General features: G+C 39.1%; 57 protein-coding genes and 1 other annotated feature (2 of these 58 cut by a window edge). Of the genes, 14 read left to right on the top strand and 43 right to left on the bottom strand.

Translation table 11 applies throughout. The features are described 5' to 3' along the window. The 8 genes from KHA88_RS00615 to refZ all read right to left on the bottom strand — a co-directional run. Positions 1-643, bottom strand: the 5' portion of a protein-coding gene (locus KHA88_RS00615) for a sensor histidine kinase (protein WP_213097677.1). The gene continues 1088 nt to the left of window position 1, outside the view; the window shows 643 of its 1731 coding nt (coding positions 1-643); its start codon is at positions 641-643; the stop codon falls past the left edge of the window. Positions 644-843: 200 nt separating this feature from the next. Continuing rightward, positions 844-2421, bottom strand: coding sequence for an acyl-CoA synthetase MbcS (mbcS, locus tag KHA88_RS00610; RefSeq protein WP_213097678.1), 1578 nt, complete (start codon positions 2419-2421; stop codon positions 844-846). A gap of 683 nt (positions 2422-3104) precedes the next feature. After that, a complete protein-coding gene (locus KHA88_RS00605) occupies positions 3105-3305 on the bottom strand; it encodes a homing endonuclease associated repeat-containing protein (protein WP_213121271.1) in 201 nt (66 codons plus the stop codon). Positions 3306-4122: 817 nt separating this feature from the next. Beyond that, complete coding sequence (locus KHA88_RS00600; RefSeq protein WP_213097680.1) at positions 4123-4317, bottom strand: alpha/beta-type small acid-soluble spore protein; 195 nt, start codon at positions 4315-4317, stop codon at positions 4123-4125. 112 nt (positions 4318-4429) lie between these two features. After that, on the bottom strand, positions 4430-5638 hold the full coding sequence (thiI, locus tag KHA88_RS00595; RefSeq protein ID WP_213097681.1) for a tRNA uracil 4-sulfurtransferase ThiI: 1209 nt from the start codon (positions 5636-5638) through the stop codon (positions 4430-4432). Further along, positions 5635-6783 carry a cysteine desulfurase family protein gene (locus KHA88_RS00590; RefSeq protein WP_213097682.1) on the bottom strand — a complete coding sequence of 383 codons (1149 nt, stop codon included), beginning with the start codon at positions 6781-6783 and terminating at the stop codon, positions 5635-5637. The genes thiI and KHA88_RS00590 overlap by 4 nt, the downstream gene beginning before the upstream one ends. Positions 6784-6889: 106 nt before the next feature. Then, the gene (gene ezrA / locus KHA88_RS00585) at positions 6890-8602 is read right to left on the bottom strand and encodes a septation ring formation regulator EzrA (protein ID WP_213097683.1); all 1713 of its coding nucleotides are present in this window, start codon (positions 8600-8602) and stop codon (positions 6890-6892) included. 209 nt (positions 8603-8811) lie between these two features. Next, positions 8812-9462 carry a forespore capture DNA-binding protein RefZ gene (refZ, locus tag KHA88_RS00580; protein WP_213097684.1) on the bottom strand — a complete coding sequence of 217 codons (651 nt, stop codon included), beginning with the start codon at positions 9460-9462 and terminating at the stop codon, positions 8812-8814. Positions 9463-9669: 207 nt separating this feature from the next. Between refZ and KHA88_RS00575 the strand changes: the two genes are divergently transcribed. Beyond that, the gene (locus tag KHA88_RS00575) at positions 9670-10149 is read left to right on the top strand and encodes a GAF domain-containing protein (protein ID WP_213097903.1); all 480 of its coding nucleotides are present in this window, start codon (positions 9670-9672) and stop codon (positions 10147-10149) included. Positions 10150-10180: 31 nt separating this feature from the next. Here KHA88_RS00575 and KHA88_RS00570 read toward each other — a convergent pair whose 3' ends face one another. Continuing rightward, positions 10181-11611 (bottom strand): sensor domain-containing diguanylate cyclase, encoded by a 1431-nt coding sequence (locus tag KHA88_RS00570; protein WP_213097685.1) that lies wholly within the window; start codon positions 11609-11611, stop codon positions 10181-10183. 393 nt (positions 11612-12004) lie between these two features. Between KHA88_RS00570 and rpsD the strand changes: the two genes are divergently transcribed. Continuing rightward, positions 12005-12607: a 30S ribosomal protein S4 gene (gene rpsD, locus KHA88_RS00565; RefSeq protein WP_213097686.1), complete on the top strand. Its 603-nt coding sequence runs from the start codon at positions 12005-12007 to the stop codon at positions 12605-12607. Positions 12608-12732: 125 nt separating this feature from the next. Here rpsD and tyrS read toward each other — a convergent pair whose 3' ends face one another. After that, positions 12733-13998 carry a tyrosine--tRNA ligase gene (gene tyrS / locus KHA88_RS00560; protein WP_213106698.1) on the bottom strand — a complete coding sequence of 422 codons (1266 nt, stop codon included), beginning with the start codon at positions 13996-13998 and terminating at the stop codon, positions 12733-12735. Positions 13999-14047: 49 nt separating this feature from the next. Next, positions 14048-14272, bottom strand: a binding site (T-box leader). Positions 14273-14399: 127 nt separating this feature from the next. Here tyrS and KHA88_RS00555 point away from each other — a divergent pair. Continuing rightward, positions 14400-17360: a transglycosylase domain-containing protein gene (locus KHA88_RS00555; protein ID WP_213097688.1), complete on the top strand. Its 2961-nt coding sequence runs from the start codon at positions 14400-14402 to the stop codon at positions 17358-17360. Between the two features lie 160 nt (positions 17361-17520). On the opposite strand, the gene acsA is transcribed toward KHA88_RS00555, so the two are convergent. After that, a complete protein-coding gene (acsA, locus tag KHA88_RS00550; protein ID WP_213097689.1) occupies positions 17521-19239 on the bottom strand; it encodes an acetate--CoA ligase in 1719 nt (572 codons plus the stop codon). A gap of 159 nt (positions 19240-19398) precedes the next feature. Here acsA and KHA88_RS00545 point away from each other — a divergent pair, with 159 nt between their 5' ends. From KHA88_RS00545 to KHA88_RS00535, 3 genes are read left to right on the top strand one after another with little or no spacing between them, the layout of a single operon-like run. Further along, positions 19399-20031 carry a GNAT family N-acetyltransferase gene (locus KHA88_RS00545; protein ID WP_213097690.1) on the top strand — a complete coding sequence of 211 codons (633 nt, stop codon included), beginning with the start codon at positions 19399-19401 and terminating at the stop codon, positions 20029-20031. A gap of 36 nt (positions 20032-20067) precedes the next feature. Then, entirely contained in the window at positions 20068-20715 is a 648-nt protein-coding gene (locus KHA88_RS00540; protein ID WP_213097691.1) for an acetoin utilization AcuB family protein, read from the top strand. After that, positions 20712-21905, top strand: a complete 1194-nt coding sequence (locus KHA88_RS00535) for an acetoin utilization protein AcuC (protein ID WP_213097692.1) — start codon at positions 20712-20714, stop codon at positions 21903-21905. Before KHA88_RS00540 ends, KHA88_RS00535 begins: the two co-directional genes overlap by 4 nt. A gap of 53 nt (positions 21906-21958) precedes the next feature. On the opposite strand, the gene KHA88_RS00530 is transcribed toward KHA88_RS00535, so the two are convergent. After that, entirely contained in the window at positions 21959-22348 is a 390-nt protein-coding gene (locus KHA88_RS00530) for a hypothetical protein (RefSeq protein ID WP_213097693.1), read from the bottom strand. A gap of 105 nt (positions 22349-22453) precedes the next feature. Here KHA88_RS00530 and KHA88_RS20790 point away from each other — a divergent pair, with 105 nt between their 5' ends. Then, on the top strand, positions 22454-22771 hold the full coding sequence (locus KHA88_RS20790) for a nuclease-related domain-containing protein (RefSeq protein WP_249305752.1): 318 nt from the start codon (positions 22454-22456) through the stop codon (positions 22769-22771). Positions 22772-23792: 1021 nt separating this feature from the next. Here KHA88_RS20790 and ccpA read toward each other — a convergent pair. Continuing rightward, on the bottom strand, positions 23793-24797 hold the full coding sequence (ccpA, locus tag KHA88_RS00520; RefSeq protein WP_213097694.1) for a catabolite control protein A: 1005 nt from the start codon (positions 24795-24797) through the stop codon (positions 23793-23795). A 285-nt stretch (positions 24798-25082) separates the two neighbouring features. On the opposite strand from ccpA, the gene pilM reads away from it, so the two are divergent. Further along, positions 25083-27245 carry a pilus assembly protein PilM gene (gene pilM, locus KHA88_RS00515; RefSeq protein ID WP_213097904.1) on the top strand — a complete coding sequence of 721 codons (2163 nt, stop codon included), beginning with the start codon at positions 25083-25085 and terminating at the stop codon, positions 27243-27245. Between the two features lie 53 nt (positions 27246-27298). Here pilM and KHA88_RS00510 read toward each other — a convergent pair whose 3' ends face one another. From KHA88_RS00510 to KHA88_RS00490, 5 genes are all read right to left on the bottom strand, one after another. Next, positions 27299-27790 carry a YtxH domain-containing protein gene (locus KHA88_RS00510; RefSeq protein WP_213097695.1) on the bottom strand — a complete coding sequence of 164 codons (492 nt, stop codon included), beginning with the start codon at positions 27788-27790 and terminating at the stop codon, positions 27299-27301. 66 nt (positions 27791-27856) lie between these two features. Then, a complete protein-coding gene (locus KHA88_RS00505) occupies positions 27857-28345 on the bottom strand; it encodes a DUF948 domain-containing protein (protein ID WP_213097696.1) in 489 nt (162 codons plus the stop codon). A gap of 218 nt (positions 28346-28563) precedes the next feature. Beyond that, positions 28564-29883, bottom strand: coding sequence for a UDP-N-acetylmuramate--L-alanine ligase (murC, locus tag KHA88_RS00500; protein ID WP_213097697.1), 1320 nt, complete (start codon positions 29881-29883; stop codon positions 28564-28566). Positions 29884-30097: 214 nt separating this feature from the next. Then, complete coding sequence (locus KHA88_RS00495) at positions 30098-31195, bottom strand: nicotinate phosphoribosyltransferase (protein WP_213097698.1); 1098 nt, start codon at positions 31193-31195, stop codon at positions 30098-30100. A gap of 93 nt (positions 31196-31288) precedes the next feature. Continuing rightward, positions 31289-33823 (bottom strand): DNA translocase FtsK, encoded by a 2535-nt coding sequence (locus KHA88_RS00490; protein ID WP_430413687.1) that lies wholly within the window; start codon positions 33821-33823, stop codon positions 31289-31291. 152 nt (positions 33824-33975) lie between these two features. Here KHA88_RS00490 and KHA88_RS00485 point away from each other — a divergent pair, with 152 nt between their 5' ends. Continuing rightward, complete coding sequence (locus KHA88_RS00485; protein ID WP_213106695.1) at positions 33976-34581, top strand: YhcN/YlaJ family sporulation lipoprotein; 606 nt, start codon at positions 33976-33978, stop codon at positions 34579-34581. 65 nt (positions 34582-34646) lie between these two features. On the opposite strand, the gene KHA88_RS00480 is transcribed toward KHA88_RS00485, so the two are convergent. The 12 genes from KHA88_RS00480 to KHA88_RS00425 form a co-directional block, all read right to left on the bottom strand. Then, on the bottom strand, positions 34647-36089 hold the full coding sequence (locus KHA88_RS00480) for a PAS domain S-box protein (protein WP_213121269.1): 1443 nt from the start codon (positions 36087-36089) through the stop codon (positions 34647-34649). 302 nt (positions 36090-36391) lie between these two features. Next, positions 36392-37063 carry a phosphotransferase enzyme family protein gene (locus KHA88_RS00475; protein ID WP_346728945.1) on the bottom strand — a complete coding sequence of 224 codons (672 nt, stop codon included), beginning with the start codon at positions 37061-37063 and terminating at the stop codon, positions 36392-36394. Then, positions 37060-37356 carry a hypothetical protein gene (locus KHA88_RS00470; RefSeq protein ID WP_213106693.1) on the bottom strand — a complete coding sequence of 99 codons (297 nt, stop codon included), beginning with the start codon at positions 37354-37356 and terminating at the stop codon, positions 37060-37062. Before KHA88_RS00470 ends, KHA88_RS00475 begins: the two co-directional genes overlap by 4 nt. Positions 37357-37374: 18 nt before the next feature. Beyond that, positions 37375-37890, bottom strand: a complete 516-nt coding sequence (locus tag KHA88_RS00465; RefSeq protein ID WP_213097703.1) for a GNAT family N-acetyltransferase — start codon at positions 37888-37890, stop codon at positions 37375-37377. After that, a complete protein-coding gene (locus KHA88_RS00460) occupies positions 37887-38387 on the bottom strand; it encodes an NUDIX hydrolase (protein WP_213106692.1) in 501 nt (166 codons plus the stop codon). Before KHA88_RS00460 ends, KHA88_RS00465 begins: the two co-directional genes overlap by 4 nt. Positions 38388-38402: 15 nt before the next feature. After that, positions 38403-38561 (bottom strand): hypothetical protein, encoded by a 159-nt coding sequence (locus tag KHA88_RS00455; RefSeq protein WP_213121268.1) that lies wholly within the window; start codon positions 38559-38561, stop codon positions 38403-38405. Between the two features lie 215 nt (positions 38562-38776). After that, positions 38777-39247, bottom strand: a complete 471-nt coding sequence (locus KHA88_RS00450; RefSeq protein ID WP_213106691.1) for an NUDIX hydrolase — start codon at positions 39245-39247, stop codon at positions 38777-38779. Positions 39248-39446: 199 nt separating this feature from the next. After that, entirely contained in the window at positions 39447-39866 is a 420-nt protein-coding gene (locus tag KHA88_RS00445) for a universal stress protein (RefSeq protein WP_213097707.1), read from the bottom strand. 351 nt (positions 39867-40217) lie between these two features. Further along, positions 40218-40820 (bottom strand): YtpR family tRNA-binding protein, encoded by a 603-nt coding sequence (ytpR, locus tag KHA88_RS00440; protein WP_213106690.1) that lies wholly within the window; start codon positions 40818-40820, stop codon positions 40218-40220. Between the two features lie 14 nt (positions 40821-40834). After that, the gene (locus KHA88_RS00435; RefSeq protein WP_213097905.1) at positions 40835-41635 is read right to left on the bottom strand and encodes a DUF1444 domain-containing protein; all 801 of its coding nucleotides are present in this window, start codon (positions 41633-41635) and stop codon (positions 40835-40837) included. Between the two features lie 162 nt (positions 41636-41797). After that, on the bottom strand, positions 41798-42115 hold the full coding sequence (locus KHA88_RS00430; protein WP_213121267.1) for a thioredoxin family protein: 318 nt from the start codon (positions 42113-42115) through the stop codon (positions 41798-41800). A 127-nt stretch (positions 42116-42242) separates the two neighbouring features. Further along, a complete protein-coding gene (locus tag KHA88_RS00425) occupies positions 42243-42752 on the bottom strand; it encodes a hypothetical protein (RefSeq protein ID WP_213097710.1) in 510 nt (169 codons plus the stop codon). Between the two features lie 121 nt (positions 42753-42873). Here KHA88_RS00425 and KHA88_RS00420 point away from each other — a divergent pair, with 121 nt between their 5' ends. Beyond that, positions 42874-43314: a YtoQ family protein gene (locus tag KHA88_RS00420; protein ID WP_213097711.1), complete on the top strand. Its 441-nt coding sequence runs from the start codon at positions 42874-42876 to the stop codon at positions 43312-43314. Between the two features lie 22 nt (positions 43315-43336). On the opposite strand, the gene KHA88_RS00415 is transcribed toward KHA88_RS00420, so the two are convergent. From KHA88_RS00415 to KHA88_RS00405, 3 genes are all read right to left on the bottom strand, one after another. Further along, entirely contained in the window at positions 43337-43852 is a 516-nt protein-coding gene (locus KHA88_RS00415) for a DUF84 family protein (protein ID WP_213121266.1), read from the bottom strand. Between the two features lie 64 nt (positions 43853-43916). Then, positions 43917-44987, bottom strand: a complete 1071-nt coding sequence (locus KHA88_RS00410; protein WP_213106688.1) for a M42 family metallopeptidase — start codon at positions 44985-44987, stop codon at positions 43917-43919. Positions 44988-45086: 99 nt separating this feature from the next. Beyond that, on the bottom strand, positions 45087-45362 hold the full coding sequence (locus tag KHA88_RS00405; RefSeq protein WP_249305913.1) for a phospholipase A2 family protein: 276 nt from the start codon (positions 45360-45362) through the stop codon (positions 45087-45089). 184 nt (positions 45363-45546) lie between these two features. Between KHA88_RS00405 and KHA88_RS00400 the strand changes: the two genes are divergently transcribed. Continuing rightward, positions 45547-45858, top strand: coding sequence for a PepSY domain-containing protein (locus KHA88_RS00400; protein ID WP_213097714.1), 312 nt, complete (start codon positions 45547-45549; stop codon positions 45856-45858). 111 nt (positions 45859-45969) lie between these two features. On the opposite strand, the gene KHA88_RS00395 is transcribed toward KHA88_RS00400, so the two are convergent. Next, the gene (locus tag KHA88_RS00395) at positions 45970-46830 is read right to left on the bottom strand and encodes a YtnP family quorum-quenching lactonase (protein ID WP_213121265.1); all 861 of its coding nucleotides are present in this window, start codon (positions 46828-46830) and stop codon (positions 45970-45972) included. Positions 46831-47082: 252 nt separating this feature from the next. Beyond that, a complete protein-coding gene (gene trmB, locus KHA88_RS00390) occupies positions 47083-47742 on the bottom strand; it encodes a tRNA (guanosine(46)-N7)-methyltransferase TrmB (protein ID WP_213097716.1) in 660 nt (219 codons plus the stop codon). A gap of 98 nt (positions 47743-47840) precedes the next feature. Between trmB and KHA88_RS00385 the strand changes: the two genes are divergently transcribed. Beyond that, positions 47841-48122: a YtzH-like family protein gene (locus tag KHA88_RS00385; protein WP_213097717.1), complete on the top strand. Its 282-nt coding sequence runs from the start codon at positions 47841-47843 to the stop codon at positions 48120-48122. Here KHA88_RS00385 and KHA88_RS00380 read toward each other — a convergent pair. From KHA88_RS00380 to pepV, 6 genes are all read right to left on the bottom strand, one after another. After that, the gene (locus KHA88_RS00380; RefSeq protein ID WP_213121264.1) at positions 48114-48887 is read right to left on the bottom strand and encodes a phosphotransferase family protein; all 774 of its coding nucleotides are present in this window, start codon (positions 48885-48887) and stop codon (positions 48114-48116) included. The two genes, KHA88_RS00385 and KHA88_RS00380, sit on opposite strands and share 9 nt — an antisense overlap. Before the next feature lie 264 nt (positions 48888-49151). After that, positions 49152-50117 (bottom strand): diacylglycerol/lipid kinase family protein, encoded by a 966-nt coding sequence (locus KHA88_RS00375; protein ID WP_213106686.1) that lies wholly within the window; start codon positions 50115-50117, stop codon positions 49152-49154. After that, a complete protein-coding gene (locus KHA88_RS00370; protein WP_213097720.1) occupies positions 50110-51054 on the bottom strand; it encodes an NERD domain-containing protein in 945 nt (314 codons plus the stop codon). Before KHA88_RS00370 ends, KHA88_RS00375 begins: the two co-directional genes overlap by 8 nt. Before the next feature lie 22 nt (positions 51055-51076). After that, positions 51077-51643 carry an RNA 2',3'-cyclic phosphodiesterase gene (thpR, locus tag KHA88_RS00365; RefSeq protein ID WP_213121263.1) on the bottom strand — a complete coding sequence of 189 codons (567 nt, stop codon included), beginning with the start codon at positions 51641-51643 and terminating at the stop codon, positions 51077-51079. Positions 51644-51747: 104 nt separating this feature from the next. Then, positions 51748-52599 carry a D-amino-acid transaminase gene (dat, locus tag KHA88_RS00360; RefSeq protein ID WP_213097722.1) on the bottom strand — a complete coding sequence of 284 codons (852 nt, stop codon included), beginning with the start codon at positions 52597-52599 and terminating at the stop codon, positions 51748-51750. Positions 52600-52617: 18 nt separating this feature from the next. Beyond that, positions 52618-54042 (bottom strand): dipeptidase PepV, encoded by a 1425-nt coding sequence (gene pepV / locus KHA88_RS00355; RefSeq protein WP_213121262.1) that lies wholly within the window; start codon positions 54040-54042, stop codon positions 52618-52620. Between the two features lie 230 nt (positions 54043-54272). On the opposite strand from pepV, the gene KHA88_RS00350 reads away from it, so the two are divergent. After that, positions 54273-55082 carry an alpha/beta fold hydrolase gene (locus KHA88_RS00350; protein WP_213121261.1) on the top strand — a complete coding sequence of 270 codons (810 nt, stop codon included), beginning with the start codon at positions 54273-54275 and terminating at the stop codon, positions 55080-55082. 39 nt (positions 55083-55121) lie between these two features. On the opposite strand, the gene KHA88_RS00345 is transcribed toward KHA88_RS00350, so the two are convergent. Beyond that, positions 55122-56476 (bottom strand): IS3 family transposase gene (locus KHA88_RS00345; RefSeq protein WP_213121260.1). Its coding sequence is split into 2 segments (ribosomal slippage): positions 55122-56023 and positions 56023-56476, totalling 1356 coding nucleotides; the frame shifts between segments, so codons are not numbered across the junction. Positions 56477-56748: 272 nt separating this feature from the next. On the opposite strand from KHA88_RS00345, the gene KHA88_RS00340 reads away from it, so the two are divergent. After that, positions 56749-56967 carry a DeoR family transcriptional regulator gene (locus KHA88_RS00340; protein ID WP_213097725.1) on the top strand — a complete coding sequence of 73 codons (219 nt, stop codon included), beginning with the start codon at positions 56749-56751 and terminating at the stop codon, positions 56965-56967. A gap of 379 nt (positions 56968-57346) precedes the next feature. Here KHA88_RS00340 and KHA88_RS00335 read toward each other — a convergent pair whose 3' ends face one another. After that, positions 57347-57671, bottom strand: partial view of a glycogen/starch/alpha-glucan phosphorylase gene (locus KHA88_RS00335; RefSeq protein WP_213121259.1) — the 3' end only. 2102 nt of this gene lie beyond the right edge of the window; the window shows 325 of its 2427 coding nt (coding positions 2103-2427); the start codon falls outside the window, past its right edge — the gene reads right to left on this strand; it ends in the stop codon at positions 57347-57349.

The raw sequence follows: 57671 nt of genomic DNA, 5'->3' as shown, positions 1-57671 counted from the left end.
TTTCAAGGTTTTGAATAGATTTAAATAAGTCTGTGGCATTTGTTTCAATTAAGATCCAGCTTCCATCTAGCAGTCCATACGTCAAACTTGTTGGCATCAAAAGCCCTATTACCTTGTCTTGATTATCTTTATAGTAATGATTTGGCGTATATAAGCCCGTCCAATATTCCTTTGTTTTATCTATCTCCATATAATTTTTCCAGAAGGGTTCCCTCTGAAGTTTCTGATAATCAAGATAAGTATTGGAATAATAATGTCCATCCTTAGTGATCAAAAAAATACCCTTTGTTTCCGCAGCTTTATGCGCTTCCAAAAATCGCAGAAAGTTTTTCTTTGCAATAAACTCTGAATACGTAGCTGCTTTTTTCTTTTCAAGAACGATGAGCGTTGGGTCGGATAAATATAGTTGAATATTACTAGAAATATAATGCATATGATTTAAAGTAGATTCGATTTGTTTTTGAAGCTGTGATACTGATATTTCACCATACTCTCCGAACTGAGAATTAACTAGTTTGGTGGATTTCCCATAAGAAATAAAACCAAATAAAATAAGGGGGATTAGAGCTACGACATTAAATAGGAGAAAAAGCTTTAGTCGGATGCTCGTTTGAATGAGTTGGAAATTTTTTGTAATTTTCATGGTGCCACCTCGGTAAATAGGACGATTTCTTTGTATTCGCTTCCAAATAAACGCGAATTTTGTATATCAATCTTATGAATCTTCTACCGTTCTGTCAATTCGGAATATATGGAAAGGACAATCAGGCTAATTTAAAAGAGGACTGCTTAAATTGCAATCCCCTACCATTTCAAGACCATTTTATCCTTTTATCTTGCCTTTTATAGTCTTTGATTCTCAAGCTTCCTTAATTCCACACGCCGAATTTTTCCCGAAGTTGTCTTTGGAAGTTCAGAAATAAATTCGATTTGACGAGGATATTTGTAAGGAGCCGTCATGTCTTTTACATGATTCTGCAAAATAGACACAAGCGTCGACTCATTTTCATTAACTCCTTCTTTTAATACGACAAAGGCCTTTACGATACTTCCTCTTACTTCATCTGGGCTTGCCACAACAGCGCATTCCTGAACGTAAGGGTGTTTAACCAGTGCATCCTCCACTTCAAACGGTCCAATCGTATAACCTGAACTGATAATAATATCATCACCGCGCCCTTCAAACCAGAAATAGCCGTCCTCGTCCTTTTTCGCTTTATCTCCCGTAATATAATAATCTCCCCTAAACTGCATCGCAGTTCGTTCCGGATCTTTATAATATTTTTGAAAAAGAGCTGGTGTTTCCACATGAACTGCAATATCTCCCACTTCTCCGATTGGACAAGGCATACCCATTTCATCAATAATTTCCACTTGATTTCCCGGCGTAGGTTTCCCCATGGATCCCGGCTTTAATTCCATTCCCTTTGTAATCCCTACAAGCAGGGTATTTTCAGTCTGGCCATAGCCATCACGCACATCAATGTTGAAATACTTCCGAAAGGTATCAATCACTTCCCTGTTCAACGGTTCACCTGCTGATACTGCACTGTGGAGATGTTCGAGGCTAAAATCAGTCAGATTATCTGCTTTGGCCATGATACGATATTCAGTCGGTGTACAGCATAACACGTTCACTTTATATTTATCGAGAAGCGTTAAATACTTTTGCGGATCAAATTTTCCGTTGTATACAAAGCCAGTGGCTCCTGTTCCAAGGACGGATAGAAAGGGACTCCATATCCATTTTTGCCAACCCGGACCGGCGGTTGCCCACACAATATCTTCTTCAGCAATACAAAGCCAGTTCGGACCGGCAGTTCTTAAATGGGCAAATCCCCATCCATGTGTATGAACGACGCCTTTCGGATTTCCTGTCGTTCCAGATGTATATGATAAAAAAGCAGTATCACTGCTTACTGTTTCCGCCACAGAAAATTGATCCGATGCCGTTTCCATCTGTTTATCTAGATGATTCCAGCCCTCAACCGCCTCTCCAACAGTAAACTTTTTCAAACCATCCGCATTTTCAACCTGATCGAGCTGATCTGTAAATGGATGGTAGGTTACGACTGCTTTTACATCTCCATGTTCGATCCTGTATTGTAAGTCATGAGGCTTTAACATTTCAGAACTTGGAATGACAATCAATCCCAATTTCAAAGCAGCAGTATACACTTGATACGCTTCTATAAGTCTCGGAATCATGATAAGAATCGTATCACCTTTTTTTAGTCCAGCTTCAACAAATACATTTCCGATTTTGTTCGCCTGTTCAATTAATTTTTTATATGTAATTTGTTTTGTTTCCCCTTGTTCGTTTTCCCACTTGATCGCAACTTTTTGTGGATCAGCAGCAAATCGTTCCACTTCTTGAATGATGTTATATGTTTCAGGTGCCAATAAATTTTCTCGTTTCATTATTGTTTCCCCCTCATTTGTGGCTTCTCTCTATTATACAAAATCATATAAATTTTTTAAATTTTTTCTACTATAAATATATAGAAGCGGGACCCTTCGGTGTCACTTAGGGTGTTATTTTGCACTTATTTTAAGCGATACTTTGCATTATAAATAAATATTTATTTTTATATTGGATGATCAGGTTTTCCGAAGCTTACCGCTCGCTTTCCGCGGGGCGAGCGCCGAGCCGCTTCGTCGCTACGCTCCTGCAGGGTCTCGGCTGTCTCGCAGATCCCGCAGGAGTCGAGCGGACGCTTCTCCAAACCAATGATGAGATACATTTTATTTTTCAATTTACTCATTCAACAATTAAGAAGCAGGTTACAATAAGGAATACTGGTCATTATTGGAAATAGGGAAGTAGAATGTCATGTAAACGAACAAGGTCCGATGGATAGAGCACAAGAAGTGGTAATCGTTCTTCCTTGCAATGTGCGATTTTCCGACCAAGGTTCTGGCGATAGTTTTTGCGGTTTGTGATTCCTGCATACTCAATGTAAAGTGGTGAGCCATCCGGTAAATGGACGAAAAGTATGTGTTATACAAACGTTTATCAGGGTAGGTACCTGGGTTGTTACACCTTGAAAACTCATGTTCATGCGGCGAACGACGAAATTCATTGACAAACCGATTGATTTCATTCAGTAAATTGGTTCGTTTGTAATCATCAACCGAGCCGATCCCAGCGGCGCTAGTGCATTTTCAAAACTGCCAAAGGCATTGTAGTAAGCCATGAAATGGGGAAGATTAGGATCTCGATTTCGACCGAAATCATTGGTTTTTGGACGTCGATTTTCTTTTTTCGCAATCATTCGTAACAGGTCTAGCAACTCTTTCGGCATGAGAAATACTCTCGTTTCATTGGAAGGTTCCAGATGGCAAGACCTCACCACTTCGTTAAAAGATAGTTTAGTGTGTGACCGAACCGTCCCGCGAGAAGGGCGAAGGCGTGCGCGATCATATTCTCTTGAACCCATGACGTTTCCAGTTTCCTTATAATGACGGATTATGTGTTGCTGTATGTCGTTAAGACAAGTTGAGCACACTAAAGAACACCTTATTTCGATTTATTATTAATGTTTACTAAATAGGAAAAAAATGCATTTAAAAATTTTGTCAACATAAGGCACAAATAAAAATGGGAACAAGAAGATTGAAAAACGAAGATCAAACATGAGCAGTATTTCATTAGAACCATAATGAGCGGAAAGGGGAAAGGACACTTTCGTGGAGAACCAAGACTTTTATGTACTATTCAATTAATCTTTGTCCATAAGAAATAAGGTGATTATTTATAGAAGAGACCGTCAAAAGGAGAACTTTTTTAGTGAATTACAGTTTCCAATACCCCTAGGTTAGTCTTACTTTCCATAAAAAAAATGAATGAGTATAAATAGAAAAGTAAAATGTAGCATTTTATTGGTTTGGAGAAGCGTCCGCTCGACTCCTGCGGGATCTGCGAGACAGCCGAGACCCTGCAGGAGCGTAGCGACGAAGCGGCTTGGCGCTCGCCCCGCGGAAAGCGAGCGGTAAGCTTCGGAAAACCATCTACCCAATATAAAAATAAAAAGACCGTAGTCAACTCTCTTTTTCGAGTATGTCTACAGTTTTGAGCGGGACCCTCAAGGGCCCCGCTCCTTAGCCATTTATATTAAAATGTTAGTGTGTGTGTCCACCAAGTTGTTGCTCAGCCATTTGAACGAGACGTTTTGTAATTTCTCCACCTACAGATCCGTTTGCACGTGAAGTTGTGTCTGCTCCAAGATTAACGCCAAATTCTTGTGCAATTTCGTATTTCATTTGGTCAAGAGCTTGCTCTACTCCAGAGACTAAGAGTTGGTTGCTGTTTGGCATGTGTTTTCACCTCCTTGTAACAATAGATTGTGCGAAAACACATGCCTTCATTCAATAATTCCTTGGTAATTGTTCCATCAGTTTGCAATTCTTGCTATCTTTAAAAGCCGTTCTAAAACAAGTCTTCCAAATCATCTTTCAATGGTTTTTTTCTGGCGCTAACCATAATGGTCTCAGTGTTTTCCACCGCTTCTTGCAAAGAAGCATCCCAAGCGAATTTTTGTTCAAAATGAGTTATTTTTTCTAATTTCGGACGTGTTTTTGGAGATGGCGGTGTAAAGATTGTGCAGCAGTCTTCATATGGCCGATTTGAAATTTCAATCGTATTGATATCTTCCGCTATTTTTATAATGTCTAACTTGTCCATTGTAATTAGTGGACGTAAAATTGGTGTACTGGTTACATCATTAATTGCATACATGCTGTCCATTGTTTGGCTTGCGACTTGTCCAAGGCTTTCACCTGTTACGATGGCTAGCCCACCCTGACGGTTTCTGATTTCATCAGTAATCCTCAGCATCATTCTCCTTGTTGCCGTCATTGTATATCCTTCTGGAATGACCTTATGGATCGTTTCTTGAATCGCCGTAAACGGAACGATATGAACTTTTACACTTCCTGAGTATTGTGCAAGCTTATCAGCCAAATCAAGTACTTTTTGCTTAGCACGCTCACTCGTAAATGGCGGGCTGTGGAAATGAACAGCTTCAATTCCGACTCCGCGCTTCATTGTTAAATAGCCTGCAACAGGACTATCGATTCCGCCTGAAAGCATCAGCATCGCTTTCCCGGAAGATCCCGCCGGAAAGCCGCCTGCTCCCTGAATTACCTCTCCAGAAATATAGGCTGCTTCTTGCCTAATTTCTACGATTAAATTAATATCAGGATTTTTGACATCTACTTTAATATCCTCAACATTGATGAGAATATGCGCACCAACAGCATGATTTAAACCATTTGTATCATATTCAAACGTTTTATCAGACCTTCTTGCAGATACTTTAAATGTATTGCCTGGTGAATGTGCTTGTTGGATAATGTGCAAAGCAGCTGCTCTAATTGCTGCTATATCTTTTTCAGTTTTGATTGCCGGGCTAAATGATTGGATACCGAAAACATTTTTCAATGCTGAAATAACAGGTTCCGCAGGTTCTCCATTTAATAAAACATACATCCGGTCCCAGTCGGATTCAATGCCGATATTGCTATATTCTTGTAGAATAAACTTGATATTTTTTTTTAACTTTGTCACAAAATGTTTACGGTTTCTTCCTTTCAAGGACATTTCACCGTATCTAATTAAAATTCTATCATAATTCATTGATTTCGCCTCATCACTTTATTTAATCGCTGTAAAATTTCTGTTAGTTTTTTAATAAAGATTTCTGCTTCTTCTAACGTATTTTCAGTTGATAAACTCACACGTATGGCTCCCTGAGCTATATCATTTTCGACACCAATGGCTTTTAATGTGCTGCTTGGCAGTTGTTCTTTTGAAGAACAGGCACTAGTCGTTGAGACGATGATTCCTTCTTCTTCGAGTGCATGGACCATCACTTCACCTTTCTGTCCTTTGCATGATAGACAGATGATATGAGGGGCTCCATTGACGGGAGTATGAATGATAACACCGGGAATAGATTGCAGGTTTTCGAGTAAAAATTCGCGAATTTGCAAAAGCTTGTGGCCTTTGTGGATACGATTGGATTCTGCCAGTCGATATGCCTTGGCCATCGCGACAATGCCCCCTGTATTTTCTGTCCCACTTCTTAATTTTTGCTCTTGGTTTCCACCAGTTAATAGTGGAGCAAGCTTCACACTTTGTTTTTTAAACAAAAATCCGCTGCCTTTCAGTCCATTGAATTTGTGTGCAGAAAAAGTGCAAAGATCAATATGTGATTCATAAAGGTCAAGGGCGACTTTTCCAGCTCCTTGAACATGATCAACATGATAAATCACTTTTGGATATTTTTGTAGCAGGCGGCCAATCTCTTTAACAGGCTGCACCGTTCCGATTTCATTATTCACATGGATGATTGAAACTAATATCGTTTCGTCGGTTATAGCTGCTTCTACAGCAGACGCCGACACCGCACCTTCAGCATTAACGGGTAGATAAGTTATCTTAAATCCCATTCCTTCAAGCTGTTTACACGGCTCTTTGACAGAAGGGTGTTCCACAGCGGTTGTAATGATATGGTTGCCTCTAGCTTGATAATTTATGGCTGCACCTTTAATGGCTAGATTGTTTCCTTCTGTACCTCCCGAGGTGAATATAATTTCTGATGGCTTGACTCCAGCTAAATCGGCTATTTGTTCACGTGCTTTTGTGATCAGTTGCTCCACTTTGCCACCAAAATTATGGAGTGAGGAGGCATTAGCAAAAAAATTCTCGTTTACTTTTATATATGCATCTAAAACCTCATCATTAGGCCTTGTAGTCGCACTATTATCTAAATAAATCATCAAATCACCTTCTAAGTGAAAAATCGGTATGACAATTGTATATGATAGCACAATTTATTTTTACTATCTATAAACAATTAAAGGTCCGCGCGATGTGCGCAGACCTTTAATGATTAATGAGCTCTTCGTTTAGCATTTCTTCAATTCGTTGTAATGCTCCAGGCTCCACCGCTTCAACTGCAGTCGCAGCCTGTTCAAGTGCTGCTTTATACTCGTAGTTTCGAAAAGCTTGTTCCGCTTGTTCCAGGTTTGCTCTTAATTGTGGATCCCGAACCCGATAACGATTTCCATATTGAATGACTCTTTCCGCAAGTGTTGCATTTTCAATATGTTCCTCTGTCCTCGTATATAAATGTTCAACCGTATCTGTAGCATCGTACAAATATTTTTGCACGGATTTCATGTTCAGTGGTTTTTCATTTAAACTTTTGTATACATCTTCTATTTGTTCTTCGGCTTGATCATAGAGGGATTCAAAATCCCCCGGTAGGCCCGGCATCCGGCTTTTTTGAACAAGCCGAATAATTTCATTTATTTTCCTCTGTAATCCCGCCAGTTTTTCTCTTACTTCCAATTCATCTTTTCGGAGATTTTGCAGGCGTTCGATAAATTCATTTTGCTCCATTTGCAGAACTTTTAATTGTTCTTCAATTACTTTTAATTCTTCGCTTAAAAGCGTAAACGCAGTAGTCTCTTCTGTTATTTTAGCTTTTAAAAGTTCGTAACGACTTGTTAGTTGGCTTAAGCTTTTCTCAAAGCTTTTTGGCATCTCAAGCTCATTATCAAACAATTGATAGCTAGTTTGCACAATATTCGTTTCGGCCTCGATTTCTGCATTAACATCCTTTAATTGGTCAAGAATAAATCCAGCTTTTTCACTTTCTTGAAAAACATAATGTTTGGCGTATACTTCCTTTTCAAGCAAATCGTAAAGTACTTCAATTTTTTCCTTTGTTTCATACATGCCTGATTCAACTTCTTCAACTTCCGCATCTTTTAGAAACTGTTTGTATGTCTCTAGCTCTTTCTCCAATTGTTTCAACTGTTTATCTATTTGAAGATGCTCCAAGACAAATCCTTGTTTACTCATTTCTCTATATCCATCAGCAAGTTCATTTTTTTGAGCGGGTATCATCGTTTGACACTCTGTGAGCAGATCTGGAATTTTCTCCATTTTACTTGCTAACTGCTCCATATCAATAGAGAGGCTTAAAACAACTTCACGCGCTTGTAAATAATTACCATCTTTCGTCAATTCCTTGTAATTAGCAAGTTTTTCGCCAATGGTATCTTGGAGTTGCTCGAGACGGTCAGCAGCTAATCCATAGGTGTGGCGGTGGGCCAATAAAGTCTTTTTCGTTTTACGGTACTGTTCGAGGATACCTTCAATTTCTATTCTATTTTTTTCCTCACTTCCCACCAGTTCGGTTAATTCCTTGAGAAGAAGATCAATCTGATCGTTAATTTTAGTAAGCATGTCCTCTATTCTCTCATGTGTTTCTTTAGCCTGTTTAAATCTATATTTATCTGTATACTCTTCCGCGTAGAAAAGCATTTCATCAATATTTGGAAGCTGAACGGCAATGATGTCGTCCCATGTTTGACGCCAACGCTCAAACATCTCTTCGGTCTGTCCTGTCATATTCAGTTGCTTTACTTTCGCCATTTCTTCGACAACAGGGCGGTTCATTAATTCTAATTTCCTTTTTTCTAACTGGTCTACTTCCTGATAATATTTTTTCCTCATTATGTAGCCGACAACAAATAAAATAAGTATGATAACAATCGCAGCTATAACAATTTCGACGCCGTATTTCATTGTAAACCCCCTGTTCCTTCCGTCTTTCAACCATGCTATGTATGTAAAATTAATAAGTTTTTTCGTTATGTTCCTCTATGATACCATGTCAGCGACATTTTTTGACTATTAAAAGCATTTTTTTTACATTTATTTAATTTATAAATTAAAAAAGGAATTATCCCCACAAAAATACCGCCTTATCTTAGAAGGCGGTAATAAACATTATTTTAAATAGAGAAGGCTATTTGATCCGATTTAAAAGCACTTACTTGGGTGCCTAGGGATGATTCCAACCAACTTCTGATTGTCCCATTATATTTCTCCACAAAATATGGTTCTTTTGGTGTCAAGCCCCACACTTCTCTTACATATTGACTATTCAAATATGGCATCATGAGCATGCCCTTCAACTGAATCACCGCCATACTAACTGGAAAGGCTGTTCGACTTTCTTTTAACACTGAATGAATCATTACCTTAAAGTAATATCTTTCTTTCATTAAATAAGAGGACATTATTTCACGGGAAATTTGAGTGTCTATCGAAACTTCCCTCCAGACGAGGCGTGCGAGCGAATCATTGCTACTTTGAAAATGAAGTACTCTTTTTATGGCCCTAGTCAGACAAAGAAGAGCATGGTCATGTTCGAGCTTTGCTGCCTCTTCTTCCAAGCATTGCAAATATGGCTCAAAAAAACGAACAAAACAAGCTTCGAGCAATCCCCGTTTCCCTTGAAAATAATAGGAAATATTGGCTGGGTTCACCTTTGCGTTTCCAGCAATTTCACGGATTGTTGTCCCTTGAAAGCCTTTCGAATTGAACAAATCTACAGCCGCCGCTATGATAGATTCCTTTGTCGTTTCTCCATGTAGAGTCATCATACTCTTCCTCTCAATATCTTGTATATTGTGAAAAGATGTGCTAAAAATAGGTCAATAGCTAAACGTGTATTTGCATCATTATTATTACTTTAATTAATTCGAGAAAAGAACACGATATCCTTTGAAGACTTATCGACAGAATATTTAGTGAATGAAGGAATATCGGTTTTTATAGTAGAAATTGTTGGAGAAAGGGTGGAGAAAATGTTTCAAGTCAAAACATACAGTGGGGATAGAACGAAAAACTATGAAATGGTTATAAAGCAATTAGAAGCACTTCTAGAAGGAGAAAAAAATACAATTGCTAACTTAAGCAATGCATCAGCACTGCTAGGTCAATTTCTAGACAGGATTAATTGGGTTGGTTTTTATTTATTGGAAGATAACGAACTTGTGCTTGGTCCGTTCCAAGGTTTGCCTGCTTGCGTCCGAATACCATTAGGCAAAGGAGTTTGTGGAACCGCTGCGGCTAAAGAAGAAACGATTGTAGTTCCTGATGTTCATTTATTTCCCGGACATATTGCGTGTGATGCAGCATCCCAATCTGAAATTGTCATCCCAATCATAAAAAATGACAAACTACTAGGCGTTCTCGACATCGACAGTCCTGAAAAAAATCGCTTTGACGACGTTGACAAAGAGTATCTTGAGAAATTTACAGAAGCATTAATAAAATTTTTATAAATACAAAAATCGGACCGTTAGCGGTCCGATTTTATATTTTTGCTGAATCGAGAGGTTTAACGGCAATTTGATTCTTTCCTGCATGTTTCGCTTTATAAAGGGCGGTATCAGCACGATAAAATAATTGTTTTACTTCATCTTCCTTACCATAAAACCAGTTTGAAATACCACAGGAAATCGTTACTGCTGGCTCTGTATTCAACGAAACATGATTTAAGAGACGTTCTGCGATATGCACACCATTATCTAATGGAACACCTGGAAGATAAATGGCCAGTTCTTCGCCACCCCAGCGAGCTCCGATATCTGTTTCCCTTAAACTGCTTCGAACAAGGTCTGCAACTTGGATAAGCACTTCATCCCCTACTTGATGACCATATGTATCATTAATTGTTTTAAAGTCATCAAGGTCTATCAAGATAAAGGTACCTTCTCTATCTCTTTTCATAGAAGTTTTTATCGCAGTGTTCAAATAGTTCCTTGCATAAAGCTGTGTAAGCTGATCGGTAATCACCATCTTTTCAAGCTTCTCACGCAGCATTGAATTGGTTACCGCCAATGTTGATCGCTGGATTAACGATTGAAACAATTTAAACATTTCAAAAGTAAAACTATAAGGCTTGTCCCCTAGAACGATAGCAATACCTTTAATTGATTCTCCATGAATCATTGGAATCGCCATTAAAGATCCATACGCATGCTTTGCACATTCAGGCATATGTTTAATCTCCCCAATGAATAGGGATTCTTGATTATCTTTAAGTTTTTTTATCGTCGTATTGATTAGATTCAGGCCATCCTGTTTATGAAAATAACTGGAGCTCGCTTCTAAAATTTCTAAATCGTTTTCTCCAAGAAAAATAAAACCAATTTCAGAGGGACGAAATAATTTTGTAATTTGTTTATGTAAATACTCAATTGTTTCGCATAAACTGGATGTGGAATTTAATTTTTGCGATGTTTCATCAATTAGACGTAAATCTTCTATAAGCTTTTGCGACTGCTGATACAGTTTAGCATTTTCTAATGCGCTTCCTGCTGTATTGGCCAAAAGCCTAATAAATTCAATTTGACTATTTTTAAGTGGTGTCGGCAAATGAGATTGCACTTGTAAAACCCCATAGACCCCTTGCTTTCCTTTTAGCGGCGCATACATCATGGGATATTCACTATGAACCAATTCTACAGCACCATTAACATACGCGGTAATTGCAGAATCGTTTTCGGAGTTATATTCCAAACCTTTGATAGGCAATTCCGGACTGGCATCGTGGTCATTTGATAAAAGTAAATAATAGTCGTACTTTGGAAACACTTTTTTTAGCGTTTGGATAATTTCTGCAAGTACACTATTAATATCCATAGTAGAATGGAATTTTTCAGTGACCCTATATAGTTCTCTATATTTCATTTCTTCAACTGATTTAAATTTAAGCATTGGATTTGCCCGGTTTATCTTCATCTGTATCCACCCGTCACTTCATAATGGCATATTTCCACTTCTTTTTACCTATATTAAGAATGTTAAAGTTTATTCAGCTTGTAATAACCGTGCTAATTTACTTATTATTCAGTATACCACAACTATGTCTAAATACCTAGTTGAGTTTCGCTTATTAACCTATTCTTTTGCTTGTTTGACTTTAATACTAATTAATTATATAATGGTCGTTGTGTAAAATAATGCAGCCTGGATGAATACTTGATGACCGTATTTTGTTCCTCTTTTTTTATGAGGTGCATCGCGTAACCCGCCGCTGCTAGGGCGATGGTGCATGAAAATGAAATACACATCTATGTTATCTCATATCGGTTTTTATTTTACAACAAAATAAAAACAAAGGAGGAGACTCTTATGTCTCGTTATACCGGCCCAAGCTGGAAACTTTCCCGCCGCCTCGGCATTTCCCTAAGCGGTACAGGAAAAGAATTAGAAAAGCGCCCATATGCGCCAGGACAACATGGTCCTAACCAACGTAAAAAACACTCTGAATATGGTCTGCAATTGCAGGAAAAGCAAAAACTCCGTCATATGTACGGTGTTACTGAGCGCCAATTCAAAAATACATTCGTTAAAGCTGGTAGAATGCAAGGTAAACACGGTGAAAACTTCATGATTCTTCTTGAACAACGCCTTGACAACCTTGTATACCGCCTTGGTCTTGCTCGCACTCGTCGTCAAGCACGTCAGCTTGTAAACCATGGTCATATCCTTGTTGATGGACGTCGTGTTGATATTCCATCATACAAAGTAACTCCAGGACAAACAATCAGCGTTCGTGAAAAATCTCGTAACCTTGCAATCATCAAAGAATCAGTTGAAGCAACAAACTTCGTACCTGAATTCGTTACTTTTGATGCAGACAAGCTTGAAGGATCATTCACACGCATCCCTGAGCGTTCTGAACTTCCTGCTGAAATTAACGAAGCATTCATCGTTGAGTTCTACTCAAGATAATAGTTTCAAAACAAAAACTCCGGTTCCTTTTAATGAGAACCGGAGTTTTTTATTGCAATTAAATAAATCTTTTCGCTTTTGACATGAAAATCCAGCTTCCCGTTAAGAAAAGCTGGATTTTCCCATTATTTATATTGGATCATATGATATTTCTTTTTTCCACGGCGGATAATCGTAAATTTCCCGCCTAATTTGTCCTCTTCACTCAAGCTATACTGAACATCAGTCACTCGCTCACCATTAATTGAGACCGCACCATTTTGGATGTCTTCCCTTGCCTGACGTTTCGATGGAGAGATTTTCGCTGCTACGAGCAATTCCACTAACCCCGAATCTTCGCTTTTTTCATGTTCATAAGAAGGAACATCCTTGAAACCCTGCTCAATTTCGTCAGCACTCAATTTCTTTAAGTCACCGCTGAATAGCGCTTCAGTAATCCGGATAGCCTGCTGCAAAGCATCTTCCCCGTGTATCATCCGCGTCATTTCTTCAGCTAATGCCCTTTGTGCTTTCCGTAAATGCGGTTCTGCTTCAACAGATCCCTCTAATGTTTCTATTTCCGCTTTCTCTAAGAAAGTAAAGAACTTCAAGTATTTTACTACGTCTGCATCCGCAGTATTAACCCAGAATTGGTAAAACTCATACGGCGTTGTCTTCGTTGGATCAAGCCAGATGGCTCCACCTTCCGTTTTACCAAACTTCGTACCATCAGCTTTCGTTACGAGTGGGATTGTCATGCCATAAGCTTTTGCGCCTTCACCCGCCATTTTTCTGATCATTTCCAGCCCACTTGTAATATTACCCCACTGATCGCTTCCACCAATCTGCATTTTGCAATTAAAGTTCTGATACAAATGCAAGAAATCAATCGCTTGAAGAATGGTGTAAGTAAATTCAGTGAAAGAAATTCCAGTCTCAAGACGGGATGCAACCGTATCCTTAGCTAGCATATAATTAACACCAATATTTTTTCCATAATCACGTAAAAATGTGATCAAGCTCATCGGTCCTGCCCAATCAAAGTTATTCGTCATGATTGCGCCGCTATCACCTTCAAAATCAAAGATCCTCTCAAGCTGTTTCTTAATCCCTTGAACATTAAGCTCAACCTGCTCCATCGTTTGCAATTGACGCTCTTCTGATTTGCCGCTTGGATCACCAATTAGTCCTGTGAAACCGCCTACTAATACAATTGGTCGATGTCCATGTTTTTGAAACCGTCGCAGTGTCAGAAATGGCAGCAAGTGGCCTATATGCATACTGTCTGCTGTAGGATCCACACCGCAGTATAAAGAAATTTTTTCTTTCTCAATGGTCTCTTTCATACCTTCAGCATCGGTTTCTTGATAAATAATCCCGCGCCACCTTAAATCATCCAATAATTGTTCCATTATGATGTCCCCGCTTTCCTTAAAAATAAAAAACGCCCCTTCGTAAAAACGAAGGGACGATTGTTCATCGTGTTACCACCCAACTTGGGAACCGTAAAATCTAATTCCCCACTCAACAGTTTTAACGGTGTTCTATACCGTTTGCCGCTACTTACTCGTTCACGGCAAAAGCTCAAGGAGGTAATTCATCATACTGTTTGTGCCGATTTGCACCAGACACCGGCTCTCTAATTAACAGGGACAGCTGATTACTTATTCCTATCTATGCTCACAAAGAATATTCGATTAATATATCGTATTTTAAACATAATACAATCTTATTGTCAAATTAAACAAGAAAAAAACCTTTCATACCTCCCATTTATGCTATAATAGGATTGATTTTGGAGGGATTTAAACTTATGAAGAATAAATCGAATAAAGGCTGGGAACGAATAAGCACAGCCGTTTCCGCTCTTCAATACAAAAAAGTAGTCAAAGGTATGAGCATTACATATGGCGTAGTCTGGAATTTATTCCTTCTTTTTATCGTCGTTGCGATGATTGGCGGTGCATTTGCAGGAGGAGTCGGCGCTGGATATTTTGCATCGCTAGTGAAGGATGAAAAAGTCCGGGCAGCAGAAGCACTGGTGAAAGACCTTCATCAATACGAAGAAACATCAACTATCTATTTTGCCAAAAACAAACTTCTAGGCAAGCTGCGCGCCGATATTGATCGGGAAGAGGTTAAAGTCGATGAAATCTCCGATTACTTGAAAAAAGCAGTGGTTGCTACAGAAGATGAGTATTTTTACGAGCATAAGGGAGTTGTGCCTAAGGCGTTATTTCGTGCAGTCTTCCAGGAATTCACCAACTCCGCCGTTCAATCGGGCGGTAGTACTTTGACACAACAGTTAATTAAAAATCAGATCTTAACAAATGAAGTTTCTTTTGATCGAAAAGCAAAAGAAGTACTCCTCGCTCTCCGTGTTGAGAGATTTCTAGAGAAAGACGCTATTTTAGAAGCTTATTTAAATGTTTCTACTTTTGGACGAAACTCTTCAGGTCAAAATATCGGAGGAGTACAAGCTGCTGCACAAGGTATTTTTGGCGTTGATGCTAAAGAATTAAACTTGCCGCAATCAGCTTTTATTGCAGGACTGCCACAAAGTCCATTCGGCTACACTCCTTTCACCAATAAAGGCGAAATAAAAAGTCCTGAAATGCTTGAACCCGGACTAAATAGGATGAAGACAGTGTTAAAACGGATGCTCCGGGAAGGATATATATCTGAAAAGGAATATAAAAAAGCTGTGAAATATGATATAACAGCCGATTTTATCCCGAAACAGCCGCGAGCGTTTGAAGAATATCCTGCACTTACATTTGAAATTGAGGAGCGCGCAATCAAAGTGCTTATGGAAGTGCTAGCTAAAAATGACGGATATAAGAAAAAAGATTTGGAGAAAAATGACAAACTTTACGGAAAGTATTGGACACTTGCCAATCGCGATATTCGCCAAAATGGTTATGAAATTCATACAACAATTAATAAGAAAATTTATGATATCCATCAAAAAACAAAAGATGCGTATCAAAATTACGGCCCAACTCTAAAAAGACAAAGAGCAAACCCCGAAACTGGTGAAATGGAAACTGTAGACGATCCTGTCCAGATCGGTGCTATATTAATAGAAAATAAGACAGGTAAAATATTAAGCTTCGTCGGAGGACGAGATTTTGAATTGGAAGCGATGAACCATGCTACACAGGCAAAACGCCAAAATGGTTCCACGATGAAGCCACTTCTTGTATATGGACCAGCAATGGAACTTGGAGCAAGCGCCCCTGGTTCAGTTGTTGCAGACGTTCCGATTGCAGTACCAAATGGAGCAGGTAAAACAAAAGTATTTGGCAACTATGTAGATGGCCGTTACTATGGTTTAGTTTCAACTCGTTACGCACTAGCACAATCATATAATGCTTCAGCCATTAGTACGTATTCGAGAATCATCGATCAAAAACCAACTAAGTTTTTGGAGAAAATGGGAATTTCAACTTTAGATCCGATTGACCACGTAACGTATTCAGCGGCTCTTGGTGGTTTAACACATGGTGTGACAGTAGAAGAAAATACGAATGCATTCACAACCTTTACAAACGGCGGTAAATTCATTGATGCCTATATGATTGATAAAATTACCGACCACCAAGGGAATATTATTTACAAGCATAAAGTGAAAAAGGTTAATGTATTTAGCCCGCAAACCGCTTATTTAATGATTGATGTTATGCGCGATGTGTTTAAGTATGGAACCGCTGCTAGTCTACCTGGAATGCTTAATTTCTCAGCCGATTGGGCTGGTAAAACAGGTACATCTAATAATCACCAAGATTCATGGCTTGTAGCTTCCAATCCGAACGTCACATTTGGAACATGGATTGGTTATACATCTAATTCATCCCTTTATTCCCAATCGAATCCTGAAAGTTTGCGTAATTATCGAATTTGGGCCAACTTGATGAACGCAGCTTATGATGTTGCTCCTGATATTGTCAAACCTAAGGAATCGTTTAAAATGCCGGGCGGGATTGTCAACAGATCTTATTGTGCCGTTTCAGGATTATTACCATCAGAAGCATGTTCAAAAGCAGGTCTCGTTCAAACGGATATATTTAATGCAAAATTCGTACCGACAAAAGTTGATGATAGCCTCGGTAGCGGCCGTTATGTTATTGCAAACGGCAGAAAATATATGGCACTTGCATCAACGCCAGCAGAGTTTTCACACCAGGGAGCGTTACTTGATCCTGACTTCGTAAAACGGATCACAAATGGAATGGTTACGGATGTTTCCCAGCTCATACCGGATAATCCGCGCTGGAAAAACATTCTTGTCGCGGATGCCAAACTTCATGATGATGGGAAGGCACCTGCAGCTGTTAAAGCATCTATTTCCGGAAGTACAATCAGTTGGTCACCTTCATCCAGTAATGACGTAATTGGCTATCGCGTTTATTCAAGTACTGGTAAAAAAGTTGGGTCAATTATAGCTGGTTCCTCACTTTCTCAAAAAGTCGGTAAAGGCAGCTTCTATGTTGTAGCAGTCGATGTAGCAGGAAGAGAATCCAAGCCTTCTAATAATATTGGAATTGTCGAGGAAGAGAAAAAACCCGATGATAAAGAAGTAACTGCACCAGTAGAGGACAAGAAAAAAGACGAAACGAAACAGAAAGATGATGAAAAGAAAATAGCTGAAGATAAAAAGAAAGCTGAAGAAAAGCAAAAACAAGAGGAAGCGAAGAAGAAACAAGAAGAAGAGAAAAAGAAACAAGAAGAAGAAGCGAAGAAAGAGAAAGAAAAGGAAAAGAAGAAAGATTAACTCCTATAAAAAGTGCAGAAAGAATCCCGCATCTACCATTGATGCGGGATTCTTTTATGTCGTTAAGGCAATTATTAAATAAGATTGTATAGATACATTGCAAAAAAGTGAGTAGTCGTCCAGCTCCAGCGCCTAGCACACGGGCGCTTCTGCTTTTGTTTCAATCTTCCATTGTCGACAAGTCACCAGTTGGCAAGTTCAATTCCCAAGCTTTCAAGACACGGCGCATGATTTTTCCGCTACGTGTTTTCGGCAGCTTCTCCCTGAATTCAATCTCACGAGGGGCCGCATGGGCTGCTAAGCCTTTTTTAACAAACTGTTGGATATCTTCTTTCAGTTCATCTGTTGGCTCGTTTCCGTCAAGCAATGCGATGAATGCTTTAATGATTTCACCGCGGACCGGATCTGGTTTTCCGATGACACCTGCTTCGGCGACAGCTGGATGTTCCAGCAGCTTGCTTTCCACCTCAAATGGACCGACGCGTTCACCAGATGTCATAATCACATCATCCACTCTTCCTTGGAAAAATAGGTAGCCATCCTCATCCATATAGGCTGAATCTCCTGAAACATACCAGTCTCCAGGAAGAAAATACGAATCATACTTTTCTTTATTGTTCCAGATTTCATGCATCATTGCCGGCCAGCCTTTTTTGATTGCAAGGTTACCCATCCGATTTGGCGGCAGAACATTCCCTTGATCATCCACAATGGCGGCTTCAACACCTGGAATTGGCTTACCCATGGAACCCGGTTTGATTTCTATGCATGGATAGTTGGCGATCAGAAGCGCACCTGTTTCTGTCATCCACCATGTATCGTGAATTCGTTTATGGAAGACTTTCATCCCCCAACGGATCACTTCTGGATTAAGTGGTTCTCCAACGCTTAGAATATGGCGTAATTGGGAGAGATCAAACTTCTTCACTAGCTCATCGCCCGCACTCATTAGCATTCTAAACGCGGTTGGAGCGCTATACCAAACCGTTACTCCGAAGTCCTCTAATGTTTGATACCAATATTCCGGCTTAAAGCGCCCGCCGCAAATGACATTCGATGATCCCGTCAGCCACGGACCAAAAATACCATAGGAAGTCCCTGTTACCCAGCCTGGATCCGCCGTACACCAAAAAACATCCTCTTCTTGTAAATCCAATATCCAACGAGCTGTCTGGTAATGCTGGATCATCGCATTATGAACATGAAGAACGCCTTTAGGACGCCCTGTCGAACCAGATGTATAATGAAGAATTAAGCCGTCATTGCGATCAACCCATTCAATATCCAGGTTTTTATCCGCTTCAGCTACATGCTTATTAAAGTCAATATACTTGCCTTCTTCCTTAACATCGTCACCGACAAGGAAAATATGTTTCAGCGCAGGCAATTCATCTACCGGCACCCTCTTGAGCAATTCAGGCGTTGTGATAAGCACTTTCGCTTCGCTATCCTCTAATCTATCTTTCACTGCCCCTTCCATGAAAGCTTCAAATAAAGGACCGACAATCGCTCCTAATTTTATTGTTCCTAGAACTGCAAAATAGAGTTCAGGTGATCTTGGCATAAAAACAAATACTCGATCGCCTTTTTCTACATTCCCATGGTTTCTAAGTACATTTCCTGCTTTATTTGACCATTCTTTCATTTCCCTAAATGTGTATTTTTCATCTCTATCCGCATCCCTGTAATAAAGAGCTACTTTATTTCTGCGGAAATTTTCAGCATGGCGATCAACCGCTTCATAAGCCATATTGACACGGCCTGTCTCATACCAAGAAAAAGTCTTCTCAGTTTCTGACCAATCGAAATTAGCATATGTTTCGTCATAGTTTTGCAGGTTATAATTCCCTTTAGTAACTGGTAGCGCTTCCATCATCATGTCAACAACTCCCTTTATGTATATATAAATAACTTTTTCCTATTATAATATAATAGAATAATATTCGCAATTTTTTAATAGTAAAGTAGAAATGATTTCATCTCTATCAGAATCAAGTTATAATGAAAGCAGATACAATTCCAATAAGGGGGCGGCTTTGTGGAGCATCATAAAACTTATAACGCTATGGAATTAAAAGTAAGAAGTGGCAGCTTGATCATTGAAGGACCAATCACTGCTCATCAGTTGAAAAACCTTGAGTTTCATGAAGATCTCGTTGCTTTCAGACCAGCTGTACAGCAGCACGAAGCTTTAGTTGGTATTGCAGACCTCCCTGAAGGAAGAATCATCGTTGCTCGTGAGCATAACCTCGTCGTTGGGTACGTTACCTACCTATTCCCTGATCCACTTGAACGATGGTCACAAGGCAATATGAAAAACTTAATTGAGCTAGGGGCAATCGAGGTCATCCCTAAGTTTCGAGGTTCAGGTGTAGGCAAGGGATTGTTAAAAGTATCTATGATGGATGACGCTATGGAAGATTATATAATTATTACGACTGAATATTACTGGCACTGGGATTTAAAAGGAACTGGGCTCGATGTTTGGGAATATAGAAAAGTGATGGAAAAAATGATGAATTCGGGCGGATTGGAATGGTACGCCACAGATGATCCGGAAATCAGCTCGCATCCAGCTAATTGTTTAATGGTCAAGATTGGAAAAAGGGTGGATACTGATTCCATCCAGCAGTTTGATGGTCTAAGATTTATGAATCGTTGGATGTATTAGATACAATTACCATTTGAAATAAGGAGTTGAATACATATGATTGTAGAACAAATTATGACTAAGGATGTTATCACGCTCACACAGGATGATTCTATTAAATCTGCCCATCAACTGATGCGCGAACATACAATCCGTCACCTTCCACTCATAAATCAAAAAGACGAAATCATCGGACTTGTCACTGAACGGGATATAAAAGATGCCACCCCTGCATCGTGGGATGACGGTAGGCTTCAAGAAATAATGAAAATGCCATTATCGTCCATCATGAAAACAAATCTGATTACTGGCCATCCACTTGATTTTGTTGAAGAAGTAGCTGTGCTTTTTTATGATCACAAAATTGGCTGTCTCCCAATTATTAATCGTGGAAAACTCGTTGGGATTATTACTGGTACAGACTTGTTACATACGATGGTTGAATTAACCGGTGCAAATAAGCCGGGATCTCAAATTGAAATCCAAGTGGAAAATCGTCCGGGTATCCTTTATGAAGTGACAGGTATTTTCTGTAAGCAAAATATCAATGTTCATAGCGTACTTGTCTACCCGGATCCTGACAATGAAAAATACAAAATTCTCGTATTCCGAGTTGCAACGATGAATCCAATCAAAGTCATTGATCAATTGAAAAAAGAAGGGCTACACGTACAATGGCCCAATATACCAGGAATGTCATTATGAAAAAGGATTCAATTTTTGTCTATTCCGATAAACTGCTATCTTACCGTTTTTCGGAACAGCATCCTTTCAACCAACATCGACTTAAACTTACATTAGATTTATTGACTGAGATTGGTGCAATCGGCGCTGGGGATATTATTAATCCGAGAATTGCCTCGGATGATGAACTTCTTCTGAATCATGAACACTCATATATTGAAGCGGTTAAATTGGCGGGAAGTGGAGGGCTACCTTTAGAAAAAACAGAAAGCTTCGGGATTGGTACCGAGGATACACCCATATTTGAAGGTATGCATGAAGCCAGTGCTCAACTTGTCGGCGGAACACTTACAGCTGTGGATGTTGTCATGCAGGGGCAAGCCAATCATGCACTTCATCTTGGTGGCGGACTTCACCACGGATTCCGCGGCAAAGCTTCAGGATTTTGCGTATATAACGACAGCGCAGTGGCCATCAAATATCTTCAGGATAAATACAAGGCGAGAGTTTTGTACGTGGATACAGACGCACATCACGGTGATGGTGTACAGTGGTCTTTTTATGATGATGATACGGTCTGCACATTCTCTATACATGAGACTGGCAGATATTTATTTCCGGGCACAGGAAATGTCAATGAATGGGGTCAAGGAAAAGGATATGGTTATTCTTTCAACATTCCGCTCGACGCATTTACAGAAGATGAGTCTTTTATTGAAGCCTATTCAACGGGTCTTCGTGAAATCGCTGATTTTTTTAAACCGGACGTTATTCTTACTCAGAACGGCGCAGACGCCCATTTTTACGATCCATTGACCCATCTATCCACTACAATGGCGACATATCGTGCCATTCCAAAGCTAGCCCATGAAATTGCCCATCAATATTGTGGCGGCAAATGGATTGCTGTAGGAGGCGGTGGATACGATATATGGAGAGTTGTACCAAGGGCCTGGTCGCTTATATGGCTCGAAATGATCGGCAAATCAGACGTATCAGGAAAGTTGCCGGAAGCATGGCTGCAACGGTGGAAGCAACAAGCACCCATTAATATGATCGAGCAATGGGACGATCCGCCTAATATATACAAGCCGATTCCACGAAAAAAAGATATTGAAGAAAAAAACCGACAAACAGTTGATCGCGCATTGTTTTTCGTTCGGCAGCAGCAGAAACAGGTAAATAAAAAAAACGGTCAAGTCCAATCATAAGGAAAGAGCTATCTCGAAAATCAGTTTTTTACTGACTTTCGAGATACGCCTTATTATTTTCGACGCAGCATTACATGGGATATGCAAAGTAATAATAAAGCGTACACTGGTAAAATAGTAATTAATCTAAATAATAAATTCTGGCTTTTTTCTACTCCGTCTAATACGAGAGAAAAGTGAGCAGGTATAAAAAGTACGACAAAAAGAAGGCCACTGGTCAAAATTACTTCCAGAGCTCTGGCGGAATGTCTACGACTGAATAATAAGTACAAAACAAACGGGGCTGAACATGAAAGAGCAAGGAAAACATAATTTGGATCAGTCAATCCCCCATCCAATAAATAATTACCCGACAAAAGGTACAGTATAACAGACGTTCCGTACACAAGTAAAAATATGCCTACAATACTCAACAAAAATAGGAATCCTTTGGAACGATACATCGTTTAATCCCCCTCTTTGGAAACCATTTCTAATATCTATATGAAAAGGGATTTATATATATTATACCGACGCTTTAAATTATTATATTGATTAGGATGTGGGAAATGATTATTAAACCTCGCTTTGAATCAGTAGAATTAAAAATTCTTAAGTATTTACATTCACGAATGAATTTGCCAGTCAAGGAAGAACAGCACTCTATTAACCTTAAAAAAGGCTTCCAAGGTGAGCAAAAGTTCGATGTATGGTTGATGAGTATGACAATTGATAAATTAATTCTAAATGATTTATTGCTTGAAAGTAACAACACTGTATTTCAAATCGATACGCTGTTAATTTGCCAAGATCATCTATATAATTTCGAAGTGAAAAATTATGAGGGTGACTTTTATATAGAGGATGATAGGTGGTATACAATTTAAAAAAAAGAAATAAAAAATCCTATACTCCAATTAAACCGAAATGAATTTTTACTTCGACGGCTACTCCAAGATCTTGGAGTCAACTTTTCGATAGAATCATATATTATCTTCGTCAACCCCCATTTTCACTTATATCAAGCCCCCATGAACCTACCGATTATTTTCCCAGCACAGCTAAATCGCTTTATAAACAAATTAAACACGACACCATCAAAACTAAATAATAGGCACCTGAAGCTCGCCGAAATGATTTCATCGAAGCACTTAACAGAGTCACCTTACACACGCATACCTAATTATGATTTTGAGGAACTTAAGAAAGGTATTACTTGTGGATTGTGTGATTCACTTTCTGTTATTTTTAATAAGAAAAGATTAATATGTCTTAAGTGCGGAAATAAGGAAGAACTACAATCGGCTATATTACGGAGCGTAGAAGAATATAAAATACTTTTTCCAAATCGCAAGGTCACTACAAATGTTATATACGAATGGTGTAAAGTAATAAACTCAAAGAGAACCATTCAAAAGATTCTTATAAATAAATATAAGCTTATGGGGGATGGTAAGGCTTCTTATTACGTTGATGATTAACAGAATTGTATTTGAATAAAAATTGACCAAGCGGTGCTTACGTCCTTATAGCGTCGTCTATGACTGTTTTTCTAACATCTAAGAACGTCATTACGGATTTGGACGTCGTCAGTTTTGATTTTCTAATATTTCAAGACGTCATTTCATATTTGGACGTCTTCTGTTTTAATTTTCTAATATTTGACCACGTCATTACAGGTTTGGACGTCGTCAGTTTTGATTTTCTAATATTTCACGACGTCATTTCATATTTGAGCGTCGTCAGTTTTGATTTTCTAATATTTCACGACGTCATTTCATATTTGGACGCTTTCAGTTTTGATTTTCTAATATTTCACGACGTCATTTCAGATTTGGACGTCGTCAGATTTAATAGGAAAAGCCACTAATAGGAAACCATCCCCTTTAGTGGCTTAAACAAAGCAACTTATTGCTTCGTCGATCCTCTTAAATCAATTCTATGAGGAAGTACGACAGTTTGGTCCTCTACCTCTTCTTTATTCATTAGTTTCGTTAATAGCCTCATGGCAACAGCTCCAATATCATAAAGCGGTTGGACGATTGAGGATAGCTGTGGTCTCACCATTAGAGTGAGCCTTGTGTCATCGGAAGATATGACTTCAAGGTCATTGGGAATGCTTAATCCTTGGTCCTGGGCACCATGCATGATACCTAAGGCCATTTCATCATTTCCAGCAAGTACAGCAGTTGGCTTTACGGCAAGTTCACTTAATTTTTCCCATGCTTCGATGCCTGAATCATATGTGTCATCGCCTTCAATGATAAAGTCATCGTTCAGAGCAATTCCCGCTTTTTCAAATGCTTCTTTATACCCTGCAAGCTTATGGTCATGATTAATAGCGTTGTGAAGCGGACCAACGGCAAACGCGATTTTGTCATGTCCTTGTTCAATAAAAGAAGTAACAGCATCGAATGCAGCTTTGCGGTAATCGATGTTTACTGATGGTACAGCACCTGTTTGTTCTATTGTTCCAGCCAAAACGATTGGTACAGGAGAACGTTTAAACTCATCGATGTGTGCATCAGTAATATTTCCTCCCATAAATACAATGCCATCTACTTGTTTCCCAAGCATAGTATTTAAGAGATGCAATTCCTTATTCAAGTTCTGATCTGAATTACTTAAAATAATGTTATATTTATACATCGTTGCAATGTCTTCGATTCCACGGGCTAATTCAGCATAGAAAATGCTGGATATATCGGGAATGATTACGCCCACTGTCGTGGTTTTTTTACTTGCTAAACCTCGTGCTACTGCATTTGGTCTATATTCCAATCTGTCGATCACATCAAGCACCTTTTTGCGAGTCGCCGGCTTTACATTTGGGTTACCATTTACAACCCTAGAAACGGTTGCCATTGAAACATTTGCTTCTCTTGCTACATCATATATTGTTATATTCATCAAAATCTCGCTCCTCTTTTACTGCTTTCGGCAAATATCATAAAAGTAGTTCCTTTTATACTTTTCAATTCTTCACATAATCATACGATACGACTCAAAATCCTGCAAACGATTCCGCTTGATTGTGAACATTTTTTCATATTTTTCGTCATAATTCGCCTTATTTCTTAATTATTATTGTTTTAACCGTTATAAATTATGCTGTATCTTCTTTTAAAAGGTATGATATGGTACAGTTTTATTTATATAGAAACTTCATTATTTATCCAGAGAAAAAGTAGGTGGAACATTTTGCAAGACGAAAAAGTTTTTGCATTGGATATTGGTACTCGTTCAGTCGTAGGAATCATCCTCGAGGAATCGGGAGAACAATATCACGTTCTGGATTTAGTTTTAAAAGAACATCAGGACAGAGCAATGGTTGATGGACAAATCCACGATATTTCGGCTGTCGCTAAGGTCATTTCCGAGATGAAAGATCAGCTTGAAAAAACTCATGGCAAACTTAAAAAAGTTTGTGTTGCTGCGGCGGGCAGAGCGCTGAAAACCGAAAGAGCAAAAGCTTCAGTGAATATTTCAGGAAAACCGATGCTTTCAAAGGAAGATATCCTTTATCTTGAACTTACTGCTGTCCAAAATGCTCAGGCAGCCGCTGCTGAAAAACAAGCTACAGATAAAATTCATTCCTATTATTGTGTCGGATATTCCGTGCTGCACTACTTTTTAGATGGTGAGATTATCGGAAATTTAATGGACCAAGAGGGCGATGAAGCATCAGTAGAAATCATTGCTACCTTTTTACCAAGAGTGGTTGTGGACTCGTTAATAAAAGCTTTACAAAGAGCCGGTCTGGAGCTTGAAGCCCTTACGCTTGAACCGATAGCAGCAATCAATGTGCTTGTCCCTGTGTCTATGCGCAGACTGAATGTCGCCCTTGTTGATATCGGAGCGGGCACTTCGGATATTGCTATTACGAACGAAGGAACAGTCACTGCATACGGGATGGTACCAAGTGCGGGAGATGAAATAACTGAGGCGGTAAGCGATCAGCTATTGCTTGACTTCCCCGAAGCTGAACAGGCCAAAAGGGAGCTATGGACTAGCGAATCTATTGTTGTTCATGATATTCTCGGCTTTGAAACTGAACTTTCAAAAGCAGATGTGATTAATCAAATCGCTCCTGCCATTGATAAGTTGGCCTCAGAAATAAGTGATGAAATAAAAGTACTTAATAATGGGAAATCTCCAAAAGCCGTCATGCTCGTTGGCGGTGGCAGTATGACTCCAGATTTACCAAAGTGCCTTGCCGAGAAATTAGGCTTGCCAGATAATCGTGTAGCTATCCGAGGAGCAGACGCTATTCAAGGTTTGACCTTTGCTGAAACGATTCCTAGCGGCCCGGAAAATATTACTCCGATTGGGATCGCCATTTCGGCACGTAAATCGCCTATTCAATATGTTACCATTTCCGTTAACGACCGGACCATCCGAATGTTTGAAGTCAAGAAACTAACAGTTGCTGACTGCATTCTGGCTTCGGGTATAACAATTAATAAGCTTTATGGAAAGCCAGGATTGGCGATGTTTGTGAATATGAATGGACAAAGGTTAACAATACCGGGAAACTTCGGCGAACCGCCTATCATTTTAAAAAATGACCAAGCTTGCAGTTTGGAAGATGAGATATGTAATGGGGACAAAATCACAGCACTGAAAGGTAAGGACGGAGAACAATCTCTAATTAGAATTAGAGATTTCATTGATGAAATCCCTGTTAGACAGGCAGTAATCAACGGGGTTCAATACGAAGTTCATGCAACAATTACGAGAAATGGTGAAAGTTCATTGCTGGATGATTTTATTGAAGACAATGACGATATTATCATCTGTTTTCCTGAAACAATTGAGGAACTTCTTCTTGCACTAAAACTGAATGATCTTTTTGACATGCTCAAACCTTTTAGGGTGCAAATCAATGGAAAGGAAACGTTCCTCCCCTCTTTCTCGAGCTCGCTATTATTGAATGGTAGAATTGCAAAACATAACGATAAGCTTCCCGCTCATATCGATATTTCAATTACTAGAAAAAATCGGGCGACCACAGGTAATTTGGCTTCAACGATGCAGCATTTATTAAAGAGGTCGATTACGGTGTTTTATAATAACGAGCAAATTATTATGGAAAAAACAGCGATTGAATATATACGTGATGGCAAGGTTTTGGATGCAATTGACACGATCCATAACGGCGATGAGATTGAGTTTCGCGAGAAGGATGACTCTGCGTTCATCTTTCAGGATATTTTTAACTATGTTGAAATTGAAAAACCTGAAAACTCCAATGGTAATTTTACTCTATTAATGAATAATGAAAAAGCGACCTTTTATACTCCAATTCATAATGGTGATCACTTGGAAATCGTTTGGCCGCAAATGAGTGAAAAAAAATAAACAGGCGACCTGCCTGTTTATTTTTTAAAATCACTTTATTTATTTACTTGGCTTTACAGTGTTTTCGCATTCTCGGCTACTTCGTCAGTCTTTGTCTCGACTTGTGATTGAACCTGATCAGCTCTATCTTTCGTCATATCTGCCATATTATCTGCCGCTTGGTTCACAGTTTCGTTCCACTCGTCAGCTTTTTCTTTCGTTGCTTCAGCAAGGTTATCAGACGCTTCTTTCGTTGTATCACGGAATTGGTCAGCTTTTTCTTTCACTACTCCAACAACGTTACTGCCTTTTTCCATTGCAACCTGTTGAAGCTGGCTTGTTTTTTCCATGGCCGTAGAGGTTAGTTCTGATCCTTTTTCCATTACAGTTTCTTTCCACTCTCCAGACTTTTCTTTCAATGCTTCCACTTGGTCATTTAAATCAGAGCGTAATTCCTTACCAGATTTTGGCGCCATCAATAGCGCGGTTGCAGCACCTACAATACTCCCAACGATGATTCCTGTCATAAAATTTCCTGAACTATTATTGTTATTATTATTACTCATCTTTACATCATCCCCTTAATTAGAATATATGCAAGCGCCTTGAGTAGGCGAAGACCCAATTAATCGTTAGCCTCGACTGTTTTCTATTTGTTGTGTGTGTATGGAAACTTCTGAATCAAATGGTTTTGTCTTCTTAAAGCCTTTGTTTTTTTCACCAAACCACTTATCCTTTAGTTCTTTAGCTACGGCACCCCACTGGACAACTTGAGCAACTTTATCTTGGTTTCTCACCATGACGGAAGAAACGGAAGTCGTTACTTTTTTTAGTGAGTTGTTTAATTCACGAACAGTGTATCCCACCTCTTGAACCGCATCGACGACTGTATCCAGTTTCTCAACTTTTCCGTTAATGTCATCTGCCAGGGCATTTGTTTTATGCAGCAGCATTGTTGTCTCACCTGTTACGCCCTGCAATTGCGACTCAAGCCCGTCAAGGGTTTTGGATACGCTCTCCAACGTTTCTTTCATTGCTTTCAATGTTTTAGTCAAGCTGATGACGAGAATAAAAAGAGCGATTGCGATTAACGCAACACTTAAATAAAGAATAATCACCATTGTTTGCAGCACCTCCTATTGTACAATTCACTTTACCCCTGTTTAGCTTAGCATAAACAGCTTATTAATACTTCGTTGTATATCATTGCATTCCCTCTTTTTTCTATAACCGATATTATTACGGATATATCTTACTCTTTATTCCAATTTTATATACTTATAAAACCTCTGGAGAAAATACAAAAAAACTGCCTTGCATGAAGGCAGTTTTTCATAAGTTACTGAGCTTTTTTCAATTGTTGTTGTAAGAGTCTTTCATATGCAGCTTGAAATTTTTGAATATCCCCTGCGCCCATAAAGATCAGAACAGAATCATCTTGTAGCAAGAGAGGTGAAGTATCTTCTTCATGTAGAATTTCCGCTCCGTCAATTTTTGCCCTTAAATCGTCAATGGATAGTTTCCCATGATTTTCACGTGCCGAACCGAAGATCTCACATAAGTACACTTTATCTGCTTCTCCCAAACTTTCCCCGAACTCTTGCAGAAAAGTTTGTGTCCTTGTGAAAGTATGAGGCTGAAAAACAGCAACGATTGGTTTATCAGGGTACTTCTGACGGGCTGCATTTATAGTAGCTTTAATTTCTACGGGATGATGTGCATAATCATCTACTAAAACTTGATTACCCAACATTTTTTCAGTAAAACGTCTTTTAACACCTTCGAAAGTTTTTAATTGTGCTTGGATAATTTCTGCACCAATTTCCTCATAATGGCATAATGCAATGACAGATAGTGCATTCAATACATTATGGTCACCGAATGTCGGAATTTCAAAAGTTGCATAAAAATGATTTCTTACGAAAACGTCAAATTTTGTTCCTCGTGTTGACTTTTCAATATTACGCGCTTGGAAATCATTTCCCTCTCCAAACCCATAAAATATGGCAGGAACAGCAGCTTGGATTTTTTGTAATTGCTCATCATCACCATAGGCAATAATGGCCTTATTCACCTGCATGGCCATTTGTTGAAAAGCGGAAAATACGTCTTCAACATTGGAAAAATAATCAGGATGATCAAAGTCGATATTCGTCATAATTGCATAGTCCGGGAAATACGATAAAAAATGCCTTCTGTACTCGCAAGCTTCAAACACGAAACACTCCGCATTCTTTACTCCTTTACCAGTCCCATCACCAATTAGAAAAGATGTGGGCTTTGCCCCTCCCATGACATGGGAAAGCAACCCAGTTGTAGATGTTTTTCCATGCGAGCCAGTTATAGCAATACTGGTGAATTTTTTCATAAACTCTCCAAGAAATGCATGGTATCTCACAACTGGAATGTCCTGTTTTATCGCCTCTTCAATTTCTTCATGTGTATCAGGATATGCATTTCCTGCAATAACCGTCATGCCTTGTTTAATATTATTACGCTGAAAAGGCAAAATTTTTATTTTCGACTCTTCCAGGGCTTCTTGGGTAAAGAAATACTTTCCCACATCCGAACCCTGCACTTTATATCCCATATCGTGAAGGATTTGTGCAAGAGCGCTCATTCCAGAGCCTTTAATACCTACGAAATGGTATACAGTCATATTTGAACCTCCAACAATCATCTATCTGTTGCATCATATGAATAAATACATACATTTGCTAAAGTCGGTTTCCATCTTTTGTTCTTCCCACTATTATTCACACATGGAAGAATTAGTATGTAACGAAAGCAATATGTTTTACAGATAGTTTTTTTTCGTATTGAGCCATTATATCATTTATTGCACATCATGGCTATTTAACATTTTTTTTACCTTATTCCACTTTTTCAAGTCTTGGATTTGGCCGGAACTTTCGCCCGGTTTTTGCACAATGTTCACCATTTAACAAAACACAGTCTCCAGTAAATCCTGAAGTAATATTTAACAAGCTGCTTCCAACTCCATACATATCAACAGGCGCTCCAAGTGTTTCAAATTCAGAGATCCGTTTTTCGTTAAAGCCCCCAGATACTACAATTTTTACATGTTGGAAGCCTTCTTTATCAAGTGCATTTCGTAAAGCAAATATAAGAGTTGGATTTACCCCTCGAGGATCAAATGTGCCAAGAACGTGCTGATTTCTTAGAAAATATTTATCAATAAGCGTCCGAGATGTATCGACACGTACACCTTTTAGTTCATCCTTAAATTCTCGAGCGAGTTTTAGCGAATCAGTAATCACATCATTATTATAATCGACAAGTGAAATGAGTTCATCCTCAGGAAATGTTTCTCGATACGCCTTTGTTGCTTCCACAATATCCCCATTAAAAAGCTGAATCAGCGCGTGTGGCATCGTTCCCATACCTTGCTTACCCCACCATTCATTCATGGCGTGCGTGGCCTGCGCGGTAGCTCCCCCGATAAAAGCAGCATAACCGTCTCCGGCTTGCTGGGTAAAATGGTCATCTCGATCACCCATAAAAATGACTGATTTTTGTCTCCCTGATAAAGCGGCGGCTTTTACAACATTATAAACATTTGTTGCAACGGATGTCCGTCTTGATAAAATACCATCTATAATTCCTTCAAGATAACCAAAATGCTGATATTTCCCCTTGATGGTCAGTACCGTTTCAAAAGGACTGATTTGATCGCCATCTTTAAGCGAATATATTTCCAAATTCTCCGGTTCATCCGCAAATTTTTTCAATAAAGCAATGGCTTCATCGGTTCCACATAAAACAGCATGATTTCTTTGGAAAAATTGCATTGTGACAATATTATCGCTTTTGAACCTTTTTGTAATTTCCCTTGTTTTTAAAAAGTAAACAGCCGAAAACCAACCATCTTTAACACGTTCATCAAATTTAAAGGTATTGTTCGTAAGCCGCTTAATTTTCCCCTGCATCTTCAATTCGATTTCTTTCATTCCGAATACTCCTCGTACCTTCATTGGTCAGTATCTCGTAAAACATTACTCGTTCTCCATTTGTTTACCCAAATTAGAATACCATGTTCTTTCTTATTGTACTAGAGATTCTTTTAACTCGCTTAGCTCCGATTCGTTGATGAGCACGTCACGCGCTTTGCTGCCCCTGGCTTCAGAAACAATTCCACGTTGCTCCATCATAAGAATCAATCGTGCTGCCCGATTATAGCCGACACGAAAATGTCTTTGAAGCAATGAAGTTGATGCACTTCCCTGACTAACAACAAACTCGCATGATTCCATGAATAATTCATCTTCATCTTCCTGAATTTGCGCCTTCTTTAAAAGTTCTTCTTGTTCAAACAAGTAATTTGGCTTCCCTTGGCTGCGAACATGTTCAATAATGCGGTCGATCTCATGATCAGATACAAAGGTGCCTTGAATGCGCACAGGTTTTGATGAACCGCTGTCTAAAAATAGCATATCTCCTCGACCAAGTAGTTTTTCAGCACCACTAATATCAATAATCGTTCTTGAATCAACTTGGGACGAGACCGAAAAAGCGATTCTAGTGGGCACATTGGCTTTAATTAGGCCAGTAATGACGTCTACAGATGGCCGCTGGGTCGCAATTAGTAAGTGAATCCCGCATGCTCGTGCCTTTTGAGCAATTCTACAGATTGATTCTTCTACATCTGCTGGTGACATCATCATTAAATCTGCTAATTCATCAATGACTACGACCATATACGGAAGCTTATCACTATACCTTCCTTTTTCAACAGCAAGTTCATTAAATCTGCCAATATCCCGAACGCTCGCGTGGGCGAATAATTCGTAGCGGCGCTCCATTTCATCGACAGCCCACTTTAAAGCGGCTGTCGCAGCTTTTACATCTGTAATCACAGGGCTTACGAGATGAGGTATATGATTATAAGGTGCGAGTTCCACCATTTTCGGGTCAATGAGCAATAGCTTCAACTCATCAGGCTTTGCCTTATAAAGTAAACTAACTAGGATAGAGTTAATACAGACACTTTTTCCGGAACCAGTGGCTCCAGCAATCAACCCGTGAGGCATTTTTCTCAAATCGGTCACAACAGGTGCGCCTGAAATATCCAAACCGAGTACAGCTGTTAGTGGGGATTCCGTGCGGCTAAAAGTGTCGCTCGCAATGATTTCACTAATCTGCACAGGTCTGCTGTCATGATTTGGGAGCTCGATTCCGATGGAACGTTTGCCGGGGATCGGCGCCTCAATACGGATATCCTTTGCTGCCATACTTAATTTGATATCATCGCTTAAATTTGTAATTTTGCTTACTTTAACCCCTGGATCAGGCTGAACCTCAAATCTGGTAACGGATGGCCCTTGACTGACATTTACCACTCGCGCATTAACATTAAAGTTAAGTAACGTTTCATCCAGAAGCTCCGTTTGCTCATCCAGCCAGGCATTATCTGCGGATTTCACGACTGGCGGGTGTAAAAGTTGCAATGACGGAAAGTGATATATACCTTCTGAAATACCAGGTTCTTGCAGGGCTGATGCGGTCTGGATCTTAGCTTCCTCTAGTTCCTTACGTTGTTGTTTTTGATTTTGCTGCTTTTCCCATTTTTTCCGGTCCTGTTTGAGCATCAATACATTAAATGGCATATTCGAACGAGATTTCTCTTTATGTTGACGAGCGGTATCGTCATGCACTTTTTCCGTTGAAACATACCCTAGGCCATCTTCCGGATGTTCATCCCCACTTTTTTCATGATCGCGATTCATTTTTTCCTCATTGACCAGATCTGAATTATCCATTTCCTCATTTATTTGGGTATCTGATTCGACAATTTGTTCGTTGATGATCGGGTCTTGATTAAGTATTTCCTCGTTGGTCACATGGTCTAAATCAATTATTTCTTCGTCCATGGCCGGTTCCGGATCAACGATTTCTTCTTCCGTCACTAGCTCTGGGTCAAGTATTTCCTCGTCCAGTACTGGCTCTTCCGGTTCAACTGTCTCTACTTCAACCACCAACTCGGGTTCATCTTTTTCCTCATCCATCACCGGCTCTGATGCAACTGTCTTCTCTTCCGGCACCTGCTCTGTTTTATTGATATTATCGGTCCCAAGAAGAACAGGTTCTTTATATTCCTCCATTGTTTCTTCAGGTACAGCATCAAATTCTTGAATCGTTTCTTTCGGCTTTTCGCCCTGAAGAAACGAATCCTGCAATTCATATTCCAAGTCTTCTTTTGGTGCAGGACGTTTGAATCCATAGATGGGAGAAGGGATATTTGCAGGACGGAAAGGCGTTCGGTTTTTGGGCTCAACCTTTCTACTCACCGTTTCCTTTTTTTCCATAGTCCGTTCATTTGATTGCCTTTGCTGATTATGTTTTCCTTGAGCAGGTTGATTATGTCTCTCCTGTTTATTTCTTGTTTGATCCGTCTGTTGACGATCCGTTTTTGGTTGGTCTTGAATTAAAGGAAATCGAAATTGCCCTTTCGGGTATTGGTATGTCATACGTGTTTTTATTGATTGATGTGTAATCTCTTTCTTTTTACGACTAATTACCTCTTCTTCTATATCATCCATCGTCATTTTCGAAAATATTTTTTTAAACCAGGACATCATATCACTCTTTCTTTAATTTAAACATTATGTATGCGAACTTTTATCCAAATCTCGCCATAGCTGCCATTAATCCATTATAACAAAAAACGAGCATAAAAATTGAGGCATAAGGAACATTATAAAAGAATCACGATTAAAAAGGAGGCGAAAAAATGAAATTTGTTAAACCAGTGTTATGCGTTGGATTAGTTTCCGTAATGTTAATGGGCTGTGGGACAACGAATAGAGGCAACCTTGCTACCGATAATAATAATAATAATAGACCGATGGGTGTCCGCTATAACCCAGAGGATAACCGTGATTTTGGTCGTACGAATAATATGACCGGTTACTATGATAACAGAGCTGGCACGTTAAATAACCGTGACGGTTTTGGTACAAATGTTGGAACAAATACCGGTAATGGAACGAATGACCACAATGCTCAAATAGATGTAGCAGACGATATAGCAGACAATGTAGCTACGTTAAATGAAGTAGACCGCGCTCATGTTCTAGTTACGAATCGAAATGCTTATGTTGCTGTGAAATTGAATAGCAGTGCCCGCAATGAACTGACCAAACATCTGGAAAGAAGAATCGCAGATAAAGTAAGAGATGTGGACGCCAACCTTGATCACGTCTATGTTTCTGAAAACCCAGATTTTTACGATCGCATGCATGGATACCGCAACGACATCCGTAGCGGTCGCCCAGTAAGTGGCTTCTTTAACGACTTTACAACCACAGTACAACGCATATTCCCTACAGCACGCTAAGTTTCGACAGGTGCCTGTCACCGCCCGAATTTTGTCGAATGGTTAAGGCTGACTCAATGTTTGAGTCAGCCTTTTCGTTTTAAGCGTTTTATTGGAAGATTGTTTTTCTTTCCCATATCCATATTTTTAGGGAGCTGGATTGTAATTATTGTTCCTTTATTTTCTATACTATGAACTTTAAATGTTCCCCTATGATTTTTGATAATTTGATCGCAAATCATTAAACCAAGCCCTGTCCCTTTTTCTTTCGTGCTATAGAAGGGTTCGCCTAACCTTTTAATCCGATCCACGGGAATTCCAATTCCTTCATCAATCACTTCGGTAATTATTACAGTTTCATTCACATTAGTGGCTTTGATTAAGACTTTACCACCATTTGGCATAGCTTCAATCGCATTTTTAATTAAATTAATGTAGACCTGCTTTAATTTATTTGCTTCGCCTTTAATTATTGAGTTAGTTAGTTGGATTTCTTGGATGATTTCAATATTGTGAAGCAAGGATTCGGAGTAAAACAACTTAATCGTATCATTGAGGATTTTTCGCATATCTACTTCTTCAAAGGTTGATATTGGTGGTTTGGCAAGGAGTAACAAATCGCTGATTATTTCTTCCACTCTTTCAATTTCTTGCATGACTACATCTAAGTATTTATTTGGTTCATCCTGTATTAATAATTGTGTAAAACCTTTAATCGTTGTTAATGGATTTCGAATTTCATGAGCAATGCCGGCGGCAAGTTGACCAACAACATGTAATTGTTCTGCCCTCTGCATCATATGTTCAGTCTTTTTTCGCTCCGTTAAATCCCTGATAACCACTTGGTATGTTTCCCTCTCCCTATATAATGTGGGAATGAACTTGATTTCTACATATTTTTGTTGACCATCACTACGCAACAGAGTGCATTCAAGTGTCGCTTCTCGATAATATTGTACGATCTCGTTTGTAGCATTCTTTTTCTCGTTGGGATGTATATAATGAAATAAGCACTTTCCAATCATTTCCTTATTATCTGTAACGCCGAAAAGTTTCCTTCCTGTATTATTCATATGTATCCAAAAACCATCCACTGTTACGATCCCTACTGTATCCTGAAAGTTTTCGACTAATAACCGGTATCTTTCTTCATTTTCTTTCAAGGCCTTTTCAGCAACCATGAGAGCGGTTACATCTCGGGATATACAGAAAAAACCATCACGGTCTTTCTTATTCACTAAAAGAGTTCTAGTCGTTTCGAACCAGATATAATCTCCTTCTTTTTTACGGATTCGATAAAAGATTCGTTCGGTTTGGGGAAGATTACGATCACATAAACTTTCTATTTTACTTGAGTCCTCCGGGTGACAAAGATCATAAATAGAAACGCCTAATAATTCGTTAGATTCAAAACCCAATAAGTATTGAGAAGCGGGAGATACATATACAAACCTACCATCAGATGAATGACTGGAAAATAAGTCAACAGAATCATGTATATACGTCCGGAACATTTCAATTTCGTGCAAAAGGCTATTTTCAGAAGGAGTAGTGGTTATTAACACAATATTCACCCTTATAATCGATTATTTTCATATCAATTTATACGACAAGCTTTTTTCCTTCATAAGTATATATGAATTAACTGATTATTAAAATAGGTATAATATCTTACATCAGGTAGCTGAACTTAGGAAGATATTTTAGTTTATTAAAATTATGGGCATTAAGGATGACGTTAAAAAAACCGTTTTGATGCTTTATCATCAAAACGGCCTTCCTTTAAATGGATTGGGCATTTCTTTTCTCAGATTTTGAATGAGAGAGTGATTCAATGATTAAAGAAGTTTTTTACACCATCAAGCTCCGTACTATAAGGAATTCGTTTTTCCAAAAGATTTTCTCTTAATTCCGCAAGTTTTGCAAACTGCCAATCGTCCATACTTTCAGGATTCCAATTTTCTTGAAATAAAGAATATAAAATCACCTCTCGCATTTGCATACATATTTTAAGCTGGTCAAGCATATCGCCCGTTAAATGCCGTAAGGAGGTATAACCTTCTAGGAAATGAAATAAAAAGTAATTGGGAAAGTCCTCCCATTCCGAATGAAACGATGTCCCCGTCCATAAAGCATGATAAATAGATACCGCTAAATCCTGTACAAAATATTGATAAGCACAATCATCAAAATCAAACAGGATAATTTCTCCGTTTTTAATATGAAAATTTCCTTGGTGCAGGTCATTATGGATAAGACCGAAATTTTGCTCAGTCCTCTCGTGGGAATTCAGCTTAGCACATAATTGGTTATAGCGGTCCTTTAACCACTCCTCGTTTGTCTGAACTTGACGTTCACAACCTTTTGGGCCACTGAATGGCGGATCATCTACACTATGAAGAGAGGCAATCATCCTACCCCAGCGGTAGAAAAATTCTCCATTCCATTCGGAACTGTTCATTACATCTACCGGTTCCCCACCTGTATGTTCAAAAAACGTCAGCCAATAAGGGACATGAGATCGAATTCAAAATCTATCACTTTGTCTAAACCGTTCCATTGAACAGGCTTTGCGAGGTGGATGCCTTTGTCCGATAAATATTCCATCAATGTTATTTCAAGTTCAATTCTTTCTTTCGTTCGTCTTTTCGCATCACTTAATCGGGCTACATACTTTTTCGCTTTTAGCCGAAACGTCACAACCTTATTTTGATATCCTTCCGAATTTATAAAAATGTCGGTGAATTCACTTCCTAATATTTTAGCAAGCTTTTCTTTCATTTTTTTTATATTCATCATAGCCCCCTCTTTATTTCATTCAAAAAAAGCAGATGGATAACGTAGCTCTCCGTGAATACGATTTAGCTCCCCTTCATTAAGTTCACAAACCATGAAGACCTCATCAGGTACATTAAATTGGTGCAATTCCAATCCATATTGTCTGGCAGGTTTAAAACCGAATCTCAGATAATAGGAAGGATGCCCAATCAATAAAACAAGACCATAGTTTAAAGCTTTCACTCTGTTTAAACCTTCTTCGATTAATTTACTTCCGACACCTTTTTTCTGATATGACGGATGAACTGCAACGGGAGCTAAAACAATGACTTCGTGATCACCCGTATCTCCAATTACTTTCGCTTTGCTTAACAGTATATGACCGACGATTTCTTCATCTTCTTCTGCTACAATCGAAAGCTCCGGAATAAAACCACTCGATTTTCTAATGCGGTCGATTAATTCGGATTCATCTTTCCGTTTTCCAAAAGCTTGATAAGTCAGTTCACAAACTGCCCTGTGGTCTGTCGGTAATTCCGTTCTAATTATCATTTGCAATACCCTTTTTCACTATTTTTTACTTTTAACGCATCATTTAATATTATTTGATGACCATCATAATACTTCGAAAACTCTTCTGGTTTAATAAAGTTTCTCTTCGAAGATTCAAATTCCCCCTCAAAAGGATGGAGCTGCTGAATATCCATCATATAAAAAACTTGATAGCCTACTCGAGGATATGGACTTTTTTCATTCCAATTTATATTTTCATGATGGTTCACTTCGATATAACCTAAAAGCCTGCACTTTCCCTCAACATATCCTTCTTCCATTGCCTCTCGCTTAAAGCATTCTTCCGCTGTTTCGCCCACTTCAATATGCCCGCCCGGAAAATCCCATCCTCGATCATTTAAATCGACTAATAGCAACTCATCATTGTAAAAACAAAACCCATGAACACTCGTTATTAATTCTCTTTTCGGTAGAATGGAGCTGCGAATCCATGTCAGCTTCACCCTTCCACCCCAGTCAACATATGTAACGGCCAAGTTCATCCACCTTCCTTACTTCTTATCCAAAATAACGATTAAGAAAGTAGCCAGCGGGCCAAGAAGTAGTGAGACAAGGAACCAAATCAATCCGCTTCTGTTTTTAGATTGTGGCAAACCTGCGTTGATAAGCGCTAAAGTTCCCCACCCTACGAAATATCCATTACTCCCCATGCGATTAACTCCTTCCAATATCGATTCAGCTCACGTCAATTTCCGAATATTTGTACTTAATTATAATGGAAAGTTTCATATGGTTCTAGATTTATTAAAATTTATGTTCTCGAATAACTTTGTATACGGTATGATGTTGGAAAGCGATTTCAAATCAATATAGGAAGATTAGGAGGAACTTCATGGCGTTACTGTTCATCCTTCTTATCTTTCATCTATAGTTGTCTAATAATTAAGTGCTGAGGGCTTTGCGGAATGAACTTTAAAGCAGTTCTTAAAAATTCGGGATATAACTGAATATTTTCGAGCTCACTGATTGGCACCCATTTGTATATCAACCTCTCACCTTCAAGACCATAAAAGTCGTCTTTCTGAAAAATCGCTGTTTCACTTTTTAATGAAATAAGATAGTAAAAACCAAGCTCGTGATAATTTTTGTTGTTATATTCGAAAAAATTCTCCGTCACCCAAAGCAGCTTATCCACACTCACAGCGTATCCCAATTCCTCGTCTATCTCTCTACGAATACTTGTCCGAGAATCTTCCAAAACCTCAACTCTACCTCCAGGTAGCGCCCAATGTTCATCATTTGCTTGTTTATGTATGAGCACATGCCCGTTTTCTATCAAAACACCGGCCACTCGATAATTGAAAACAGCGTGCTCTAACTGAAAGACTGCATCCACATCGATTCCCCCTTTTTATAAGATTAACACAATAAAATAACAAAGTATTGACATAGTTCTATAAATCGGAATATTATAAAATTAATAAATGAAAAGTGGCATGACGGTCTTCATGGGGGAATAATTAAATCTTTGAACAATGCAATAAAATAGAAAAAAGCATCTTCCTTTTCCAGGAAAATGCTTTTTTTCATATATTTTACTTTACTATTAACACCGGACAATTTACCCGCTTTGCCACCTTATGGCTTACACTTCCAAGGACCATTTCTTGAAACTTGTTTAATCCCCTGCTTCCGATGATGATCAGATCGCATGATTGCTTATTAGCATAGTCGACAATCGTTGGGCCTGGTTCACCATGAAGCATCGTTATTTTACTTGTAACATTCGCTTGTTTAAACGTCTCCTCAATTGGCAAGAGTTTTTTACGTCTCTCAAATTCAAGCGTTTCAGAGTTTTGACTGCGAAGTACCTCGCTTGTTGCCCTTGAAAAATCCATAACGTAAAGAATTTCAACCACGGAGTCTCCTGAAAGAGAAGCTATTTTTGCGGCCTCCACAGCAGCACGAATTGAATTTTCAGAACCATCAGCCGCTAATAATATTCTTTTATACAATTTGTTCCCCCGCCTCTCTATTTTTCTTTTAATTTTAATAGAAGTAAATGCCCCTTCTGCTAATACAAAAAACACCTGTCCCTCTATTTGGTATACCCTTTTATTACCTGTTACACGCAAAAAAAGCATAACATATACCTTAAAGCTTTTAAATGTATCATTAATTTTATCCGACTTTTGAATTAGAGAATTATTACAGAAACCCTTTCTATTCTCCTATCAAAGTAGAAGAATAGAAATTTATTTAGACCCATTTACTATCGACCTTTCCCACGTGCTTATGATCCCTAGCCTAGCAGCTGGAAATTCAAAAAGGTGTGAGCGGTTTTTCCGCTCACACCTTTTCATTTATTAAAATTTAAACTCTTGTCCAACTTCATATTTTTCAGCTTCAAGCACCAAAATTCCTTTTTCCTGTGGTGCGTCCGGTAGATTAAGTTCCTTGGCCGAACAAATCATACCGCTTGATGGCACTCCGCGCAGCTCTGCATCTTTGATTAGCATACCACTTGGCATGACTGCACCTACTTTTGCAACGACAACTTTTTGTCCCGCGTCCACATTCGGTGCACCGCATACGATTTGCAATTCCTCTGTACCAACATCAACCGTACATACGCTCAGCTTGTCCGCATTTGGATGCTTTTCTTTTTCTTTCACGTAACCAACAACGAATTTCGGTGAAAAATCTGCTGCTAACTTTTCTTCAAAGCCATTTTTCGAAAGTGCATCATTGATTTTCTCAACGATTTCTTCATTTAGCTCAACTTGTCCATTCGCACTGACTTCTACATAGTTAGATGCGTTGAATAGGTTGAATCCGCCTGTTTCATTTGTTTTTTCATCATAAATACGGGCTGCATCACCCTTACGATCGAATGTTTTATTCTCAATTTCCTTTAAAGTAATAATTAGCGTATCGCCAATTCCTTCTCGGTTGTAAAATACGTTCATATTCCCTTCCCCTTTCATTGATCCATCTTTCGATTTTTTCCTAAAATAAAAATTGGTTCGAGCTTTCCATTTTCATAAATAAAGGATAATGCTGTAATTGGGACATTGCCAGTTGTGAAAAAGCTCATCGTCATTTGTGCAAGGATATCGTAACCAGTTTCATTGCGAATATCAGCAATAATCAGCACATCCTGATGCGGGACAGCAACGGCCATATCACCTTCTACAGTCTCAGCCATTTCTTGCAGAAATTTCTCATTCAAAATACGGCTTGCATCATAGCCATCATTTGTATTTAAAAAATAAAAATCATTGCCTGCCACCGTATCTTTTTTCATATTAGCCGGCAGTGACCGGACGTTAAAACGAGCAATTTCCTGAATTTCTTTCGGCTCCAATCCTTCTTTTTGAATCCATTGTTCATCTAGTATGCGATATGTATTGCCAAGGTCAAGAGCGTAAAATATCCTTGTTTCTGCCGTATGATCGTCTGTCATAAACCTTATGCCGTCTTCAGATTCAATTGGAAAGGAAGTAGAACGAATCACAGGGTAGATTTTCTTTTCACTTCCAGATACCTTCTGCTCTTTCCCCATTACTTCAAGGGCATTTTCCACATAATACACAACTTCATCAATCGCTTTGTCCTTTTGTACATGCCACTTAGCCACAATCCCGGAAAGCGCAACATCTATTCCTTTGCCGGTTTCTTCATTTTCAATGCGCAAGCTTTCGTTCTTCCTATCATATGTGAAGGCTCTACCTGGTTTTTGCAAACGACTTTCGAGCTCTCTTCTCAATTTACTCTCGTTCATCTTCATCAGTTCACCCTCCTTGGGCGCAAAATAAGCTATATTCCATTTTACATGAAAATGGGCTCAGTCTCAAAGAATGAGGACATAGTATAAAAATCAAATAAAGATTAAACGAAAAAACAGTCCGAAGAGATTTTTTTCTCATCGGACTGTTCGTTCTATTTATTCGGCCAAACCATTTATAAAGTCTTCAATCTCTTCCAATGTTTTGCGGTTTTTGCTGACAAATCTGCCAGCCTCTTCACCATTATGGAAGGCAATAAAACTTGGAATGCCAAAAATATCAAGTTCGCCGCATAGGTCGATAAATTTGTCGCGGTCTACTTCAACAAATGTATATTCAGGATAGTCCGCTTCAAGTCTTGGTAAAATTGGTTCGATGACTGTACAATCTGGACACCAATCCGCCGAAAACATGAAGATTGTCCGCTCCCCATTTTTCAATTGGTCATATTGCTCGATTGATTGTAACTTTTCCATGTTATTTCCCTCCTGTTGATCAGCTTCTGGCCAAATTAATTTGGCCGTGCTTCCTCATATATGATTAGCTTATCACAGCAGGAACGATTATATGGAGTACAAAGACTTGAGGAGATATTGTGTTAAATTATTCTTTGACCACTGTAGATGCTGCCATTGTCATCAACAATTCTGCATCTTTCGCAATGCTCCCAACAGTCGAGTTAGTTGTAGCTTTTACTCCGCCAACTCCCGCGGTTACTTCATAAATATTGTCCCCGGCGTCTTTAATAAGCAAATATCCAAAACGATTGTCAGCTTTAAATATTTGATCCACTACCATTTTGTCAGAATTCGTTTTACTCATTTCATATAATTCTTCACTCTGCTTATTTTCAATCGGGTTATAAAAAAGAATATAGGGTTGCTTCCCTTTTTCTAAAATAATATTGTTCGGTGATTTATCTTTTATAGATACTCCTGAAGGAAGATGAAATTGAATCGATTGGATTTCTTCATTTACCCCTTTTGACTTTTCTTGAAAAACCTTTTTGGCATTTGCCTCCGCATTAATCTTTTCTTTATCTATCGAAGTTCCGCAAGCAGCAATGATCATGGCTGTAAAAATGATGATGAAGCTTGCAACTATTTTTTTCATTTCTTAAAATCCTCCTAAAACTGAATCTCCACATTATCATACTACTCTTAAAAACTACTTGACAACCCCAAAACGGCAATTGATGTTAGAATGGAATAAAGTACATATTGGAGGGATGAACATGAGGTTAACCGTTTATTTAGCAGGTGAAATTCACAGTCCTTGGCGTGAAGAGATTAAGGAGAAAGCAAAATCACTGCAACTTCCCATTGATTTTGTCGGTCCTATGGAAGATCATGATCGGTCTGATGCAATTGGTGAAGAAATACTGGGAGAACAACCAAATCCAATTTTCCGGGATGCCGCCGCATCCAGCTTTAACAATTTACGTACTCAAGTATTAATGCAAAAAGCTGACTTGGTTATCGCGTTGTTTGGAGAAAAATATAAACAGTGGAATACAGCTATGGATGCGAGTGCTGCAGTTTCGCTTGGAAAACCGCTCATTCTAATCCGCCCTGAAGAACTCCATCATCCTTTGAAAGAATTATCACGAAAATCAAACGCGACAGTCGAAACAGTCAACCAGGCAATCAAGGCGCTTGCCTACATTTTCGACTAAACGATGACTCTTGGGGACAGGTTCATTTGAGCCAGTCCCCTTTTTGACCAATGAGCAATTTCATAATGTGAATAAACAATTCATCGCGGTTGACCATGCCATTTGTGAAGATACCGATGGCCCCTTCCTTTGATCGAACATTTTCACGCCTGCTATATATATCCATCAGCGGACCAAGTTCTTCCCCTGCACGCAAGTTTACTGCAATCTCATCAGGTAATTTAATTCTTGCTCCACCTGCAAGCAATGTGGTTTTTCCATTTTCGGCAAGCGCTCCCCAGTTACATAAAAATAATCCGAATGGTGTTTCCATGACACCGCCTTCCAATCCAATAGCCACATCCGCTTCCATATGCTTCAAACAATATTCAGCTCTATTTATAGCTCCTTGCATCGTTTCTTCATCTGAAAATGGCATTTCGCTTACATTGGATGGCGCGTCAATCGACATAAAAGAACCCTGAATCCTTGCCTCTTGCAAGGTATATTCAACTGCTTTGATCTTAACTGGATTTTTCGAACCAACTGCTATTTTCATTAAAATTTCTCCTTTTATTTTCACCAAATAATAACTTAAGAGGCGAATCTCTCCGCCTCTTAAGTTATTGCTTTATGATTGAATCAACAGTCGCGCGGTCACTCGCCTTCACTAGCTTCACAATCAATTCCTTAGCTGCAGCATAATCGTCGACATTAATGATTGAGGCGTGAGTATGAATATATCTTGAGCAAATACCAATCACGCCACTTGGGACACCTTCATTCGAAACGTGAACACGCCCTGCATCCGTCCCTCCCTGTGAAATGAAATATTGATACGGAATATCATTTGTTTCAGCTGTATCAAGTATAAATTCGCGCATGCCTTTATGGGTTACCATAGAACGGTCGTAAATCCGTAATAAAGCCCCTTTTCCAAGCTGACCAAATTCCTTTTTATCACCAGACATGTCATTTGCCGGACTTGCATCGAGTGCAAAGAAAATATCTGGTTTAATCATATTGGCAGCAGTTGCCGCTCCCCTTAAACCGACTTCTTCTTGGACAGTCGCCCCAGAATATAAAATATTTGGCAGTTCCTCGCCTTGGATCTCTTTCAATAACTCAATAGATAATCCGCAGCCATAGCGATTATCCCATGCTTTTGCCATGATTTTCTTAGGGTTCGCCATTGGTGTAAATGGACAGACAGGTACAATTTGCTGGCCGGGTTTCACACCGATCCGCTGTGCATCTTCGCGATCGTCTGCACCAATATCAATCAACATGTTTTTGATGTCCATTGGTTTCTTCCGCTGTGCATCGCTTAAAAGATGTGGCGGGATCGAGCCAATCACTCCATCAATTGGACCGTTTTCTGTCACAATATGTACACGCTGGGCGAGCAAAACCTGACTCCACCATCCGCCAAGCGTCTGAAAACGGATCATTCCGTTTTCCGTTATATTCGTCACCATAAATCCAACCTCGTCCATGTGACCGGCTACCATGACAGTTGGACCTTCCGGATTCCCACGCTTAACGCCAAAAGTTCCCCCTAGACGGTCTTGTACTACCTCATCAGCGTATTTTCCTAATTGTTCACGCATAAACTTTCGAACGGCATGTTCATTTCCCGGAGTTCCAGGCAGCTCTGTAAGCGTTTTAAATAAGTTCAATGTCTCCTGATTCATCTGAGTGCTCCTTTGTTTTACAAAAATAATAAATGGGATACTTCATATTTTACAGAACTTTCAACCGGCTTGCCACAAATGCGATTTTATTAAAATTGATTAGTAACAAAATGTTGTTTTAAATTTCATCACACGATACATGAGAGCTGCCTGCCGACCTTTAACGGTATGAGGGTTCATCTTGGATTGTAGACAATTGATAAGTTCATGATCACATTGGCAATGTTGCCTTCCACTGCTGTAGCAGCGGTCATGTCTATAGCAGCAGGCATCCACATCATTAATAGGTGCACCTGGTCCGCTACATCCGGGACCGCACCATCTATACTCCGGAAAAACGCAGAAAGATAGGGGTTTTTGTCGCTTTCTTGGCATTCTTCTATCCATACCAACACCTCCTAAAAACTGTTTTATTACCATGAATATGTTGAAAGATAATAGATTGAAATGGCAAAAAACCTATTAGATTCAAATTTATATGTAAAAGTCAGATTAAAGTCGAAGAAAAGTTTCAGTTCTTGTATACTGAAACTACTTAACAACCTCGGAGGTGCAAGATTTGAACTGGAAAACATTTATTGCCGGAGCGACTGCAGGTTTAATTAGTGGTTATTGCCTTAGCACAAAACTGAATCAAAAAATGCCTTTGACAGGGGAAAAAGTACTTGCCGATGTAAAACGAGCTTTTAAAAAAGAAGGTAGTATTGATGGCTCTTGGATGCAAATGAGACCTGAAGATTATCAGAAATACGCGATTAAGACGAAAGTATACCGCGGTGGCATTACAAGGAATCAAAACGGAGAAAGCCAGCAATTCGAATTCATTGCGGATGCCTATACAGGCAGTGTGCTTGATGTGTATCCATTGTAAGAAATAAAATATATCAAAAAACAGGCAGAAAATGCCTGTTTTTTTGAATTCCGACGTCTTTATCGCCCGTTGGACAGAGTTTATGGGCCGTTACGGCATCTTTATTAGCCATCACGACATTTTATCTTCCGGTCTCACTCGCTTAACCGAATCAACAATATTTCCGTCCCGATCCCACTTTAACGCACGGTAATGACCATCATGGTAAAAGGTAAACCAATTTCCAGCTTCTATTGCAGCGGGTATCCATTCCTGTTTTGCACGGATTGAATCCATTGGATAATCATCATAAGCTAACACCCATAATATGTTTTGATGGGCATGTGTAGGCATTAAATCCCCCATATGTACAAGCCGCTCACCGCCACTCTCAATTGTGATGATGCAGTGGCCATCGCTATGCCCGCCTGTATGAATCATTTTGATTGAGTTCTCAAATTCTTGTTCACCTGTAAATGTCCGCACCTGATCTGCGATCGGCTCCCAATTTTCTTTCCAATATGTATTCCGTGAACGAATATTTGGATTTCGCATTTCATTCCATTCGATTTCCGAAGCATAAATAACTGCATTTGGGAAAACAGAAGCATATCCTTCCCCATCACGCTTTGTCAAACCACCCGCGTGATCAAAATGAAGGTGCGTCATACAAATAATATCAATGTCTTCAGGTTTCAATTCCAGCTCAGCCAATGATTCTTCAATCTTAGATTCTTCCGTTACCCCATAATTCCGGATTTGCTTCTCCGTCAGTTTCCCCTTCCCCAGGCCGGATTCTATTAAAATGTTTTTGCCATTCAGTTGTAAAAAAATCGGATCTGTGCGAAGTTCTATTTGGTTTTTATCGTTGACTGGATATTTCCTCGTCCATAATGGCCTTGGTACGACTCCAAACATCGCCCCCCCATCCATGAACGTATCTCCGCCGTTTAGCCATGTTAAAGTAATTTCCCCAAGTTTAAATGTCTCCAATTTCTCAACCTCCCTGCTTTTTAGAATATTGTAACATTGTTGCCATTTCTACACACGTACAAAAGCGCAAGCGCCTTGATTAGCACCGACAAGCAAATGTTCTGAGACAAGAAAAGTCAGGTCTTGACTTTAATTGGCTCAGGTTATTTGACCTCGAGGGGCTAGGCGCTGGAGTTGGACGATGACTCACTTTCTTGGAACCTATCCACACAGTATTATTTGATAATTTCCTTAACACCAAAAAACCGCTGATTACACATCAGCGGTTACCATACTTTGATATTTTACTTCACAGCGATAAATCGGCTGACCCTTAGCGGAGAATTTCTCCTCATACTCTGTCATGATATTGCCAGCAAATTCGCTGTTGTGCAAATCAAGACTAACATATTGCAATAACATTCCGTAACGTGAAAAACTTCCAAGGGAATATTCAAACAATCCTCGGTTATCTGTTTTAAAATGGATTTCACCTTCATCCACGAGCACGTCTTCGTACAATTTCAAAAATGATTCGAATGTTAGACGCCGCTTTTCATGTCGTTTTTTTGGCCAAGGATCGGAAAAGTTCAAGTAAACTCGGTCCACATCCCCTTTTGCAAAAAACGTGCGTAAATCTTCTCCATTCGTATGGAGTAACTTTACATTCGACAGTTCCGCTTCAATTAATCGATCCAATGCCGAAACAATGACGCTTTCCTGAAGTTCAATTCCGATATAATTCACATCCGGATTAGCCCGGGCCATTTCAGTCACAAACCGACCTTTCCCCGTTCCTACTTCAATGTGAACCGGGTTATTATTTTCAAATAATTCATTCCAACGTCCATGATAATATTCCGGATTTGGAATGACATATTGTGGATGTTCTTCAATTTTTTCTTTTGCCCAAGGCTTATGTCTTAAACGCATGTATGATACACCTCATTACTTTTTTTACATGAATAATGCTAAATGAACTGCGTAAACTAGCAAGGATTCTAATTTAGAGTTGAAAGGAAGGATTCCATATGCCACTTAGCCACCATGACCAAGTTCATTTATTGCAAGATATTTTAGTTAATCATCTTGAAGACTGCTGTGGATCTGTTTCCGAATGTGAACAATTAGGCCGGCTCGTAAAATCACTTCTTGTGAACCAATCGGTTGCACCTGAAATGCAGCCATTGCTTGAAAATATTTACGCCTATTGCCAAACTGGAAAAAATACGGCAGATCTCGACAACCATATAAACGCCCACCAGGAAGAGTTATCCCAGTGGGTTGGCCAAATTAATAACTATTCAATTTAAAGTTGTTAAATAATTGAGCCAATGATCCATTTCTTTGATCCTGTTCTTGTTTTTATGCCATTGGACTGAAAGTAGCGTGTGGGCAATTGTATACCATTTCATTCGCAATTCAAGTTCTGGCGTTAATTTAGCACCGTATTGCTTCAGCCACATAGACCAATTCTCTCTAGGGATATACCAATATAGCAGTAGTCCAAGATCAAGGGCAGGATCGGCAATCATCGCACCATCCCAATCGATTAAATACAGTTCATCTGTATCGGAAAGTAGCCAATTATTATGGTTTACATCTCCATGACAAACTGCCCATTCTTTACATTGTATATTTGAACCTTCTCTTTTTAAAAAAGAGAGCGATGTTTTGACAGCTTTCAAAGTAAGTAAAGCTTCATCTAAAGTAGATTCCACCTCTAATAACATTTGAGAGGATCCATACGGAGTTTTCCCCAAACGCTCTAGCATTGTTAAAAGCGGACGCGATTCGTGAATTTTTTTTAACAATTTAGCGGCACGGTCCTGAGCCATTTCCTTTGGCTCAAATTCTCTGCCGTTTAAACACTGTTGCGCAGTGATCACATCGCCATTTTCCATTCTTTTTGTCCATATTAATTTGGGGACTATTCCTTCTGCAGATAATACTGCTAGAAAAGGGGAGGAATTACGCTTAAGAAACAACCTTTGGTTCTCGTTCGTTGCAAAAAAAGCTTCTCCTGTTGCACCACCAGCAGAAATGATCTCCCAATCCTGCCCAAATAAATGTTCCACCGTCATTCACCTTCAATTATGTCAACGGAGATCGTCCCCCGAATCATCTTTATCTGAAAGAACATAAGCGCTGGAGCTGGACGGAGACAATCTCTGTCCAAAGTAATCCACAAGTTTGCGACTTTATAGTTCCTATTAAAAAGAAAAAAGACAGCTATTGAAACAATCCGACCACAATAGCCATCCCTATGTTAAATTTTAGCGCTAATCGACTTTTTTCGTCAAGCATGTTTTGCTATTTTCCTAAAAACATTTCACTATCTATTACTTTTTAGGAGGTAATTTGTCCGGATTTTGGATAAGTCTCCAACTTTTTGGACAAACCCGAATGTGGATCGGCGTTTCACCAATATTTTCGCCATCTGCATGAATCGGTTTAGAATCATAGAAACGTACTGTGATTTCTTTCCCTTTATATGAATCTACTTCTTTATTTTTTAGATGTCCACCCCAAAAAACACTAATAAACAAGAAGAGAAGTTTTAATCTCGATAATTCATGAACGACTACTACATTTAATTTTTCATCCTTCGGATCAGCCAGAGGAGCAATTTGCATTCCACCTCCATAATAAGGCTGATTGGATATGGTCACAAACCAAGTTTTATTATACACCTTGGTCTTCCCATCTACAAAAATTTCAAGTGTACTTGGGCGATATCGAAAAATTTCGGTGACTAAATAAAAAGCATAAATCAATTTTCCAAGTGAAAAAACATTCAGCCATTTTTTTAACTCGGATCTATTTGCTTTCTTTGTAATGACAGCATCAAATCCTGCTCCAATACTATTCACAAAATAACCGCATTGACCATTGCCCAGTTCGTAAAAACCGGCATCGTAATCGACTCCTGAAGAATCAATCCACTTGAGGATAAATTCAATACATTTTTCTGGATTTGCCGGTAATCTAAAGCCTCTTGCGAAATCATTACCGGAACCAGCTGGTATGTATCCAATAGTAACGTGAGGGAAATCAATCACACCATTGATGACTTCATGAATGGTTCCGTCTCCCCCAACTGCAACGATGAGCACGGAAGAGACAGCATCATTTGCTGTGTTTGTCGCAAGTTCAACCCCATCGGCTTCTTTTTCGGTAAAATAAACTTCATATTGAACATCCGATAACTTCTTTTCAAGTCGCTTCCATATTTTCAGACAGTATCCATTTTTCGCTGCCGGATTCACAATGAAGACGAGCTTGTGCCGCTCTAATGGTTTATTCATTTTCCGGATTCCATTCAGTACGCCGATAGGAAGACGTCTGACAATAGTCTAACAGCGCTTTAGCTGCTCGTAATTGCATCATTTTTAATGGCGAACTAGAGCCCCTCACTTTATGGAACCATTCCTGATACGTCCGCTTATCAAGTAATAATAATTCACCAGGAACTTCGGGATAATCAATATAGCCATTTCTAGAAATAATCGCTTTTCGGATCGGAAGCTCGACTTCATATAATCGAAAAAGTTGGTTCACAATTTTTTCCATTCGTCCTGCGGACAACGCCGGATTTAATACTTTACTGTCTTGATCATTGGACCTTTTCAACCAAAAATGATCGGTTGAACCGATATATGCGGCATTTTCCTCGCTTTCCAAAAAAGCAAGACACCAGATTTCAGTTGGTGTCAGTAGTAAAACTTCCAATTCCACCGGTGCTTTTTTCAATAAAAAGATCGGTTCATAGAAAAGCAGGAATGTATCAGGAAATCGCTGTATAAAGTGATACAGTCTCTCATCCGAATAATACATTGAATCAACGAATGACTTTTCCGCAATAGTTGAGCTCGCCCATTTCATTTGAAACCGCAATAACTGATCAAGGAACTGCTGTTTCAATTCCATTTCCGTATCAGCAGCTTGAAGGGAGAGTGAAAAATCCATTTGTTCATCATTTTGATTGTGAATTTCTGCTTCTTCTATTTCTTGAAGATCCTCAACATCTTTCTTATTGAACCAACCTCTTACCTTATCTAGAAATCCTTGTTCAATGCTCTCTTTTTCAAAAGTGTCTTTTGATTCCGGAACTACACCCATTTCCCAAGCATTTTTCATTTTTTCCCACTGCTGCTTTTTTAATCGGACAAACTGGGTTGGATAGCGCGACAAATCCGTTTCATAACGGGATATATAGTCTTGTAATTTTATCAATTGAGCCAATTAAGATGACCTTCCTTTAACGTCAAGACAGCAGCTTGAACGACTCTATTTTTTCATATTTAGGAATCCGTTCTGGATGTGTTTGATAAACGACTGCTTCCATTGCAAGGCATTCAATATTAGGAAAAAACTCTTCCGCATATTGCTTAAGTTCATCTTTTATAAACGATTGTTCTCCCATCCATTTTCGTGCAAGGGTGATATGGGGCTTAAAAGGCCGCTTCTCAAGATGGAACCCTGCAACTGTACAGCAATCATATGTAAGTTGCTGAAGCTCTTTTAATGCATCAGAATGTCCTGTGTCCGCCCATAAAATCCTTGGAGCTTTATTACTGCCAAATACGCCTATACCACCTACCGAAAGCGGAAAAGCCGGAAAATCACATAAAGCCTGTTTCGTCCGATGAATTGCTTCTAAAAGCTGTTTTTCCGCTGCGCGTCCTAGAAAAGCAAGCGTGATATGATAATCTTCATGATGAACCCAATTTTTAAAAGGGTATTTCTTCTGAAGCTGATTGCTTATTTCACGCAAGCTTTCCTTCACTTCATCCGGAAGCGATAGCGCAAAAAAGTAATGGCCAGTTGACATCGCTCATACTCCCCTCGGGGTTAATGATATTTAGTTTACCAAATTAGCTTAATAAACAAAAGTCTGCTTCATCCGGGATGAAGCAGACTTTTTATTAATATTTCCTATTTCGTATGTGCCACGCCTATTTTTTCAAAAAACAAAGATTGGAGTTTTCTTGTTAACGGGCCTGGTTTTCCGTCCCCAACGACTTTGCCATCAATCCGGATAATCGGCATCACTTCAGACGTTGTGCTTGTGACGAAAATTTCTTCTGCTTCAAGTAATTCATCCAGTTGAAATGCCTCTTCAGAAAAAGGGATGTTATTGTCGTTGCACAACTCCATGACCACTTGTCGGGTAATTCCATTTAAAATTAGATTTGTTGCGGGATGGGTTTTTACTTTACCATTTGAAACGATATAAGCATTGGAGGCAGAACCTTCCGTTACCGTGCCGCTTCGATGTAAAATAGCTTCATAACAGCCTTGTTCCTTTGCTGCCTGTTTTGCCAGTAAGTTCGGAAGCAAATTTAAACTTTTAATATCACAGCGCAGCCAGCGAATATCGTCCGCAACGATCGCTTCTACACCGCTCTCTAAAGAAGCTTCCGGTCTTGCCACTACTTTCGTATAAGCAGTTAAAACCGGTTTAACATCTTCCCCGGGAAACACATGATTTCTTGGTGAAGCACCCCTTGTTACCTGCATATAAACGGATCCGTCGATAATGTCATTTTCTTTAATGAGCTTATTTAACATGCTTTGCAGTTTTCCTTTTTGAAAAGGAACAGCTATGTTAATTTTTTCCGCACTGCTATAAAGCCTGTTTAAATGTTCGTCCCCAGTAAAAAGTTGGCCGCCATAAACGCGAATGACTTCATACACACCATCACCAAATTGATAGCCGCGATCCTCGATATCAACAGAAGCATCTGATCTATTCATGATTTGATCGTTTACAATTACCTTTTCCATTGCTTCCACTCCCTTCATTTATTTTGTTCGAGCAAGTTCATATATTGCTTGAGCATAAATCGCCGTTGCACTGAACAAATCTTCCAATTCCATATACTCATCTTTTTGGTGAGCTACATCCGGTCTCCCTGGAAATAATGCGCCAAAGGCTACTCCAGATGTCATTGTCCTTGCATAAGTTCCGCCGCCAATTGCGAGCAGTTCTGCTTTCTCATGTGTCTGCATTTCATATACCCTTTTTAATATTTGTATTAATTTATCATCCTCTGGTACGTGATGGGGTTTCGAATCATTCAAATTAGCAATCATAAAACTTGATTTTCCCGCGACATTTGTGATTGCTTTCATTCCATCTTCCAGTTTAAATGTTACGGGATAGCGCAAATTCAAGCCAAATCTGCCGCCGTCTTGTTCATTGTAAGACATTTTCCCAACATTGATTGTTAACGCTCCAGTAATGTCATCACTATACTGTACACCAAGTGCACGCCCATGCGAATCTCCAAAAAAGAATTTGACTGCTGAACAGACATAATCTTTCCCATACTGGTCAAGATTGACAGTTGATAAAAAATTAGCAAGAAGTAAGCCGGCATTTTTACCTTTGTCAGGTTCCGAGCCATGTGCCGATACTCCTTCTAAATCCAAAATTAAATAACCGCTTTCTATATAATATCGACCATTCAATCCTTGACTGCTTAGAAAATCATTAAATAGCTGCATTAATTCTGTATGGTCTTGTTTTACATCCAGTACAGCTTTCGCATAATCAGGAACCATATTGTAACGCAATCCGGACGTAAATGATAAGAGTGTAATATTCGCAGAATTTTTTTCATCAGCTGTATCAACTGTTTGCACGAGATCAAAATCGGCGATCCCTTTTTCCGCATTGATTATTGGAAAGTCAGCGTCTGGGGCAAATCCCATATCAGGCATTTCCTCATGCTGAAAATAATGGGTCACACAGCGCATTTCGCTTTCTTCGTCAGTCCCAACAATCAATCTGACACGGTTTTCAAGGGGCAGGCCAAGCTCTTTTACAATTTTCATTGCATAATAAGCAGCCATTGTCGGTCCCTTATCGTCGATGGCTCCACGTGCATAAATTCTTCCGTTTCTCACTTCACCACCATAAGGATCAACGGTCCATCCGTCTCCTTCAGGGACAACATCTACATGACCCAAAACGCCAATTAAGCCATCGCCGGCTCCCATTTCCAGGTGTCCAGCAAGATTTCCAACATTTTTGGAAATAAATCCATCTTTTTCACCGAGTGTTAGCAAATAATCTAATGCTTCTTTTACTTTACTGCCAAGTGGTGCATCTTTTGTTACATTTTGTTCATCAAGTACGCTTTTAATTTTTAACAGGCCTTGCAAATCTTTAATTAAATCTTCTTTTCTTTTATCTACTTCTGCTTTCCAGTCAATTGTAGTCATTATCATAACTCCTTCGACCAATATTCTAACTGTTTTCTATTGTACCTCTTTTATAGCCCTCAAAAAAAGGGAAAAAGGTTACGAATTCACTTTTAACCATTGAAATCCACTGCGAATCTGAAATGCATGTTCATGTTTCTTCATAAATAGACAAATTTCTTCACTTTTCATTGTAAAAATGCTTTAATAGATTAGTATATATTTTTGTTATAAGGAGCTGTTCGCAGGCTGTGCTGCATTATCGTCTCTATAAATCGGATCCTGCTAATCCTTGGGTGACACTTATTCACGGAGCTGGCGGAAGTTCCAGTATATGGTATAAACAATTAAAAGAATATCGAAAGCGCTTTAACATTTTAAGCATTGATCTCAGGGGACATGGCCGCTCCATGAAAGGACTATGGAAAAAGAATGACTCGTTTGTCGAAGTAGCAGATGACGTCATTCATGTTATGGACCATTTAAACATCGTAAACAGTCATTTTATCGGCATTTCTCTCGGTACCATAGTGATTCAGACACTCGTTCAAAAATATCCTGAACGTGTTTCTTCACAAATACTGGGTGGTGCCGTCATTAAGCTTGATATTCGTACGAAGCTGCTCGTAGGAATCGCTAATATTGTCAAACATATCGTTCCATATATGTATTTATATAAATTATATGCGTGGATTTTAATGCCCAACGAAAATCATAAAGAATCTCGCTTAGCATTTATTAATCAAGCAAAAAAGATGTGTCAGAAAGAATTTATTAGATGGTTTGCATTAACGAAGGCGATCAATCCATATTTAACTTCTTTACAACTGCAAGTAAACAACATTCCTACCTTATTTGTTATGGGTGAAGAAGACTATTTATTTCTTGCGCCTGTGAAGGAGCTCGTAAAAAAACAACCCGAGTTAAAACTCATTACTATCAAAGATTCGGGCCATGTATGTAATATTGACCAACCTGAAACATTCAATCAAGTGACCGTTCAATTTATTCAAAAAGTTCATGAGTTATTAATTAATTCAAAAAGACAGTCAACGGGATAATTATGAAGTGACCCCGAAAAGTTAGACACGGTTATTTCATCAGGCAGCTTGCTCAAAATGAGTTCGGTATTGTACCGGACTCATTTTTAATTTTGCCTTCATCCGTTTCGTATTATAGTATTCTATATATTTTTCTAATTCTTGTTGAAAATGTTCTACACTCTTAAATTCACCATAGTAAATGAATTCTGACTTTAGTATTCCGAAGAAGTTCTCCATCACAGAGTTGTCGTAACAGTTTCCTTTACGAGACATACTTTGTTTAATCCCTCTTGCTTGAAGCGCATGGCGATATTGTTTCATTTGATAGTGCCAGCCTTGATCTGAATGCATCAGTAGTGAGTTCTCTTCAGGTAGGCGTTCTAATGCCTTCTCTAACATTTCCGAAACCAATGAATACGTTGGTCGCGGGCCAATGGTATACGTAATAATCTCGCGATTAAATAAATCTAATACAGGCGATAAATACAGCTTTTCTCCAAATAATTTAAATTCCGTAATATCTGTTACCCATTTTTCGTTAGGGGCGTCCGCTGTAAATTGGCGGTCTAAATGATTAGGCGCAATTTTACCGACAGTGCCTTTATAAGATTTATATTTTTTCATACGTACAAGGCATTTCAAACCTAACTCTTTCATGATACGTTGAACCTTCTTATGATTTACTTTTTTTCCACGATTCGCTAGCTCATCACGAATACGACGGTAACCGTAACGACCTTCGTGTTCTTCATAAATCGCTTTGATTTCTACTTTTAAATCGGCATCTGGATCAGGCTGATTCATTCGTTTCACTAAGTCATAATACGTACTACGTGGAATGCCAGCGAGCTTTACAAGTGCTTTCACCGAATATTTATGCCTTAACTCAAAGACTATTTGCGCTTTGTCTTGTTTGGTGATTTTTCCTTGTTTTGAACTAAGGCATTCAACTTTTTTAAATACTCGTTTTCCATTTCAAGCTGTTTAATGCGCGCTTCTAAAGCTTCAACTGAACCTTCAGCTAATGCTTGTTTTGGTTGTTTATTTGACTCCTTATTCATGGATGGACGCCCCTTTTTCTTTGTCTGAAGGGCATCAATTCCTTGTTTTTCGAGTTGATTCTTCCAAACAAGAATACTAGAAGGTGCAGGAATATTAAATATAGCTGCTGTTTCGGTTAAGGATGCGCCATTTTCAGTCATAAAGTTTAGTACATCCAGTTTAAACTGTTGTGTATAACTTGTACATTGTTTATTAAAAGCTTCTACCCCATTATGTTCAAATTGCTTTGCCCATTTATAGATGTGTCTAAAATTTATCCCCAGAGATTTTCCGACTTCTCTGTAACTCTCATTCCCATTTAAATAACGAGCAACAGCTTGTAATTTTTCTTCCGCAGTAAATTTAGCCATAAAAATACACCCCAATTGTTAGAGTATGTGTCTAACAATTGGGGTGCAGTTCATTATTCCCCATTGGCTGTCTTTTTAGTATTTTTTACCTTATTTCAAGTTCCCCTTTAAATAATCTAACAAATGAGTTAAAATGGAAGTGTCTGATAAATCAATTAACCTTAGAAGGAGTTGTCCGTACGGAAAAAAACGTCTGAAAAGCCGCCGTTTTGTCCGGGGCATTAAGCCGTCCGCACCATCTGCCAAGGGATTAAAGATGAGGGAGTGGTTTCTTGAAACCTTCGACGAATAGAATGCTCACTCGAATTAAAGACATCTACCTATTCATTAAAGATAATGGCACCGTAACGACACGGGAGCTGGCAGATGCATTCGGGAGCACACCTCGCACCATTCAAAGGGATTTGAATGTGTTAGAATACAATGACCTAATCAGCAGCCCGCGACGCGGGAGATGGACAACAACCGAGAAAAGAGTCAAAATTTCATAACGATATTAAAGCGCTGACCTGATAGTAGGTCAGCGCTTTACCTTTATTTGTCTAGCTCCAGCGCCCAGCGACTAGCAAACTTCGGGATTCTTCCTACGATAAGTCAACATCAATTCGCCTGCGTGTCTAGCTCCAGGCGGCAGGGGCTCGAGGTCACAAGTCAGTCGCTTTTGAAGGCAAACTACGCCTTCTGTCAGCGCCTGCCTTGTGCTTGTCGCCCCTGAACAGCCGCCTTCCGCTTTTCTAGGCTCATTGTGTTTCCTTTATCTCGATTAAAAAGGATCCGTCGACTAGAATCGCCACGTCCTGTGGCAACGTCGACACACCCACATCCTGTGGGCGGTTTGTACGTCGCTTAACGGGCGCTTGCGCTTTTCCATTAAACCGGTTTTATTTTCCAAATATCTGTCACGTATTCCTGAATCGTCCGGTCACTTGAGAATTTCCCTGAGTAAGCAATATTTGTCACACTCATATTGAGCCATGTTAACTTATCCCGGTATGCTTGCTCAACAAGCTCATGGGTCTCGATATAAGGTTCGAAGTCCTTTAACACAAAATAAGGATCATTGTGTGAAAGAATATTGTAATAAATATCTTTAAACTCAATTTCATGAGAGCCGAACTCCCCGTGATTTAATTGATCTAAGATCCGCCGCACCCTGTCATCCGTATTGTAAATATCAGTAGCATTATAACCGCCG

The organism is Lederbergia citrea (assembly GCF_018343525.1).
In the GTDB taxonomy this organism is placed as follows: domain Bacteria; phylum Bacillota; class Bacilli; order Bacillales; family Bacillaceae_C; genus Lederbergia; species Lederbergia citrea.
This window is presented reverse-complemented; position numbering and strand designations above follow the sequence as displayed.

What these genes read in the sequence shown, in the direction of transcription:
- mbcS (WP_213097678.1), bottom strand. Translation starts at nt 2,421, where the DNA reads ATGAAACGAGAAAATTTATTGGCACCTGAAACATATAACATCATTCAA.
- KHA88_RS00605 (WP_213121271.1), bottom strand. Translation starts at nt 3,305, where the DNA reads ATGCCGAAAGAGTTGCTAGACCTGTTACGAATGATTGCGAAAAAAGAA.
- KHA88_RS00600 (WP_213097680.1), bottom strand. Translation starts at nt 4,317, where the DNA reads ATGCCAAACAGCAACCAACTCTTAGTCTCTGGAGTAGAGCAAGCTCTT.
- thiI (WP_213097681.1), bottom strand. Translation starts at nt 5,638, where the DNA reads ATGAATTATGATAGAATTTTAATTAGATACGGTGAAATGTCCTTGAAA.
- KHA88_RS00590 (WP_213097682.1), bottom strand. Translation starts at nt 6,783, where the DNA reads ATGATTTATTTAGATAATAGTGCGACTACAAGGCCTAATGATGAGGTT.
- ezrA (WP_213097683.1), bottom strand. Translation starts at nt 8,602, where the DNA reads ATGAAATACGGCGTCGAAATTGTTATAGCTGCGATTGTTATCATACTT.
- refZ (WP_213097684.1), bottom strand. Translation starts at nt 9,462, where the DNA reads ATGACTCTACATGGAGAAACGACAAAGGAATCTATCATAGCGGCGGCT.
- KHA88_RS00575 (WP_213097903.1), top strand. Translation starts at nt 9,670, where the DNA reads ATGTTTCAAGTCAAAACATACAGTGGGGATAGAACGAAAAACTATGAA.
- KHA88_RS00570 (WP_213097685.1), bottom strand. Translation starts at nt 11,611, where the DNA reads ATGAAGATAAACCGGGCAAATCCAATGCTTAAATTTAAATCAGTTGAA.
- rpsD (WP_213097686.1), top strand. Translation starts at nt 12,005, where the DNA reads ATGTCTCGTTATACCGGCCCAAGCTGGAAACTTTCCCGCCGCCTCGGC.
- tyrS (WP_213106698.1), bottom strand. Translation starts at nt 13,998, where the DNA reads ATGGAACAATTATTGGATGATTTAAGGTGGCGCGGGATTATTTATCAA.
- KHA88_RS00555 (WP_213097688.1), top strand. Translation starts at nt 14,400, where the DNA reads ATGAAGAATAAATCGAATAAAGGCTGGGAACGAATAAGCACAGCCGTT.
- acsA (WP_213097689.1), bottom strand. Translation starts at nt 19,239, where the DNA reads ATGATGATGGAAGCGCTACCAGTTACTAAAGGGAATTATAACCTGCAA.
- KHA88_RS00540 (WP_213097691.1), top strand. Translation starts at nt 20,068, where the DNA reads ATGATTGTAGAACAAATTATGACTAAGGATGTTATCACGCTCACACAG.
- KHA88_RS00535 (WP_213097692.1), top strand. Translation starts at nt 20,712, where the DNA reads ATGAAAAAGGATTCAATTTTTGTCTATTCCGATAAACTGCTATCTTAC.
- KHA88_RS00530 (WP_213097693.1), bottom strand. Translation starts at nt 22,348, where the DNA reads ATGTATCGTTCCAAAGGATTCCTATTTTTGTTGAGTATTGTAGGCATA.
- KHA88_RS20790 (WP_249305752.1), top strand. Translation starts at nt 22,454, where the DNA reads ATGATTATTAAACCTCGCTTTGAATCAGTAGAATTAAAAATTCTTAAG.
- KHA88_RS00510 (WP_213097695.1), bottom strand. Translation starts at nt 27,790, where the DNA reads ATGAGTAATAATAATAACAATAATAGTTCAGGAAATTTTATGACAGGA.
- KHA88_RS00505 (WP_213097696.1), bottom strand. Translation starts at nt 28,345, where the DNA reads ATGGTGATTATTCTTTATTTAAGTGTTGCGTTAATCGCAATCGCTCTT.
- murC (WP_213097697.1), bottom strand. Translation starts at nt 29,883, where the DNA reads ATGACTGTATACCATTTCGTAGGTATTAAAGGCTCTGGAATGAGCGCT.
- KHA88_RS00495 (WP_213097698.1), bottom strand. Translation starts at nt 31,195, where the DNA reads ATGAAAGAAATCGAATTGAAGATGCAGGGGAAAATTAAGCGGCTTACG.
- KHA88_RS00490 (WP_430413687.1), bottom strand. Translation starts at nt 33,823, where the DNA reads ATGATGTCCTGGTTTAAAAAAATATTTTCGAAAATGACGATGGATGAT.
- KHA88_RS00485 (WP_213106695.1), top strand. Translation starts at nt 33,976, where the DNA reads ATGAAATTTGTTAAACCAGTGTTATGCGTTGGATTAGTTTCCGTAATG.
- KHA88_RS00470 (WP_213106693.1), bottom strand. Translation starts at nt 37,356, where the DNA reads ATGAATATAAAAAAAATGAAAGAAAAGCTTGCTAAAATATTAGGAAGT.
- KHA88_RS00465 (WP_213097703.1), bottom strand. Translation starts at nt 37,890, where the DNA reads ATGATAATTAGAACGGAATTACCGACAGACCACAGGGCAGTTTGTGAA.
- KHA88_RS00455 (WP_213121268.1), bottom strand. Translation starts at nt 38,561, where the DNA reads ATGGGGAGTAATGGATATTTCGTAGGGTGGGGAACTTTAGCGCTTATC.
- ytpR (WP_213106690.1), bottom strand. Translation starts at nt 40,820, where the DNA reads ATGAACGTATTTTACAACCGAGAAGGAATTGGCGATACGCTAATTATT.
- KHA88_RS00435 (WP_213097905.1), bottom strand. Translation starts at nt 41,635, where the DNA reads ATGAACGAGAGTAAATTGAGAAGAGAGCTCGAAAGTCGTTTGCAAAAA.
- KHA88_RS00430 (WP_213121267.1), bottom strand. Translation starts at nt 42,115, where the DNA reads ATGGAAAAGTTACAATCAATCGAGCAATATGACCAATTGAAAAATGGG.
- KHA88_RS00425 (WP_213097710.1), bottom strand. Translation starts at nt 42,752, where the DNA reads ATGAAAAAAATAGTTGCAAGCTTCATCATCATTTTTACAGCCATGATC.
- KHA88_RS00420 (WP_213097711.1), top strand. Translation starts at nt 42,874, where the DNA reads ATGAGGTTAACCGTTTATTTAGCAGGTGAAATTCACAGTCCTTGGCGT.
- KHA88_RS00415 (WP_213121266.1), bottom strand. Translation starts at nt 43,852, where the DNA reads ATGAAAATAGCAGTTGGTTCGAAAAATCCAGTTAAGATCAAAGCAGTT.
- KHA88_RS00410 (WP_213106688.1), bottom strand. Translation starts at nt 44,987, where the DNA reads ATGAATCAGGAGACATTGAACTTATTTAAAACGCTTACAGAGCTGCCT.
- KHA88_RS00405 (WP_249305913.1), bottom strand. Translation starts at nt 45,362, where the DNA reads ATGCCAAGAAAGCGACAAAAACCCCTATCTTTCTGCGTTTTTCCGGAG.
- trmB (WP_213097716.1), bottom strand. Translation starts at nt 47,742, where the DNA reads ATGCGTTTAAGACATAAGCCTTGGGCAAAAGAAAAAATTGAAGAACAT.
- KHA88_RS00385 (WP_213097717.1), top strand. Translation starts at nt 47,841, where the DNA reads ATGCCACTTAGCCACCATGACCAAGTTCATTTATTGCAAGATATTTTA.
- KHA88_RS00375 (WP_213106686.1), bottom strand. Translation starts at nt 50,117, where the DNA reads ATGAATAAACCATTAGAGCGGCACAAGCTCGTCTTCATTGTGAATCCG.
- thpR (WP_213121263.1), bottom strand. Translation starts at nt 51,643, where the DNA reads ATGTCAACTGGCCATTACTTTTTTGCGCTATCGCTTCCGGATGAAGTG.
- dat (WP_213097722.1), bottom strand. Translation starts at nt 52,599, where the DNA reads ATGGAAAAGGTAATTGTAAACGATCAAATCATGAATAGATCAGATGCT.
- pepV (WP_213121262.1), bottom strand. Translation starts at nt 54,042, where the DNA reads ATGACTACAATTGACTGGAAAGCAGAAGTAGATAAAAGAAAAGAAGAT.